At 60.4% G+C, this 57,671-nt stretch carries 46 protein-coding genes, 1 tRNA gene and 1 pseudogene (2 of these 48 only partly in view); 29 read left to right on the top strand and 19 right to left on the bottom strand.

The window, feature by feature from the left end; genetic code table 11:
• From H8L67_RS00575 to H8L67_RS00520, 12 genes are all read left to right on the top strand, one after another.
• Window positions 1–790, top strand: the 3' portion of a protein-coding gene (locus H8L67_RS00575; RefSeq protein WP_220379871.1) for a patatin-like phospholipase family protein. 227 nt of this gene lie to the left of the window's left edge; only the last 790 of its 1,017 coding nucleotides appear in the window; the start codon falls outside the window, past its left edge; the stop codon is at window positions 788–790.
• 87 nt (window positions 791–877) lie between these two features.
• Window positions 878–954, top strand: a tRNA-Arg gene (locus H8L67_RS00570).
• 134 nt (window positions 955–1,088) lie between these two features.
• Complete coding sequence (locus H8L67_RS00565; protein WP_255555978.1) at window positions 1,089–1,655, top strand: sigma-70 family RNA polymerase sigma factor; 567 nt, start codon at window positions 1,089–1,091, stop codon at window positions 1,653–1,655.
• On the top strand, window positions 1,652–2,317 hold the full coding sequence (locus tag H8L67_RS00560) for a ChrR family anti-sigma-E factor (RefSeq protein ID WP_220379869.1): 666 nt from the start codon (window positions 1,652–1,654) through the stop codon (window positions 2,315–2,317). The genes H8L67_RS00565 and H8L67_RS00560 overlap by 4 nt, the downstream gene beginning before the upstream one ends.
• A gap of 54 nt (window positions 2,318–2,371) precedes the next feature.
• Window positions 2,372–3,322, top strand: coding sequence for an acyl-CoA desaturase (locus tag H8L67_RS00555; protein WP_434063408.1), 951 nt, complete (start codon window positions 2,372–2,374; stop codon window positions 3,320–3,322).
• Between the two features lies 1 nt (window position 3,323).
• Window positions 3,324–4,634 carry an NAD(P)/FAD-dependent oxidoreductase gene (locus tag H8L67_RS00550; protein ID WP_220379868.1) on the top strand — a complete coding sequence of 437 codons (1,311 nt, stop codon included), beginning with the start codon at window positions 3,324–3,326 and terminating at the stop codon, window positions 4,632–4,634.
• A complete protein-coding gene (locus tag H8L67_RS00545; protein WP_220379867.1) occupies window positions 4,631–5,401 on the top strand; it encodes a DUF1365 domain-containing protein in 771 nt (256 codons plus the stop codon). The genes H8L67_RS00550 and H8L67_RS00545 overlap by 4 nt, the downstream gene beginning before the upstream one ends.
• Window positions 5,395–6,645 (top strand): class I SAM-dependent methyltransferase, encoded by a 1,251-nt coding sequence (locus H8L67_RS00540; RefSeq protein ID WP_434063436.1) that lies wholly within the window; start codon window positions 5,395–5,397, stop codon window positions 6,643–6,645. The genes H8L67_RS00545 and H8L67_RS00540 overlap by 7 nt, the downstream gene beginning before the upstream one ends.
• Window positions 6,645–7,424 carry a DUF1295 domain-containing protein gene (locus H8L67_RS00535; protein WP_220379865.1) on the top strand — a complete coding sequence of 260 codons (780 nt, stop codon included), beginning with the start codon at window positions 6,645–6,647 and terminating at the stop codon, window positions 7,422–7,424. Before H8L67_RS00540 ends, H8L67_RS00535 begins: the two co-directional genes overlap by 1 nt.
• Window positions 7,425–7,477: 53 nt before the next feature.
• Window positions 7,478–8,506 carry an SAM-dependent methyltransferase gene (locus H8L67_RS00530; RefSeq protein ID WP_255556086.1) on the top strand — a complete coding sequence of 343 codons (1,029 nt, stop codon included), beginning with the start codon at window positions 7,478–7,480 and terminating at the stop codon, window positions 8,504–8,506.
• Window positions 8,503–9,033 carry a lipocalin family protein gene (locus H8L67_RS00525; protein ID WP_220379863.1) on the top strand — a complete coding sequence of 177 codons (531 nt, stop codon included), beginning with the start codon at window positions 8,503–8,505 and terminating at the stop codon, window positions 9,031–9,033. Before H8L67_RS00530 ends, H8L67_RS00525 begins: the two co-directional genes overlap by 4 nt.
• A 28-nt stretch (window positions 9,034–9,061) precedes the next feature.
• Window positions 9,062–10,435, top strand: coding sequence for a cryptochrome/photolyase family protein (locus tag H8L67_RS00520; protein ID WP_220379862.1), 1,374 nt, complete (start codon window positions 9,062–9,064; stop codon window positions 10,433–10,435).
• Window positions 10,436–10,470: 35 nt separating this feature from the next.
• Here H8L67_RS00520 and H8L67_RS00515 read toward each other — a convergent pair whose 3' ends face one another.
• Complete coding sequence (locus H8L67_RS00515; protein ID WP_220379861.1) at window positions 10,471–11,583, bottom strand: alkene reductase; 1,113 nt, start codon at window positions 11,581–11,583, stop codon at window positions 10,471–10,473.
• Window positions 11,584–11,754: 171 nt separating this feature from the next.
• Here H8L67_RS00515 and H8L67_RS00510 point away from each other — a divergent pair, with 171 nt between their 5' ends.
• From H8L67_RS00510 to H8L67_RS00490, 5 genes are read left to right on the top strand one after another with little or no spacing between them, the layout of a single operon-like run.
• A complete protein-coding gene (locus H8L67_RS00510; RefSeq protein ID WP_220379860.1) occupies window positions 11,755–13,500 on the top strand; it encodes an ATP-binding protein in 1,746 nt (581 codons plus the stop codon).
• Window positions 13,497–13,880: a response regulator transcription factor gene (locus tag H8L67_RS00505; RefSeq protein ID WP_220379859.1), complete on the top strand. Its 384-nt coding sequence runs from the start codon at window positions 13,497–13,499 to the stop codon at window positions 13,878–13,880. Before H8L67_RS00510 ends, H8L67_RS00505 begins: the two co-directional genes overlap by 4 nt.
• Entirely contained in the window at window positions 13,877–14,653 is a 777-nt protein-coding gene (locus H8L67_RS00500; RefSeq protein WP_220379858.1) for a YaiO family outer membrane beta-barrel protein, read from the top strand. Before H8L67_RS00505 ends, H8L67_RS00500 begins: the two co-directional genes overlap by 4 nt.
• Before the next feature lie 8 nt (window positions 14,654–14,661).
• Window positions 14,662–15,777: a HEAT repeat domain-containing protein gene (locus tag H8L67_RS00495; protein ID WP_220379857.1), complete on the top strand. Its 1,116-nt coding sequence runs from the start codon at window positions 14,662–14,664 to the stop codon at window positions 15,775–15,777.
• On the top strand, window positions 15,774–17,174 hold the full coding sequence (locus H8L67_RS00490; protein WP_220379856.1) for a glycosyltransferase family 2 protein: 1,401 nt from the start codon (window positions 15,774–15,776) through the stop codon (window positions 17,172–17,174). Before H8L67_RS00495 ends, H8L67_RS00490 begins: the two co-directional genes overlap by 4 nt.
• Window positions 17,175–17,193: 19 nt before the next feature.
• Here H8L67_RS00490 and dmpH read toward each other — a convergent pair whose 3' ends face one another.
• From dmpH to recC, 15 genes and pseudogenes are all read right to left on the bottom strand, one after another.
• Complete coding sequence (gene dmpH, locus H8L67_RS00485) at window positions 17,194–17,982, bottom strand: 2-oxo-3-hexenedioate decarboxylase (protein WP_220379855.1); 789 nt, start codon at window positions 17,980–17,982, stop codon at window positions 17,194–17,196.
• A 13-nt stretch (window positions 17,983–17,995) separates the two neighbouring features.
• The gene (gene dmpG / locus H8L67_RS00480) at window positions 17,996–19,036 is read right to left on the bottom strand and encodes a 4-hydroxy-2-oxovalerate aldolase (protein ID WP_220379854.1); all 1,041 of its coding nucleotides are present in this window, start codon (window positions 19,034–19,036) and stop codon (window positions 17,996–17,998) included.
• Window positions 19,033–19,950 carry an acetaldehyde dehydrogenase (acetylating) gene (locus H8L67_RS00475; RefSeq protein ID WP_220379853.1) on the bottom strand — a complete coding sequence of 306 codons (918 nt, stop codon included), beginning with the start codon at window positions 19,948–19,950 and terminating at the stop codon, window positions 19,033–19,035. The genes dmpG and H8L67_RS00475 overlap by 4 nt, the downstream gene beginning before the upstream one ends.
• Window positions 19,951–19,959: 9 nt before the next feature.
• Entirely contained in the window at window positions 19,960–20,751 is a 792-nt protein-coding gene (gene dmpE, locus H8L67_RS00470) for a 2-oxopent-4-enoate hydratase (RefSeq protein ID WP_220379852.1), read from the bottom strand.
• Window positions 20,752–20,776: 25 nt separating this feature from the next.
• Complete coding sequence (locus H8L67_RS00465) at window positions 20,777–22,255, bottom strand: 2-hydroxymuconic semialdehyde dehydrogenase (protein ID WP_255555977.1); 1,479 nt, start codon at window positions 22,253–22,255, stop codon at window positions 20,777–20,779.
• A 38-nt stretch (window positions 22,256–22,293) separates the two neighbouring features.
• On the bottom strand, window positions 22,294–24,237 hold the full coding sequence (locus H8L67_RS00460) for an alpha/beta hydrolase family protein (RefSeq protein ID WP_220379851.1): 1,944 nt from the start codon (window positions 24,235–24,237) through the stop codon (window positions 22,294–22,296).
• Window positions 24,238–24,317: 80 nt separating this feature from the next.
• Window positions 24,318–26,129, bottom strand: a complete 1,812-nt coding sequence (locus H8L67_RS00455) for a hypothetical protein (RefSeq protein WP_220379850.1) — start codon at window positions 26,127–26,129, stop codon at window positions 24,318–24,320.
• A complete protein-coding gene (locus H8L67_RS00450; protein WP_220379849.1) occupies window positions 26,126–27,055 on the bottom strand; it encodes an ABC transporter ATP-binding protein in 930 nt (309 codons plus the stop codon). Before H8L67_RS00450 ends, H8L67_RS00455 begins: the two co-directional genes overlap by 4 nt.
• Window positions 27,052–27,462 (bottom strand): GntR family transcriptional regulator, encoded by a 411-nt coding sequence (locus H8L67_RS00445; RefSeq protein WP_220379848.1) that lies wholly within the window; start codon window positions 27,460–27,462, stop codon window positions 27,052–27,054. Before H8L67_RS00445 ends, H8L67_RS00450 begins: the two co-directional genes overlap by 4 nt.
• A 94-nt stretch (window positions 27,463–27,556) precedes the next feature.
• A complete protein-coding gene (locus H8L67_RS00440) occupies window positions 27,557–28,771 on the bottom strand; it encodes an NAD(P)/FAD-dependent oxidoreductase (RefSeq protein ID WP_220379847.1) in 1,215 nt (404 codons plus the stop codon).
• Between the two features lie 82 nt (window positions 28,772–28,853).
• Window positions 28,854–29,696, bottom strand: coding sequence for a ribonuclease H-like domain-containing protein (locus H8L67_RS00435; protein ID WP_434063407.1), 843 nt, complete (start codon window positions 29,694–29,696; stop codon window positions 28,854–28,856).
• Window positions 29,693–32,032: pseudogene (locus H8L67_RS00430) on the bottom strand (DEAD/DEAH box helicase); the annotation flags it as partial. The gene H8L67_RS00435 and the pseudogene H8L67_RS00430, both read right to left, overlap by 4 nt.
• A 111-nt stretch (window positions 32,033–32,143) precedes the next feature.
• Window positions 32,144–33,844 (bottom strand): exodeoxyribonuclease V subunit alpha, encoded by a 1,701-nt coding sequence (gene recD / locus H8L67_RS00425; protein ID WP_220379845.1) that lies wholly within the window; start codon window positions 33,842–33,844, stop codon window positions 32,144–32,146.
• Complete coding sequence (locus H8L67_RS00420) at window positions 33,841–37,389, bottom strand: UvrD-helicase domain-containing protein (RefSeq protein ID WP_220379844.1); 3,549 nt, start codon at window positions 37,387–37,389, stop codon at window positions 33,841–33,843. Before H8L67_RS00420 ends, recD begins: the two co-directional genes overlap by 4 nt.
• Entirely contained in the window at window positions 37,386–40,937 is a 3,552-nt protein-coding gene (recC, locus tag H8L67_RS00415) for an exodeoxyribonuclease V subunit gamma (RefSeq protein WP_220379843.1), read from the bottom strand. Before recC ends, H8L67_RS00420 begins: the two co-directional genes overlap by 4 nt.
• A 150-nt stretch (window positions 40,938–41,087) precedes the next feature.
• Between recC and H8L67_RS00410 the strand changes: the two genes are divergently transcribed.
• Both H8L67_RS00410 and H8L67_RS00405 read left to right on the top strand, forming a co-directional pair.
• Window positions 41,088–41,855 (top strand): lysophospholipid acyltransferase family protein, encoded by a 768-nt coding sequence (locus H8L67_RS00410; RefSeq protein WP_220379842.1) that lies wholly within the window; start codon window positions 41,088–41,090, stop codon window positions 41,853–41,855.
• 2 nt (window positions 41,856–41,857) lie between these two features.
• On the top strand, window positions 41,858–42,853 hold the full coding sequence (locus H8L67_RS00405; RefSeq protein WP_255555976.1) for a YheT family hydrolase: 996 nt from the start codon (window positions 41,858–41,860) through the stop codon (window positions 42,851–42,853).
• Here H8L67_RS00405 and H8L67_RS00400 read toward each other — a convergent pair.
• A complete protein-coding gene (locus H8L67_RS00400) occupies window positions 42,828–43,262 on the bottom strand; it encodes an META domain-containing protein (protein WP_220379841.1) in 435 nt (144 codons plus the stop codon). The genes H8L67_RS00405 and H8L67_RS00400 overlap by 26 nt on opposite strands.
• Before the next feature lie 21 nt (window positions 43,263–43,283).
• A complete protein-coding gene (locus H8L67_RS00395) occupies window positions 43,284–44,135 on the bottom strand; it encodes an undecaprenyl-diphosphate phosphatase (protein WP_220379840.1) in 852 nt (283 codons plus the stop codon).
• A 220-nt stretch (window positions 44,136–44,355) separates the two neighbouring features.
• Between H8L67_RS00395 and H8L67_RS00390 the strand changes: the two genes are divergently transcribed.
• From H8L67_RS00390 to H8L67_RS00345, 10 genes are all read left to right on the top strand, one after another.
• The gene (locus tag H8L67_RS00390; RefSeq protein WP_255555975.1) at window positions 44,356–45,516 is read left to right on the top strand and encodes an efflux RND transporter periplasmic adaptor subunit; all 1,161 of its coding nucleotides are present in this window, start codon (window positions 44,356–44,358) and stop codon (window positions 45,514–45,516) included.
• Between the two features lie 4 nt (window positions 45,517–45,520).
• Window positions 45,521–48,655: a multidrug efflux RND transporter permease subunit gene (locus tag H8L67_RS00385; RefSeq protein WP_220379839.1), complete on the top strand. Its 3,135-nt coding sequence runs from the start codon at window positions 45,521–45,523 to the stop codon at window positions 48,653–48,655.
• A gap of 2 nt (window positions 48,656–48,657) precedes the next feature.
• On the top strand, window positions 48,658–49,167 hold the full coding sequence (locus tag H8L67_RS00380; protein WP_220379838.1) for a GNAT family N-acetyltransferase: 510 nt from the start codon (window positions 48,658–48,660) through the stop codon (window positions 49,165–49,167).
• A gap of 168 nt (window positions 49,168–49,335) precedes the next feature.
• Window positions 49,336–50,745, top strand: a complete 1,410-nt coding sequence (gene glnA / locus H8L67_RS00375) for a type I glutamate--ammonia ligase (RefSeq protein WP_220379837.1) — start codon at window positions 49,336–49,338, stop codon at window positions 50,743–50,745.
• A gap of 109 nt (window positions 50,746–50,854) precedes the next feature.
• Window positions 50,855–51,349, top strand: a complete 495-nt coding sequence (locus tag H8L67_RS00370) for a DUF4442 domain-containing protein (protein WP_220379836.1) — start codon at window positions 50,855–50,857, stop codon at window positions 51,347–51,349.
• A gap of 7 nt (window positions 51,350–51,356) precedes the next feature.
• Window positions 51,357–51,746 carry a DUF2946 family protein gene (locus H8L67_RS00365; RefSeq protein ID WP_220379835.1) on the top strand — a complete coding sequence of 130 codons (390 nt, stop codon included), beginning with the start codon at window positions 51,357–51,359 and terminating at the stop codon, window positions 51,744–51,746.
• Between the two features lie 54 nt (window positions 51,747–51,800).
• Entirely contained in the window at window positions 51,801–53,879 is a 2,079-nt protein-coding gene (locus H8L67_RS00360) for a TonB-dependent copper receptor (protein WP_220379834.1), read from the top strand.
• A gap of 45 nt (window positions 53,880–53,924) precedes the next feature.
• On the top strand, window positions 53,925–54,962 hold the full coding sequence (locus tag H8L67_RS00355; RefSeq protein WP_220379833.1) for a two-component system sensor histidine kinase NtrB: 1,038 nt from the start codon (window positions 53,925–53,927) through the stop codon (window positions 54,960–54,962).
• Window positions 54,946–56,358, top strand: coding sequence for a nitrogen regulation protein NR(I) (gene ntrC, locus H8L67_RS00350; RefSeq protein WP_220379832.1), 1,413 nt, complete (start codon window positions 54,946–54,948; stop codon window positions 56,356–56,358). The genes H8L67_RS00355 and ntrC overlap by 17 nt, the downstream gene beginning before the upstream one ends.
• A 51-nt stretch (window positions 56,359–56,409) precedes the next feature.
• The gene (locus H8L67_RS00345) at window positions 56,410–56,949 is read left to right on the top strand and encodes a superoxide dismutase family protein (RefSeq protein ID WP_220379831.1); all 540 of its coding nucleotides are present in this window, start codon (window positions 56,410–56,412) and stop codon (window positions 56,947–56,949) included.
• A gap of 3 nt (window positions 56,950–56,952) precedes the next feature.
• Here the strand turns inward: H8L67_RS00345 and H8L67_RS00340 are convergent, their stop codons facing one another.
• Window positions 56,953–57,671 carry the 3' portion of a hypothetical protein gene (locus tag H8L67_RS00340; protein ID WP_220379830.1) on the bottom strand. Its footprint extends 166 nt past the window's final position, so the window shows 719 of its 885 coding nt (coding positions 167–885); its start codon lies beyond the right edge, outside the window; it ends in the stop codon at window positions 56,953–56,955.

The following is a 57,671-nucleotide window of genomic DNA, read 5'->3' as shown; positions in this document are numbered from 1 at the left end:
CAGTGTGGTCGGCGCGCTTTACGCCAGTGGCATGGACGCGTATGCGATGCAGGAAAAAGCGTTTGCGTTGGATGAATCCAGCATTCGCGACGTCAGCTTGTTCTCCGGCGGTCTTGTGAAAGGGCAGAAGTTGCAGGACTACGTGAATCGTTTGGTAGGCGGTCGCAGTATTGAAAAGCTGCGCAAGCCGTTCGCCGCGGTGGCAACCAATCTTGCCGATGGTCGCCGGACGGTCTTCGTTCGTGGCAATACCGGCCAGGCGGTGCGCGCGTCGAGTTCCATCCCGGGTGTCTTTGAAGCCGTGGCCATCGGCAAAGCACATTACGTGGATGGCGGCGTGGTCAGCCCGGTGCCGGTCGATGCCGCACGCGAACTGGGCGCCGATTTCGTCATCGCGGTGGATATCAGCAGCAAGGCCGATGGCATCGCGTCGGCCAGCAGCATGATGGGCAACGTCCAACAAAGCCTCAAAATCATGGGTCAGAAACTCGGCGCGCAAGAGTTGGCACGTGCCGATATTGTGATCCGGCCGAGGGTCAATGACATCGGCGCGGCGGATTTCGAACTCAGGAACAAAGCCATTCTTGAAGGCGAACGTGCAGCACAAGCGGCATTGCCGCAGATTCGCGCCAAACTGGCTGCGATGCAGAAAGCGCGGCAAGACAAAGCCCAACAGGCCGCCAATGCACGGGCGGCGCACAACGCCGAGGAGGCGCGTAAAGCCCGCTGCGCACAGCGCGACGGCTGGTTGGACAAATTTCGCCGTGATCCGGATTGCCGCAAGGACTGAGCGTTTGCCCCGAATGACCGGGCAGTAATGCCGCAGCTGGCGGGGAGAGCCGCTACAATAGCGGCTCCGCTACGGCGGACTCGGCACGCGCCCGTAGCTCAGCCGGATAGAGTAGTGGCTTCCGAAGCCATTGGTCGGGGGTTCGAATCCCTCCGGGCGCGCCAACCTGATCAGACTTCCGACGCCCCTCTGAATCCAATCGCCGCCTTTGTTCGTATAAACACTGTATTCCCCGGCGCACTGTAGGATGCCAATGATCAGTCCGAACTCAGGGAGGACGTCCCGCAGGGTCCTCGCGATGAATCCATTCGCCATCACCGAGAAAAGCGTGCCCGATTGGTCGTCTGACATGAAACAAGTGGCGACGATCCGCGATCGAGATGCGTTCATGCGGATTTACGCGTTTTTCATGCCCCGTCTGTGTCTCTATTTGCGAGGCTTGGGTGCACCCAACGCGACGGCGGAGGAGATAGCACAAGATGCGTTGCTGAAGTTGTGGCAGCAGGCGGCGCAATACGATGCGGCACGTGGCGCGCTTAGCACCTGGCTGTTTCGCGTTGCGAGAAACCTCTTTTTCGACAAGTGCCGTAAAGAACAGGGACTCTCCTACGTTAGCGCAGCCGCAATAGACACTGAGTGCGATCCCGCGCCCGATCGCGCCGAAGCCTATACCGACAATCTCGCTTTGCATCAACGCATTGATGCCTTGTCGCCGATACAAGCACGTTTGATCCGAATGTCCTATTTCGAGGCCAAGAGCCATCAGGAAATCGCCGATGAGATGGGCATGCCGTTGGGGACGGTGAAATCGCATGTGCGTCGGGCGTTCTTGAGTCTGCAGAACAGCATCGGAGGGAAATCATGACGCCGCGTCACCATCTCGACGCGACCACCTTGGTCAGTTATGCGGCAGGTGCGTTACCGCCGGAAACGGCAGCGATTGCGTCTTTGCATTTCAGCGCATGCGGGCATTGCCGCGCAAAGCTGCTCGATGCTGAACGAATCGGCGGTGCCTTGGTTGAAAGGCAATTACCGACGTGGTCCGAAGGCAAAGCATCGATATTGCGCGAGACGATGCTGCGAGCCTTGGATGAGGCCCACACAGTAGCCGCGCCGGCGGTGCATCGAGCTGACCGATCGGATGAAGATGCGATGCCCGAGGTGCTTCAGCCCTACTTCGGCAAGACCTTCAGCGCGCTTAAGTGGCGTTGGATGGGCTCGGGCGCGCACTACGTACGCGTAGTAGGTCCCAGTGGCGTCGTATTGCTACTGCTGCGAATTGCGCCGGGCAAGCGTATGCCTGTGCATGGCCATCAAGCCGGAGAGCTCACCCAAATATTGCAGGGCGCCTACCACGATGCGTTGGGATACTTCCAGGCGGGTGATGCCGCTGATCTGGACTCGGAGATAGAGCATCAGCCGGTCACCGCGCCCGGCCCAGCCTGCATTTGCGTCAGTGCGCTCGAGAAGCCGTTGCGTTTTCCGGGCTGGTTCGCCCGAAAGCTTCAGCCGGTTTTTGGTGTTTGAGTGCATCCAAGTGATGTCTGGCCGCGTAAGCCTGAAGGTAGACAGGAGCCCCGGATGCCAAAGAAGGTCATTGAATCGCCCACGGGAGGTGTCATCGCGAAGCTCACGGTGATGCGCCGTTGGATAGACGCGGGCGGAAACGACATCGACCCCGCTGGTAGAGATGAGATCGATTGGCTGCGGGCGCTCCCGTTCATTGCAATGCATGTGGCGTGTCTGGCGGTGCTTTGGGTGGGGGTGTCGCCGTTCGCGGTTTGCGTCGCCGTGCTGCTTTATGCCATGCGCATGTTTGCCATCACCGCGTTCTATCACCGCTACTTTTCGCACAAGGCATTCAAGACCTCGCGCGCAGTACAGTTTGTCTTTGCTGTTTTGGCCGCGTCTTCGGTGCAGCGTGGACCCCTTTGGTGGGCGGCGCACCATCGTCACCACCACGCGCACGCTGATACGGCGCGTGATCTGCATTCCCCGCGCAAAGGTTTCTGGCGCAGCCATGTCAGTTGGTTTCTGACACAGGGCGCGTTTGCAACCAACCCCGCTCGTATTGGCGATTGGCTGAAATATCCGGAGCTTCGTTGGCTGGATCGCTTCGATACCGCCGTTCCGGTGGCATTGGCCATCGCGTTGTACGCCATTGGCGCCATGCTCGAAACCCACGCGCCGGCGCTGCACACCTCCGGTGCACAACTGCTGGTCTGGGGATTCTTTATTTCCACGGTCGTGCTGTTTCATGCCACCGTGACTATCAACTCGTTGGCGCATCGCTTCGGCAGCCGTCGCTACGCGACGAAGGACGACAGCCGTAACAATGCATGGCTCGCATTACTCACACTTGGCGAAGGCTGGCACAACAATCACCATTTCTATCCAGGCAGCGCTCGCCAGGGATTTCGTTGGTGGGAGATCGATTTCACTTGGTACGGACTGCGGCTAATGCAAGGATTGGGCTTGGTGCATTCGTTGAAAGGCGTCCCTGATTGGGTTCTGGCTAAGGGGCGCCGCTGAGATGCGTATCGCGGTGGTGGGCAGTGGCATCAGTGGCCTGACGGCAGCGTGGTTGTTGTCGCGTCGTCACGATGTGGTGTTGTACGAAGCCAACGATTACCTGGGAGGGCACACCGACACACACGAGGTCTTCGTCGAGGGTCAATCGCTTCGCATCGATACCGGCTTCATCGTACACAACCCTCACCACTATCCGTTGCTGACCCGTTTGTTTAAAACACTGGGCGTGCAGACGCAAGCCACGACTATGAGTTTTTCCGTGCAAGATGCGCGCTCGGGTCTGGAGTACAACGCTACCCGTCTGGACACTTTGTTTTGTCAACGTCGTAACCTGTGGTCGCCACGATTCTGGCGGATGTTGCGAGATCTTTCGCGTTTTTATCGCGAAGCGCCGCGGTTGTTGCAGTTGGATGAGGCGGGGCCTCCGCTGGGCGAATATCTGAAAGCACACCACTACAGCGACGCCTTCCGAGACTTGCACCTGATTCCAATGGCCAGTGCGCTGTGGTCGTCACCCCCGGCGGAGATTCTCGCCTTTCCGGCCAAATACCTGGTGCAGTTCATGGCCAATCACCAGATGCTGAATTTGGGCACACGCCCGAGCTGGTCGGTGGTGCAGGGCGGCTCGCGCACCTACGTCGATGCGATGACGGCGAATTGGCGCGTGCGCACGCGTCTAGCGACCCCCGTGGTGGGCGTTTCGCGCGACGCGCGCGGCGTCTATCTCCGCACGGCAACGGGCGTGGAGGAGTTTGACCATTTGGTACTGGCATGTCATAGCGATCAGGCACTGGAATTGCTCGATGAGCCGACAAGCGCAGAGCGCGAAGTGTTGGGTGCTATCGCGTATCAATCCAACGAAATGCTGCTACACACTGATGAAAAAATCATGCCTGCACATAAGAAAGCGTGGGCGGCATGGAATGTGTTCTTACCCGCAGTGCCTTCGGCGGCATGCACGGTGAGTTACTGCATGAATTTGTTGCAAGGTTTGGATGTGACAACGCCGCTGATCGTTTCGTTGAACCGCGGTGCGGAGGTGGATCCGGCGTGTGTGCTGCTGCGGCGCACGTATCATCATCCTGTTTACACACAGCAAACACTTGAAGCGCAGCATCGAAAGAAAGAACTGCAAGGCGTGCGTCGCACGTGGTTTGCAGGCGCCTATTGGGGTTGGGGTTTCCACGAAGACGGCATCCGTAGCGGGGTCGAGGTGGCGGCGGCTTTGGGCGTGGATTGGAACGGCACCGTTGCCCGCATGGAAGAGGTACATTCGCCAGCCTCGGCGCACACTGTGGCGGATTGCGCATGAACACCTTGGCCAGTGCCGTCTACGAGGGCCATGTGCGTCATCGGCGGCACAGCCCGCATCCGCACGCCTTCAGTTACCGGATGGCGCAGCTGTATCTCGATTTGGACGAACTGGACCGCGTCTTCGATAAGCGTTGGCTCTGGTCGAACGAGCGCAGCAACCTGGCGGCATTCAAACGGGCGGATTTCCTCGGAGACGCCAGACTACCCCTCGCTGACGCGGTACGTGCGCGGGTCAAGGCCGAGACCGGCGTTCGGCCTGACGGCCCGATTCGCCTGTTGGCCCACCTCCGTTACGGCGGATTCAACTTCAATCCGGTGGCGTTCTATTTTTGCCATTCCCACACGGGTGAATTGCACACCATCGTCGCCGAGATCACCAACACCCCGTGGAAAGAACGCCACGCTTATGTGCTGCCGGTGTCAACCGCTGAAATGCGCGGCCGCGCAATGCATTGGTCCTTCGACAAATCGTTTCACGTCTCGCCGTTCTTGCCGATGGATCGCCGCTACCGTTGGACATTCACTGCGCCCGGCACGGATCTACATGTACACATGGGTGTGGATGCGGGTGTCAAACACGAATTCGATGCACATCTTGCCCTGCGACGCCGGCCCTTGAATGGCGCCACGTTGGCACGCGTCTTGTTGCGCTATCCGTTGATGACGGCCCAAGTCGTCACGGGTATCCATTGGCAAGCGCTGCGGTTGTGGTTGAAAGGCAATCCGGTCTACGACCACCCGCGTCACTTGGAAGGTGAATCATGAGCGCACGTCCGTTTTCAGATCTGGGCGAGGTCGGCAGTGTCGACCGTTTTCTACGCAAGCGGCTCTTGAAGCGTTTGGAAGGTTTGCGCCATGGCACCTTGGAGCTGGTGGACGCAACCGGAACAGTGGTATTGGGTGTGCCGTCTGAGGCGTACCCGCGCGTGCGCTTGGAAATTCTCGACCCGTCTTTCTATCGCGCATTGGCGGCCAGCGGGAGCGTAGGCGCGGCCGAGGCGTACATGGCCGATGCATGGGTGTGCAGCGATTTGGTGGCACTGGTGCGGCTTTTGGTCCGCAACCGTAACTTGCTCGATGGCATGGAAACGGGCAGCGCAAAAGTCTCCAGCTGGCTCATGCGTGCACTCAATGCCGCACGAAGAAATACCCGCGCCGGCGCGCGCAAGAATATTGCTGCGCATTACGACTTGGGCAATGCCTTCTTCGCCTTGTTCCTCTCTGAAGACTTGATGTATTCCTCCGCGATGTTCACTTGCGAGGACGAGCCGCTTGAAGTCGCATCACTGAGAAAGCTGGATGTGCTGTGCGAGAAGCTGCGCTTAGGTCCTGAAGACCACGTGGTAGAAATCGGCAGCGGTTGGGGCGGGTTTGCGATTCACGCCGCGCGCACCCGGGGCTGCCGCGTCACCACCACCACCATTTCCGCCGAGCAATATGCATTGGCGAAACAGCGTGTCGATGCGGCCGGACTTTCCGACCGGGTCACAGTGCTGGCGCAGGACTACCGGGATCTTGAAGGCCGCTACGACAAATTGGTCTCGATTGAAATGATCGAAGCCATCGGCCCGCAGTTTCTCGACGTCTACTTTGCAACGTTGGACCGCTTGCTTAAACCCGGGGGTCTGGCGTTGGTGCAAGCCATTACGATTGAAGATCATCGTTATGCACAGGCGGTGCGTTCGGTCGATTTCATCAAGCGCCACGTTTTTCCGGGTTCATTTATCCCGTCCATCGCGGCAATGTTGGCGGCCAAAACGCGCAGTAGCCACTTGGCCCTGATCGAGTTGCAAGATTTCGGTCTGTCTTACGCGCGGACATTGAAAGCATGGCGCATGCGGTTCTTGGCCAACATCGCGCAAGTGCACGCGCAAGGTTTCGATACGCGTTTCATTCGTCTGTGGGAGTTCTATTTGGCCTATTGCGAAGGCGGTTTCAGGGAGCGCTCAATCGGCGTTTCTCACCTTCTATTTCAAGCGCCGCTCATTGCGCCGGCGGGTCGCGACTGATGTCCGTATGGGTCCAACTCGTTTGTGTGTGGTGCTTCGCCGCGGCAGTGCAGGGTCTTGCGTGGGCCGGCCAGCAACGTTCGCGCAACGCCGGCGTGGTCGACGTGGTGTGGTCATTGGGCGTCGCCGCTGCGGCGGCATTTATCGCGGCGAGTGGGTCGGGTGGCATCGTCCCGCGCGTATTGGTAGGCGTGTTGGGTGCGGTTTGGGGGCTGCGTCTGGGTACGCACCTTTGGCAGCGAACTAGCGTCGAGCCGGAAGACGGCCGTTACGCGCAGTTGCGTCAAACGATTGGGAACACGCCTTGGAAGTGGTTTATGTTCTTCCAATTCCAGGCACTGTTGATCGCGCTTTTTGCCATGCCTTTTCTGGCGGTGGCGGCCAATCCGCAGAACCGATTCGGCATCGCATGTTTTGCCGCGGTCGGTGTGTGGTTGATCAGCGTGGCGGGTGAGGCACTTGCCGATCACCAGTTGCGGACGTTCCGCGCGAATCCTCAGAACGCCGGGAAAACCTGTCGTACGGGCCTGTGGCGTTACTCGCGGCATCCGAATTACTTCTTCGAGTGGTTGCACTGGTTTACGTATGTGTTGCTCGCCTGGGGCGCACCCTTGTGGTGGCTCGCGTGTGCCGGTCCCATCGTCATGTACATATTCCTGCGCTGGCTGAGTGGCATTCCGTGGACCGAGGCGCAATCACTACGGACCCGCGGCGCGGACTACGCGAACTACCAGCGCACCACACCCATGCTGTTTCCATGGTTTCCCAAGGACAATTGATGACACGTTCGGTCGATGTTCCGCAGCTCGCGGATGATGCACGCACAACCGGCATGCTCGGCTTGGCAGAGCGCGGCTGGATACCCGATCCGCTCCTGCGACTGGGCATACGCAGGCTGTGCGCGCAACGTTTGCGGGAAGAGCACGCCGATGATCCCGAACGCGCCGCACAACGCGCGTCGGCGCTGTTGACGCAATTGCGACAAAGTCCGGTAGCGATCCACACCGACGACGCCAATCGTCAGCACTACGAGCTGCCGCCCGAATTTTTCAAAGCCTGTCTTGGCCCCAGGCTCAAGTACTCCGGCTGCTACTACCCGACGCCCGAGTCGCATTTGGCCGACGCCGAAGAGGCCATGCTTGAGTTGTACGCCGAGCGTGCGCAATTGGCGGATGGACAAGACATCCTTGAACTGGGCTGTGGTTGGGGCTCGCTCACGTTGTGGATGGCTGAGCGCTACCCTGGCGCGCGCATCACCGCGGTGTCCAATTCAAGTGCCCAGCGCCGTCACATCGAAGCTGAGTGCGCCGAGCGTGGCTTGCACAACGTCCGCGTTGTGACCTGCGATGTGAATACGTTGGCACTTGAGCCCAATCGATTCGACCGCTGTGTCTCTGTCGAAATGTTCGAGCACATGCGCAATTATGCCACCTTGATGCAACGCATCAGCGCATGGCTTCGGCCGGATGGCCGGCTGTTTGTGCATATCTTCTGCCATCGCACCCTGCTGTATCCGTTCGAGACCGAGGGCGGCGACAACTGGATGGGCCAGCACTTTTTCACCGGCGGATTGATGCCGGCGGCCGACACGCTGTTGTGGTTTCAGCAGCACCTGCGGATGGATGCGCGTTGGTTGGTGAACGGCACGCACTATGCGCGCACCGCTAACCATTGGCTGGAAAACCAAGACGCGCATCGCGACCGCGTCATGCCGGTTCTGCGAGAGGCCTATGGTGAACAAGCCACGCTATGGTTCCAGCGATGGCGAATGTTCTGGATGGCTTGCGCTGAATTGTTCGGCTACGCCGATGGGACCGAGTGGATGGTCGCGCACTATCGCTTTGCAAAGGAGGACCTATGAAAAAGTTGCTCGCTTCCGCGATCGCCGCCGTGGGTTTGTTCGGCTGCGCCGCCACACCGCCGACCATTCCACCTGTTGCAAGCGTGGATCTTCAAAGATTCATGGGCGATTGGTACGTCATAGCGCACATTCCCTCGCGCAAGGAACGTCACGCATTCGATGCCGTGGAATCCTACCGGCTCGACACCGATGGACGCATCCGGACGACGTTTACCTACCGGGATGGCGGTTTCGACGCGCCGCTCAAGACGATGACCCCGGTGGGGCGCGTGGTTCCGGGTACGCAAAACGCGGTATGGGGCATGCAGTTCATTTGGCCGATACAGGCGGAATACGTGATTGTCGATTTGGCGCCTGATTATTCGCATGCAATCGTCGGCCGTAGCAAACGTGATTACGTTTGGCTCATGGCGCGCAGTCCGCAGATGTCTAAAGAAGCACTCAGAGCTGCAATCGATCGGATCGGCGCTTTGGGCTATGACATCACCAACTTGCGGATGGTGCCGCAGTCCACGCGTCAGCGCTGATGTCACGTTCAAGAGTGGCCGCATCGACATGAGCACGGGTATTTACTGGTTCAGACGTGATCTACGGTTGGCGGACAATCCGGGGCTAGCGAGAGCGCTGGCTATGCACGAGGCGGTGTTTTTCGTCTACCTAGACGAGCAGACTCAAGCGCCCTATGACGCCAGCCGCGCATGGCTGAGCCGGTCGTTGCAAGCGCTTGCGGCGGACATTGCCGCACGTGGGGGTGTTCTGAATGTGCTGACGGGCAGGGCAGAAGCGTTGCTACCGCGCTTGGCTGCCGCGCTCGGCGCAGAAGCCGTCCATGTCAGTACGTTGCACGAGCCCGATGCCGACGCGCGCGACGCACGCTTGGCAAAAACACTGTTGCACGAAGGCGTGCGTTTACTGCGCAACGGCGGTCGCGTGCTGACCGACGCCGACCGCTTGCGTAGCAAGTCGGAAACTGTCTATCGCGTTTTCACCCCGTTCTACAAGGCTGCGCTCGGCACGTGGCGGCATGTCGCGGTTGAAGCCCCGACTCATCTAAGCGCAGTGCAGCTTCCCGAGGGAGAAGACTGGCCGACGACAGAGGTACGGTCGCCAAGACCCGCTTGGGATCTCGGCTTTTGGCAGCACAGCACGCCGGGTGAGCGCGCGGCCCACCTGCGTCTCGAGGCGTTCCTGGGCGAAGTAGACGGCTACGTCGAAGCGCGTGATTACCCGGGGCAAGATGCAACTTCACGTTTGTCTGCACATTTGCACTTCGGCGAAATCAGTCCGGGCCGCGTGCTTGCGCAAACCCGCGCGATCGGCAGCGCCGGTGCAGACAAGTTTTTGGCTGAAATCGGCTGGCGCGAGTTTGCCTATTACGTGCTGTATCACTGGCCGCAAAGCACCAGCTGCAATTTCAACCCGCGCTTCGATTCGCTGCAATGGCGAGAAGATCCTGAAGGGCTCAGCGCGTGGGCGCAAGGTCGCACCGGTGTGCCTTTGGTCGACGCGGGCATGCGCCAACTCTGGCACGAGGGGCGAATGCACAACCGAGTGCGGATGGTTGTAGCGTCATGGCTGACCAAACACATGGGCATTCACTGGCAAGAAGGTGCGAAGTGGTTCATGCACACACTTGTAGATGCAGATCTCGCCAACAACACTTTGGGCTGGCAATGGGTGGCCGGCACGGGTGTTGACGCTGCGCCGTATTTCAGGATTTTCAATCCGGTCAGCCAATCACAAAAGTTCGACCCTTCCGGCGAATATCTTCGCCGTTGGCTCCCTGAGCTTGCCGCACTCGACAATCGCAGCATTCATGCACCGTGGATGTCGGGCGTCTCCGTCCGCGGTTATCCGGCGAAACCTATTGTTGATCTACAGACCGGGCGCCAAGATGCGCTGGACCGATTTGCGCGTACGGCGAGGTAAACCGTCCCGTTTCCGTAGCGCACGCAGCTTCGTGATCACCCGGCGGTCGGGTAGTCAATGTAACCAGTTTCCCCACCCCCATAAAAGGTGCTGTTGTCGCCCGGTGCCAGTTCAGCGTCATTTCGAAGGCGCGCCACCAAATCCGGATTGCTGATGAACGGCCGGCCGAAAGCGATCAAATCCGCCCGCCCGCTGGCCAGCGCCTCTTCAGCCATCGCTTTGTCGTAGCCGTTGTTCAACATCCACGCGCCTTTGCCACCGGCCGCGCGATAGGCCTGCTTCAGAGCCGCATAATCAAACGGCGCATCACCCTGCTGCGTGTCACGGGGGCCACCCGTCGTGCCTTCCACCACGTGGATGTATGACAGTCCTTTGTCTGCGAGTCCGCGCACCACGTGTTCGAACAAAGCTTGCGGCGCCGGATCAAAGGCATCGTTTGAAGGCGTCACCGGAGAGAGGCGAATGCCCGTGCGTGCGCCGCCGATCTCCGCCGCGATGGCATCGACGACTTCGAACAGGAAACGCGCGCGGTTTTCCACCGATCCGCCATAGGCATCGGTGCGATGGTTGCTGCCGCTGCGCAGGAACTGATCAATCAAATAGCCATTTGCCGCATGGATTTCCACGCCGTCGAATCCGGCGTCCATCGCCGCTCGTGCGGCGCGGCGGTAGTCCTCGACGATGCCCGGCAGTTCTTCTATCGTCAGGGCGCGCGGCAAGGAAGTCGGCGCGAACGCACCTTTGCCCTCAGCATCAATCAAAAAGGTTTGCGATTTCGCTTGAATGGCCGAAGGCGCAACCGGCGGCTGTCCGCCGGGTTGCAACGAATCGTGCGAGATCCGGCCCACATGCCACAGTTGCACCACGATCTTGCCGCCCTTGGCATGGACGGCGTCGGTCACGGCACGCCAGCCCGCCAATGCCTCAGGCGAATACAGCCCGGGCACGTCGGCATAGCCCTGACCCTGCTGCGAGATCGCCGTCGCTTCGGTGATCAACAAACCCGCCGTGGCGCGCTGCGCGTAGTAGGTCGCCGTCATCGCTTGTGGTACTGCGCCGGGAGAACGGTTGCGCGTCAGAGGTGCCATCACAATCCGGTTCGACAGGGTCAGGCCGGAGAGGTCAAAGGGTTCAAACAAGGAAGACATGGGGTGACCGAAATGAGAAGGATTGGATCGATATTGTCCATCACGCCCTGTGTGGACGCGATGCAGAGGGCGACGTGGCCAAGCCCAAGGTCGAGCGCGTCGAATAAGCCCCCGGAACAGGCGGCGTTCAGACAATCAACACCTGCAGACGTCCGGCGCGTTATCTTGAGGATGCGCACCGGAGCATCAGATCTGAAACGATTCCTCAATCGCTATAACTTCGCCTTCCTCGCTTCACTGCTTTTGTTGGGCGTGCTGTACACGGAAGGACGACGAAACGAACACGCTCTGCGCGCCGCCAATACCGCGGCGATGCAGACGATGTCGGTGATGTCGAACTCGCAACGCATGTTGTCGGCACTTCAAGATGTCGAATCCGGTGCGCGCGGTTTCCTCATCACCGGTCAACCGCAGTTTGCCGAAACGTTTGAATCCGGACGTCTGCGCCTGAGGGACGCACGTGCACAGCTGAAAGCGGCGATGCCCGCGGAATCCTGGTACAGAACTTGGTGGCAGCGCATCGACCCTCACATCGACGCGCGTGTTCGGGCCTCCATGGCCGTGGTCGAGGCCGTGCGGCAGGGTGCGCCCGAGCTCGGCACCCGCCTCGTCAAGACCAATGCCGGCAGTGTCGCGATGGAAGAAGTTCGCAAACATCTGCTGCAATTACAGGCCCACGAAGAGCGGCGCTTGGCGCAGCGCAATGCCGGGATCAATGATCAAACCGCGCGTACGCGTTTGCTTCGCCTTGCCATGGTGATCGCCGCGGGCGTTTTGTTGATGTCTGCCGTACTCGCGATCAATTTCCAAGCGGAAAAGCGCCGGCAAGCGCTGGCGCGGGCGCGCAACGGCGAATCACAGCAGCGTCGTCAGCATGCATTCTTGCGCACGATCATCGACACAGATGAGAATCCGATTTTCGTTCGCGACTTGGCGGGGCGGTTCGTGCTGGTCAACAAGGCGTTGGGTGAATTGGTCGGATGCAGTGTCGAAGAACTCGAGGGCGATGCAGGCCCCAGTGCGGATTGCCTGGCCATGCTGCAACCGTTGATCACACATGATGCCGACGTCACGCCCGATGCACCCTGGCGACAGGACGCCGTGCAGATGATTGATGCGGCATGGCAGCCGCGCTGGTTCCAGATTGTGAAGCGGGCGTTGCCGGGCGAAGGTATGGGTAGCGTGTTGACCGTTGCGGTCGACGTCTCCGAGCGGATGCGCGCCCAACGCGTCAAAGACGAGTTCGTGTCCACAGTGAGTCATGAGTTGCGTACGCCACTGACCTCCGTGCGCGGTGCGTTGGACCTTTTGGGCGGCTTCGCGCAGACACTGCCCGGCGATGCCTTGCCGCTGCTCGACATCGCCCGCAAAAACACCGAGCGTCTGTTGCGGTTGATCAACGACATATTGGACTTGCAAAAGATCGAGGCAGGGCAACTGACCATGGTGCCGGCGGTGCACGGTTTGCGCGGCTTGCTGGCACACAGCGTTGCGGCGCATGAAGGCTATGCGCAACCGATGAATGTGGAACTCGTGCTGCACGAAGGTCCGGACGTCCAGCTGCGGGTGGATGCCGATCGGTTCGCCCAAGTCATGGCGAACCTGCTGTCGAATGCGATCAAGCATTCTCCGGCGGGCGACATCGTCGAAATTCAATCTGAACAGCTGGAAGGTGCGGTGGAGATCAGTGTGCGCGATCATGGTCGGGGCATCCCCAAGGCATTCAGACCCCACGTGTTCGAACGTTTCACCCAAGCAGAAAGTAACGACGCGCGCCGCAAGGGCGGAACCGGGCTCGGTCTCGCGATTGCCAAATCCATGATCGAACAAATGGGCGGCACGATCGGTTTTGACACTATTGAAGGGACCGGCACCACCTTTCATATCCTGTTGCCACTGGCGGAGGTCGACGCATGAGCAGCCAGCGCGTCCTACTGATAGAAGACGAGGAGGACGTCGCCTTCATCATTCGGTTCCTGCTTGAACGCAATGGTTTTGAGGTTGAGCACGCCACCGAAGGGCGCGCGGCAATGGCCCGTCTGCGCGGCGATGATCCGGTGCCGGACGTGGTCTTGATGGACGTGATGCTGCCATTCCACGACGGATTGGAAATGCTTGAAGTGCTGCGCAGTCGTGCGGCTTGGGCCGACGTACCGGTCTTGATGTTGACGGCGAAAGCACGTGAGGGCGATATCGTACGCGCCTTGGAATTGGGCGCCGACGATTACGTCACCAAGCCCTTCCTGACCGATGAATTGTTGGCACGGATCCGGCGCCTGCTCAGGAGATCACGATGAAATTGCGGTACTCAGCTTGGTTGTTGTGCGGTGCGTTCAGTGTGGCGTACGCGCAATCGGACGAACGCGTCGAAACCTCGACCCCGGAACGGACAACGCATTTCACGGTGTCCGCGCATGGCGACGCGCTCGATAAGGGCTATGACGATTGGCGCGGCATGCGGCTGGAGCTTGGCAATGAAACCCGTGGTCGCATCGGCGGTCATATTGCTGTGTTCGAAGAACAACGCTTCGGCACGACCGATCGCGGCATCGAATTGTCGGCCTCGGTGCCATTCGGCAAAGCTTGGGTGTGGGTGCCGACGGTGAGCTTGGCGCCGGATGCGGATTTTCTGGCAAGGACTGCCGTCGATATGGACCTTTACAAAGAGTTGGGCCAAGGCTGGGTCGCCTCCGGTGGCATCGGCCATAGTCGCTATCGGGATGCGAATGTCAATCGTGTGAAAGCCGGCATCGAACGCTACGTGGGTGCTTGGCGAATCGGGTACCAAGCGATTGCCAGTCAAGTGCATGGTCGCAGCGGCGTCGCGCATGATTTGCGCGTCGCGCGCAGCTATGCGGATACCAGCGAGGTGGGCATCCAATTCAACGCCGGTCGCGAACCCACCGTACTTGCGCAAGGCATCGTCAATGCCGACGTCAAAGGCGTTGGTCTTTTCGGCCATCACGCCTTCAATCCCACGTGGACACTCTGGTGGAACGTGGGTACCACCCGTCAGGGGGATTTCTACACGCGCCGCGGCGCGGGGGTGGGGCTGCAATACCGGTACTGAGCGCCCTCGTGGATTGGATCCTGCGCGGGATGGCGCGAGCCGGCTGGGGGCCGGAGCACCCGTTGTTGAACGCCACCGCTTGGGTGGTTGTGATCGTCACCACGCTCACATTGCTGACCATGGTGTACGTGTTGATGTTCTCGGCACGCGCCCGTCGCACGCGACGCCGGCGGCTGAAGTTCAACACTGCATGGCGGACGCCGATGGCGCAGGCCAGCATCGGCGGCGAAGTGCCGGATGTCCGCGCACCGCTGCGTGCACGGGAACGCCTGTGGTGGTTGATGTTGTGGAACCGGATGCAACGACCCTTACGCGGACAGAGCCGTGAGCACTTGAACGCTTTGTTGCAACGCACCGGCATGGACAAACACGCCATGCGATTGCTGCGCGGACTCAGCGTTCGCCAGCGGCTGGTGGCTTTGGAGACATTGCGCCATCTGGGTGACGCGGCGGCGTGGTCGCGCGTGGCACCTTTGTGCCGGCATCGCAACCGCTACGTCGGATTGGCGGCCGCACACGCGCTGATGTCGATGGCGCCCCGTCGCGGTTTGGCCTTTGCACTCGAGATCGGTTTGTCACGCGACGACTGGAGTCCGCGCCATCTGGCCGACTTGTGTCAATCCGCCGGTGTCGAGGCCTGCACGCCGGTGTTGTTGTCGACGCTGGCGTCGGCAACGCCGCAACAAGCGTCCACGTTGGCCGTCTTGCTGCCGTTCGCCGAACCACGCGCCTTGCAGACTTGGGCGCACGGTGTACTGCAGCAAGACCGCCCGCGTCCGCTCCAGCTCGGTGCGTTACAGGTGCTGGGGGAGCTGGCGGATCCGCGCGACCATTCGAACCTCGTCAACTATTTGCATCATGACGATGAGAATTTGCGCTTGGCGGCGCTGCGCGGGCTGCGTCGTCAGGTGCGACGCGAAGACACGGCGCATTTTCTGGTGGCATTGCTCGATCGCGTCTTTGCCATCCGCCATGACGCCGCCGATGTCATTGCCGCGCTGCCCGGCATGACGACGGCCGCGGGTGACGCGCTGCTTGCCCGCATCGAAGATCCGTACGGGCGTGACCAACTCATGCGCGCACTGACCGCGCGCCACTTACCCGACGCAGGCGTGTCGGCATGAGCACGGCGTTCGACCTATTCCAGACCTTCGTGCTGGTGTACTTCCTGGCCCTGAATTTGGGTTACATGCTGCTCAATGTGTCTGCGTTGCTAACCATCCGCAACCACATGCGCAAGCGCGCTGACTATGGGGAAGATACCCCGTACTTGAACGTGGAGCCGGCGATTTCGTTGCTGGTGCCCGGCTACAACGAAGAAGCAACGATCCGGGCATCGGTGCGCTCGATGTTGCAGCTGCAATATCCGGAGTTCGAAGTGTTGGTCATCAACGACGGTTCAAAAGACGGCACCCTGTCGGCACTGATGGCCGAGTTCGATCTGGAGCCCGAAGCCGTGATCGTGCGCAGGGTGGTGGACCACAAACCGATTCGCGCCGTTTACCGCTCGCGTACCTACGCCAACTTGCGCGTCGTCGACAAAGAAAACGGCGGCAAAGCCGATGCCTTGAATGTCGGGATCAATCTCGCGCGACATGAATTGTTCTGCGCGGTGGATGCCGATTCCATCTTGCAGCGCGACAGTCTGCTGCGCGTGGTGCAACCCTTCGTGGATGATCCGCGAACGGTGGCCGCCGGTGGTACTGTGCGCATCGCCAACGGATCGCAAGTGCGCGGCGGTTTTCTCATGCGCGCCGGATTGCCCAAAAGTTTGTTGGCGCGGTTGCAGATCGTCGAATATCTCCGCGCCTTTCTGTTCGGGCGTTTGGGTTGGTCGCCATTGAACGGCGTGTTGATCATTTCGGGTGCGTTCGGTGTCTTCGACCGGCGCAAAGTCGAAGCCGTCGGCGGCTATCGCACCGATACCGTTGGCGAAGACATGGAGCTGGTGGTGCGCTTGCATCAATGGCATCGACGGCGGCGATTGCCGTATCGCATCACCTACGTGCCGGATCCGATTTGCTGGACGGAATGTCCGGAGGATCTACGCACTTTGGGTCGTCAACGCAGTCGATGGCAACGCGGTTTGAGTGAAAGCCTGACCATGCACGCACCGTGGCGATTCGGTTTGCGCGGCGGTGCGGCGGCATGGCTAGCCTGGCCTTTCATGGCTTTGTTTGAATGGTTGGGGCCTTTGATTGAACTGATCGGCTATCTCGGCATGGCGATTGGCTTCCTGCTTGGCGAGATCAATCCGTTCGCCTTCGTCCTGTTCCTGCTGGTCTCGCTCGGTTTGGGAATCTTGTTGTCGGTGAACGCCTTGCTGCTCGAGACTTTGTCATTCCGGGTGTATCAGCGTAATCGCGATTTGCTCGCCTTGTTCGCCATGGCTGTGGTCGAAAACTTCGGCTACCGGCAGCTGACCCTGTTCTGGCGTTGCCGTGGTTTGTGGCAATGGGCGAGTGGTCGCCAACACCAATGGGGCGTCATGAAACGCAGCGGTAGCTGGAGCGAAAACTGAGTTGAAGCGGCGCGCTGCCTCAGACGAACCGCGCCGACACCTCACCCATGCCCTGCACCCGCAATCGGATCGTGTCGCCGGCCGCCACCGGGACGGCCTCGGTAATTCCCCCCGACAACACGATGCTGCCCGCAGGCAGACTTTGACCCCGGCGACCCAAATGGTTGACGAGCAGCGCCACTGCGGCTGCGGGATGACCCAACACCGCTGCGCCGGCTGCAAATGCGATGGGCGCGTCATTCTTTTCAAACACCACGCCGACGGTACGCAGATCCAGCTTGCGCGCATCGACCGCTTGCTTGCCGAGCACGAATCGCGCGGCCGAGGTGTTGTCGGCCACCACGCTCTTCAAATCAAATTTGAAATCCCGATAACGACTGTCGATCACCTCGAGCCCCGGCATGACCACGTCACTGGCGGCGAGCACGCTGCCGATATGGCAACCGGGTCCTGACAGCGTTTCGCGAGTGACGAAAGCGATTTCCGGTTCGACCTTCGGATGGATGAGATCGGCGATCCGGATGGCTGCGGCATCGTCCACCCGGTAAGCATCCGACAAGAATCCGAACACGGGATCGGTCACGCCCATTTGTTTCATTTTGGCGTGCGAGGTCAGGCCGGCTTTGTAGCCGATCACGCGTGCGCCGCCGGCCAGCTGGATGGCTTGAATGTGCTCCTGCACCGCATAAGCGTCCTCCCAAGACATCTCGGGATGATCATCCGTCACCTTGTGCGTATCGCGATTCGCGATCTGGCAGGCGTGCAAATGCGCGGCGAGTTGTTCGATCTGTGCTTGGCTCAACGCCATCTCTGAAACCTCTTCAATCTTTAGCGGAACGCTGCTTCAGTAGCGTCAACGCAGTGTCTTCAATCATGTCTTCTTGCCCGCCGACGCAGCCGCGGCGACCCAACTCGACGAGAATCTCGCGCGCGGAGATGCCGTATTTTTCACCCGCGCGTTTGGCGAACAACAGGAACGAGCCATACACGCCGGCATAGCCCAGGGTCAGCGCGTCACGATCAATGCGGATGGGAAAATCCATGATCGGCACGACCAGATCTTCGGCGACGTCTTGAATGCCGAACACGTCGACACCGGTATGAATGCCCATGCGATCACAGACGGCCACCAGCACTTCCATCGGCGTGTTACCGGCGCCTGCGCCCAAACCGGCCGCGGCCGCGTCGATTCGCGACGCGCCGATCTCGATCGCCGCAATGGAGTTCGCCACACCCATGGCCAGGTTGTGATGTCCATGAAAGCCCAACTCGGTCTCGGGGTTCAGCGCTTTGCGCACCGCGCCCATTTTGGCTTTCACTTCTTCGGGCAACATATAGCCCGCTGAGTCGGTGATGTAGATGCAATTCGCGCCATAACTTTCCATCAGCCGCGCTTGTGTCACCAAACCCTCCGCGCTGTTCATGTGACTCATCATCAGAAAGCCGACGGTGTCCATACCTAGCTTTCGCGAAAGCGCGATGTGTTGTTCACTGACGTCGGCTTCGGTGCAGTGGGTGGCGACTCGCAAGGTGTGCACGCCCAATCCGTGCGCCATGCGCAGATCGTCCACGGTGCCGATGCCGGGCAAGAGCAAGGCCGACACCTTGGCCTGCTTCATCAACGGAATGACGGCCGACAAATACGCTTCGTCACTGTGGGCGGGAAAACCGTAGTTGACCGAGCTGCCGCCCAAGCCATCGCCGTGCGTGACTTCGATCAGGGGCATACCGGCCGCATCTAAGCCTTGCGCAATGGTGGTCATTTGTTCGAGCGTCATTTGATGACGTTTCGGATGCATGCCATCACGCAGGGTCATGTCATGCAGCGTGACGCGACGACCGTCCAAGGAAGACTTACTCATGCGGCCACTCCCGCAGCAGGGTTGAAGCGGCCGGCCAGAATCTCTTCGGCAAACCGTTCGGCGGTGCGGACGGCAGCGGCCGTCATGATGTCCAAGTTGCCTGCGTATTTCGGAAGATAGTCGCCGAGGCCTTCGACTTCCAAAAACAACGAGACGCGATGGCCGTCGAAAACCGGTCCGTTCACCAAGCGGAACCCCGGCACATACCGCTGCACTTCTGCCAGCATGGCGTGCACGCTTTCCCTGATTCGCGCCTCATCCGGCAGCGCTTCGGTCAGGCAATGCACGGTGTCACGCATGATCAAAGGCGGCTCGGCCGGATTGATGACGATGATGGCTTTGCCTTGCTTCGCGCCACCGATCTTCTCCACGGCACCTGCGGTAGTACGGGTGAATTCGTCGATGTTCTTGCGTGTGCCGGGACCGACCGAACGGCTCGACACCGTGGCGACAATCTCGCCATAGCGCACGGCTTGCACACGACTGATGGCCGCGACCATCGGAATGGTAGCCTGTCCGCCGCAGGTCACCATGTTGACGTTCATCTCCCCGCTGCCGATATGCGTCTGCAAATTCACCGGTGGAATGCAATAAGGGCCGATCGCCGCAGGCGTCAGATCGATCATCAGCGCACCCTCGGCATTCACTTTGCGCGAGTTGTCTGCGTGTGCGGACGCGCTGGTGGCATCAAAGACAATTTGCACGCCGTCGGCGCGCAATGTCGGCACCATGCCATCGACGCCTTGATCGGTGGTTTTCAAACCAAGCGCCTCGGCGCGTCGGAGTCCTTCGGATGCAGGATCGACGCCAACCATCCACACCGGTGCCAACACATCGCTGCGTTGAAGTTTCGCCAGCAGATCGGTGCCGATATTGCCGGGGCCGATCACGGCGCATTTCACTTTGTCACGCATCGGATTTCCTTAAGCGAACCGCACGCTGCAACCGCCGATCCCGCCGATAGTGACGCGCAACGCATCCCCGGCGGCCACCGGCACCATCGTGCCCAGCGAACCGGACAGAACCACTTCCCCCGCTTCAAGGGCGACGCCGCGCGCGCCCAAGGTATTGGCCAGCCAGGCAACCGCTTCTGCCGGATGACCCATGGCGGCCGCACCGGCCCCGGTGGCGACAATTTCACCGTTCTTTTCCAGCACCATGCCGCAGGTCAACAGATCGACCTCACGCGGATCCACCAAACGTTCGCCCAACACAAAGACACCGCAGGAGGCGTTGTCGGCGACGGTATCGACAATGCTGATTTTCCAATCACGAATCCGCGAGTCGACGATTTCAAAACAGGCCATGACGCCGTCAGTGGCGTCGATCACGTCTTCGCGCGTGATGCCGGGGCCCATCAAAGTCTTCTTCAACAAGAAGGCGATTTCGCCTTCGGCCTTGGGTTGGATCAAGTTGTCCGCGCGAATCGATTCGCCTTCGTTGTAGACCATGCGATCAGTAAGCCAACCGAAATCCGGTTGCATCACGCCGAGCAAATCCATCACCGCGCGGCTGGTGACGCCGATTTTTTTGCCGACCACGCGCTCGCCTGATTCAAGACGGCGTTGCATCAAATGCTGTTGCACGGCATAGGCGGCATCAATGTCCATGTCGGGGTAGCGCGCGATCAGCGGTTCGATGCTGCGGCATGTCTTCAAGGCATCGAACAGCTCGTCACCCATTTGCTGCAAGTTTTCGGTGGAAAGGACGGTCATTTCAAAAGGTCCATGCGTGGGCATCTCACAACTTGATGCAAATGTTCTTCAGCTCAGTGTAGAACTCGAGCGAGTGGACGCCACCTTCGCGACCGATGCCCGATTGCTTGGCACCGCCAAAGGGTGTTCGCAGATCGCGCAAATACCAGCTGTTCACCCACGCGATGCCGGCATTCACCTGACGCGCGACGCGGTGTGCGCGCGCCAGATTGGTCGTCCAAATCGCGGCAGACAATCCATAGTCGGTGGCGTTGGCGAGGGCAATGGCGTCTTCTTCGCGATCGAACGGTGCAATGTGACAACAAGGGCCGAAGATCTCTTCTTTGATCACGCGCGCATCTTCGGGCAATCCGGTCCAAATTGTCGGCTCGACCCAACTGCCGTCTTTGAGTGCCGCCGGCATGTCGGGGATGCCGCCGCCGGTCACCACGGTGGCGCCTTCCTCGCGTGCAAGCTGGTAATAAGACAGCACTTTAGCTTGGTGTTCCTTGCTGACCAGCGGCCCCATCTGCGTCGAGGCCTCATCAGGGGCGCCGATCCTCATGGCTTCCGTCGCCGTTTTCATCGCCGCGACAAATCGCTCGAAGATCGGTCGCTCGACATAGACACGTTCGGTACCGAGGCAGACTTGCCCGCTGTTGGCGAAGGCACTGCGCAGGGTGCCTTCCACCGCCGCATCAAAATCGCAGTCGGCAAAAATCAATGCGGCATTCTTGCCGCCCATTTCCAAACTGACCGGGCGCGCGCCGATCGCAGCGGCCTGCATGATGGCGGCGCCGGTACGCGTTTCTCCGGTAAAGGTGATGGCGTCCACCCACGGATGCGTGGTGAGAAATTCGCCGGCCGAATCCGGACCAAAGCCATGCACGACGTTGAATACGCCGGGCGGCACACCGGCTTCGTTCATGACTTCGCCCAGCATGGCTGCGGTCTGCGGCGTCACCTCGGAAGGCTTCACCACCACCGTGTTGCCACAGGCCAATGCCGGGCCGACCTTCCACGTCAGCAACAAAAGCGGCAGGTTCCACGGGCAGATCACCCCGACCACACCGACCGGTGCCCGCACGCTGTAGTTGATTGCGCCGCGTCCATCGGGCGTGGCGGTTTCAAAGCATTCACCAGGCACGTCTTTGACCATGTCGGCAAACACTTTGAAATTTGCGGCGCCGCGCGGGATATCCAGACTGCGTGCCAAGGCCGTCGGCTTGCCGGTGTCCGCACACTCCGCGGCGAGAAACGCATCGAACCGGCGCGTAATTCCGTCCACCACCTTTTCCAAGATGGCGATACGCGCCTGCAATGGCATTTGCCCCCATGGGCCGTTCAGCGCATCACGTGCCGCACGCACCGCCGCATCCACCTGTTCCCGACTGGCCTCATGGATGTCGGCGATCCATTCGCCGGTAACCGGCGAATATTTCTTGAAGCGACGTTCGCTGGCGACGTATTCGCCGGCGATGAAATTGTGAACCTGTGTCAGTTCACTTGCATGGGATGTTGCCATCTGAAGTCACGTCCCGCAGGAATCTATCCTTCAACAGATTAGCGAAGATCGAACTTCAAGGCCGGATTGCGTATGCGCGTCTTCAACCAAGTCTTGAGCCGCGCGCCGGCGGGTTCGATGTCGCGTCCGCCCAAGACCGCATGCAACTGCGTCTCCATCGTCCAGAGATAACCTTCCATGGCCAAGCCGGCTTCCGGCGAGTGACGGCTGTCCGGATCGACCACCAATGTCACCGGGCGATTTTTCATCCGCAAGCTGGCGACGTAGTGGGTGATCGAACGCAAGGGCACGGTCGGATCGGCACCGCCGGCAAAGATCAACAAGGGCCGACGCAGACGCTGCGCGTTGTTGAGCGGCGACTGCGCATGCAAACGATCGAAGACGGCAGGGGCTTCGCCATCCAACCGCAGCGCGCGCAGCGTCTCTTTCAGTGAACGATCAGGCAGGTCGGCTTGGTAGCCATGCCCCAATTCCCAACGCATGGTCCAGCCCAGATCGGCCGGTGGCGCACCGGCGAAACCGACTTTGAACAAGTCGGGCTGAAAGGTGAGACCGACCAAGGTCGAGTAGCCGCCGAAGCTGTGTCCGACGATGCCGACACGCGCCGCGTCACCGATGCCTTGGGCGAGCAATGCGCGGGTCCCTTCAACAATGTCTTGTTGCACGCGGCCGTTGCCGTAATCGCCGTTCGAGGCAAAGGTGTAGTCGCGACCGAATCCGGTAGAGCCACGAAAGTTGGATTGGTAAACCACATAGCCGCGGTTGACCAAAAACTGTGCCACGCCGTCGAAGCCCGGACGGAAATGATTGATCGGTCCGCCATGCACTTGCACGACCAGGGGTGCACGCGCGACATCGACACCCGGGGGCACCAACAAAAAGCCATGCACACGCAAACCGTCGGATGCGGTAAACGTCCACGGCACTTTCGCGGCCAGCGCGCGCTCGGGAATCGCGACGTCGGATGCCTCCGTTTGTTCCAAGATGCGATTGAAGGTTTGCTGATCGTAGACGTACCAACGGGCATCACGCAAAGTCGCGCCACGTTCGGACACCAACCAGCGACCGCCCCCCGTTTGCAGGTCAACATCGTTGCCGTTGAAGTGCGTTGTAATTGCGCTCACCACGGATTGCTGTGCGCCGATGCCGTAAGTCGCCGCCGTCGCGCTGCGATAGCTGGCCGCCACCGGTTCACCGGTCAACGGATTCACCACGGTTTCGTCGAGATCCGCTGTGTTGGATGGATCCTGATGCAACACCGTGCGCTTGTCTTGTGCGTCCATGCGTTCAACGCGGCGCAGATCCGCGTTCACATTGGTTTCCAGCCACAAACTGCCGTCTGCGCTTGCGCCCAAGATGCCGACCCGTTCCAGCGGTTGCATGCGCATGACCACGCGCTGCTTGCGATCGGCGCCGAAACGCATCAATCCGTCGCGCCCCTTATCGAAAAACGTAAACGCCGTCAGCAGGCCTTGCGTATCGAAGACCACTTGCTGAATCCAATACGGCGCGTTGAGAACCACCGTCTCGCGTCCATCCGCGGTGACGCGCAGCACACGCCAAGCTGTCGGACCCGCGTTCAGCACGCGCTCCCGGATCAGGATCGCTGCGGGCTGCGATCGATCGACTGCCATGAATTGACGCCGTGTCGTGCCGCCCAATCGCACATGCGCACCGGCTTTGCCATTGATGCCGATGCTGTCCACGGCATTCGCGGCACGCAAGAACACACGCGCGCTGTCGGTCGACCAAAGGATCTGGTCGGCTGAGGTGCGTGCCAGCACATTGCGCTTGGTGCCTGTATCCAGAGTCTGCACCCAGGCGCTGCGCTGCTCGCCTTGCTTCCGCAAGTAAGCGACCTGTCGGCCATTCGGTGAAAGCCGCACCGAGCTCAAAGCACGTGATTCATAAAACGCTTCGCGCGGTAGCTGCGGTGCCACGGGCAGTGCGCGTTGCGTCGCAAGCCAGCGGCTCGTCGGCATTGCCCGTGCTAACGGTGTGGCCGCTTGGAGGCTAGGGAACGCAAAACACAGCAAGGTCAAGCACAGGGCGACGCGCGTAGTCATTGCTGCCCCAGCGCTTTTGCGAAGCGGTCCCGAAACATCCACCAGAAAGCCAACACAGCGGGCAGGCCGATCACGGTACACACGGCGATCCAGGTCCAGCGTTCACGGGCGGAAAAAGCTTTGTTGCGAGTCAGCCCCCATGTCAGCACAAAGGCGAGCAAACAACAGACCAACGCCAGGCCTTGGATGTAGCGGGGCAGTGCTTCCGGTGACGCGCGCAGTGCATCTTCCGGGGCAAACAGATCTTGGGCTTGCAGACACAAGGCGCGCAATACGGGCGACAACCAGGTGATGCGGCTCGGATAGAGCGCCGGCAAATCTAGGTTCAGCGCACGCCGCGCAACTTCATGCGAACGTCCTTGCGCATCCACTTGCAGCACTTGTTGATAGGGATGCTGCAATTCGGATGACCACACGCCCCAGGTATAGGTGGTCGAGATGAGGTAGCCATCCAACAATTCCATGGTCGCCACCATGCTCAAGCGACCGACCTCAGAACTCAACGGAATGCGCGCGATCGGTTTCAGCACTTGCAAGGTGTTGGCCATCTCACGTCCGGCGTAGATGTACATGGCGCGATGACTCAACACCATGAAGTTGTCGCCCAACGGTTCCGGAGACTGCGCCATGACTTCGCCTTCGGGCAGACGCACACGTTCATAGACCCGTTGTGTCGTCGCGTCGTATTGATAGGCGGCACGGCTATTGAACAAGAAGCCATAGCCGCCCTCGCGCGTCGGTGCGGGGAAGGCCGCCTGTGTGTCGCCCACACCCAACGCCCCACGTGCGCGACGGTCGCCGGTGCCGTAGCCGATGAAGCGCATGCGATCGTGGCTGAACACCCAACGGATGCCGTGCTCGACGTCGTCGAATTCCATCGGCGACGGATTGGTCAGTGAATGTCGAAACGTTTGCGTCCGCATCGGACCGCCGAGATAGACATCGGACAACGCAATTTGCTCACGCCAGAACTGCGCATCGTTTGATGTGACATCACGAAGCCCCATCAACAACAACTTGCGTCCGCCTTCAGTCGGGCTGCCTTGCAGTCGATCCGCTTCGATGGCGCCGCCGGCGGGTGCCGTCGTCAGCGGATGGGTGCCCGCGACATTCATGGCCAGCTCGTAGCCGTAGCCTAAGATCCAGATCAAAAAGTAGGCGGCCAGTTGCACCGGCAGTGCCACCGCCAGGGCGGCCGCGGATTGCGTCGGGATCGCCGTCGGATCCGGCTTGAACACGATCGCAATCAGCACCGCGATGACCACAAGAATCGTGACTTGCACGGCCAGCATGCCGGGGCCGTTGGCGTGCGCAAACATCAGCAGCGTTGGCAACAGGAAGATGGCAAAGGAATAACGCCGGTTGCCGATAGCGGCGAAGCACCCTGCCGCATAACCGATCAGTGCGATCAAACCCGCGCTCACACCTAGCAACCAGTGGCGGACATCCACCACACGCGGCGTAGCCAACTCCTGATACAGCGCCAAGATGAAAATCGGCAGCATCGTGGCAACGATCAGCCAAAAGGCGCCGGCACCGGTCAACGCACCGGCAATCCCCAAACGATGTACGGGTCGATGCATCAGATTCAACCAATGGTTGGCGCGGCGATACGTCACCATCTGATACAGCCCGAGCAGCGCGCCGGCCACGAGGTAGACCATCGCGAAGACTTGATAGACGAAGATCGGTTGCTGCGCGAGATCAACGAAACGACTGACGAGCCCCAGCACGGCGACGTGCACCACGAACAAGGCGGCGGCCCAACAACGAAAACGCAGCAGCTCGCTGTTGAATAGTTGGATCATGGCGATGATTTCCGTTCAGGTGTTTTGTGTCCGGCAGCAAGAAAGGCGTTAACTGCCCGATCCAAGCTCACCGGCATGGTTTGGACGCTGCGCGCGCCTTGCGAACGCAACCAGGTGCCGAAGTCTTCGTCGCGGTCGAACATCAGAAAGTGATGCAGGCCATCGATGCGCTGCATTTCAAGCAAGCCGTCAATGCTGTTCGGATCCGGGCCTTTGAACGGAATGTCAGCAATCCAATGGCTGACACGCGCGGCAAAATCCTCCGGCGCAGACATATGTTTGAGGCGCCCGTTCTCGAGAATGATCAGGTTGTCGGCAACCCGTTCGATCTCTTCCATCTGGTGTGAGCAGTAGATGATCGTGCAGGCTTCGGTGGCATTGCTGTACATCAAGGCTTCGAGAAATGCGCGCTTGGCAACGACGTCGAGACCGAGCGTCGGCTCATCGAGCACCAGCAATTCGGGCCCTTGTGCCAACGCCAAGGCCAAGTTCAAACCGGCACGTTCACCCCGCGAAAGTTGCGAGACTTTTTGTTCGGGCAAGACGTGGTAATGCCCCAGCACTTTGTCGAACACCGCTTGATCCCAGCCGGCGTATTGGCTGCGCTGGAGCGCGACGATTTGCGCGACGCGCAACCACGCCGGCAAGGTGTGTTCTTCATTGACGAAGCCAATGCGGCCCCGATCGGCGAAGGTGAGCGTTTGACTGTCTTTGCCCAAGATGTAGGCGCTGCCGCTGCTCGGCGTCTGGAAACCAAGCAAAATGCGAAACAGTGTGGATTTGCCCGCGCCGTTGGCGCCGACGATGGCATGGATCTTGCCGCGCGGAATGGCAAGGTCCAAGTGATCAAGTGCGCGCTTGCGGCCGTAAAGCCGGCTCAGGTCGCGCGTTTCGATCACAAGATCGGTGTTGAGGTCATGAGTCATGCGCGTTTCCTCGGCATGTGGAATTCGAAGGCGCGGGCGATCCCGTCCTGGATGTCTTCGAGGGAATAGTCGAGCGGGATCACGTCATGCATGAATCGATCCATGGATTCGTCAAACCGACGTGCGCGCTCGCTTTGCGACAACCGCTGCCGCGGCTTGGCGACATACAAACCAAGGCCTTGGCGCGACTCAAGCCAACCTTCGGTGGTCAGTTCGGCATAGGCCTTGGACACGGTATTGGGGTTGATCGACAGTTGCTGCGCCAAGCCGCGCACACTGGGCAATTGATCGCCTTGGGTCAGTTCCCCGGTGGCGATCTTCATACGCACCGCGTCGGTGATTTGCTTGACGATCGGACGGACATCGCCGGTGGCGATTTGGATGAGTAACGGGGTGGTACGCGCCATGGTGTCTTCTCAGTCTTACTGTACTAGCGCGGACAGTACAGTTGAATCGACGCGATTGTCAACGCCGATGCGACGAAAGCCGGGTTCTACGGCATCAGCGCCCCAATCGCGCGAATGAAAACAGGTTGGCCAGGGGGTGCGTGCGGCCCTCGATCGTGGCCCTGAGCAAGCGCGCGCCAATCGCCGAATAGGTAATGCCGTTGCCCCCGTAAGCCATGGCGAACAGAACGTGGGGCGGATGCTCCGGGTGCGGGCCGAAGAAGGGCAGGCCATCCTCGGTTTCCGCAAATGTGCCCGCCCAGGCGAACGAGGGGCGAAGCGCGACATCCGGGAACAATCGCGCCGCTTTGCGCTGCAAGATGTCTGCCTTCTTGGCCAAACGTACGTCGCGCTTGACCGGGATATCGACCGCATCATCTTCGCCGCCCATCAGCACCCGATGGTCGGACGTCGCGCGCGCATAGAGGTAGGGGCGTGCACTTTCCCAGACCATGGCCTGTGTGAGGGCATGAGGCACGCCGCCTACCACCGGTTCGGAAATCCAGGCGTAACTGCTGCGATTGCGTGCCACACGTTGTTTGATGAAGCCCTGTGATTCGTAGCCCGCCGCGACGATCAAGTGCTTGGCGCGCACCTGAAAGCCGCGCTCGGTCGTCAGTTCGACACCACGCGGGCGGGCGGAGATTTTGGTCAGCCTGCAACGGTCGTGCACCCGCGCGCCTTGCGCCGCCGCACGCATCAGTAGGCGATAGGCAAGGCGATACGGATCGACCTGCGCCGCGACGTCGCTCAAGATCGCTGCCGGTGCATCGATCAGAAACTGCGCCCGGACGTCACCTGCCTCCAGCCAATGCACGGGAAATCCGTGTTTCAAGCGCAGTGCGAATTCCGCCTGCATGGATTTTCGGTGCGACTTCTTGCTGGCATAGTAGAGGCTGCGCGTGAATGCGAATCCCGCGTCGCGCGCTTCGGCGGCAATGTCCGCCAACACCGGAATCGCCTGAAGACATGCGCGATAGGCCAGCAAGGCGTCGGCTTCACCAAAACGCTTCGCGAGCTCGGTCATCGGCGTATCGATTTCGTACTGCAGCAGGGCCGTGCTGGCCGAAGTACTGCCCCACGCCACGTCGCGTTTGTCCAGAACGCAGACCGAATGTCCATTCGCAACCAATTCGCGTGCGATCAACGCGCCGGTGATGCCCGCACCCAACACCACCACATCGCAGCGCACATCGCTGTCGAGTGCCGGAAACGCATGCATCAACCCGTTCTTGACCGCCCAAAACGGATAGCCACTTTTCAGATCCAAGCGAGTTGCCCTTTCTTGCCAATTGTCCGGATGTTCGCACGCGATGGCTTGAACGCATTCGCGTACCGATCACGTTCCTGACTCATTCCTCAGCGACTGGCGATCCGGTTTGGCTAAGGCGCACAAACAAGCGCGCGAGACTCACCACATCCTGATGGTTGTGGGCCAAGACGCGCTTCAACATGTGTGCGCTCCCACCGCGCAAATATTGCAGCCATGCGGCAGGCGCCTCACTGCCCGGCAGGTCGTCTTCACGCACCACGCCCAATACCCGATGTTCGATGGTGGCCAATCGACAATTCTCATAACGGCCTTTCCAATGTCGACGGGACGGGTACAGCAAATCGATGTGGTCGAGTGCGCTGATAGGATCGGCCAAACTCATCAGCCGAAAGCGCGTGCGTAGTAATGGCGCGTCATAGCTCTTGCCGTTGTAGCTCGCGAGTACCGTGCCGGGCGCGAGCCAGCTTTGAAAGGTTTCGAGCATCGCGGTTTCGGCGCGCATGGTGCTGATCGTCAATTGCCGGATTCGCAAATGCGCGTCTTGAATGTCGGCAACACCGATCATAAAGGCGCGCGTGCCGGTTCCGCCTGCCAAACCGGTGGTTTCGGTATCGAAGAACAACAGGTCGCGGGTGTGAACGGGCACGTCGCGGCGATCAAATTTGCAGCAAAGTTGATCCGGCCAGGCGGCGTCCAGAGCGTGAAAGCTTTCCGCCAGCCACAGGCCCTCGGCGATCTCGATGCCCGGGATCACACGGCTGTGTGCCGGTGCTTGCTTGGGCTGGGCGCGTTCTTTCAAACGAATCAGCTTTCGCAAGGCCTCGATCTGCGTGCGCGAATCCGTCGTCGCGACCGCCGGCACGCGCGGCGATGTACCGCTTTCCTGGCGCAGCGCACGTAAACGCGCCAACGAGACGGTCATACCGCGTAGAAGGCTGAGAGCACGGTGAGTGCCAAGGCTTTGGGTGATTGCGCCATTGGCAGATCTTCTTCGAGCACCGGCCCCACGCAGGCCGGGCATCCCGCCCGGCATTCGCAAGCGCGCAACAAAGATTGCGCACGCTCAAGCAATTCGCGTTGACGCTGCCACAAGGGTTCGGACAGGCCGACGCCGCCCGGGTAGTTGTCATACAGATACACCGTCGGCTCGAATCGCGCGATGCTCTCCGCTTCCAAGCCGCCGCCACCGGTGGCGCGTAATTGCCCGCGACCACTGCGATCGCGCACTGCTGACCATGCACCATCGCCACTGCCCACGGATTTCTGCAGATCCGCCGCATCGGCCATCACGGCAATTCTGGCGACAACGTGCAGCGCATGTGCCGCGCCCAGAAAACCTTCCAAGGCCTCATTGCGCGATTCGAACAAGGCATTCAACACCGGCTCAGGCAATTGCCACCAGCAACTGGTGGTATGCATTTCCTGATCAGGTAAGTTGACCGGTCCGTAACCGATATTTTCGTGTGTGTAGTAACGGATTTTCTTGTAGCCCGATACGCGGCGCACCACATGCACTTCGCCGTGATGGACCTGGCCGACACCGGCCACTTCACGATCAAAGCTTTCCAAGACTTTCAGTCGCGTGTAGTCGATTGCATCGGTGTAGTAGTCGACATGGGTGCGGGTGACGTAAGCCTTGCGTCCTTCCCAATCTAGCTTCTCGACTTGGTAGGGAACCGATTGCACCATGTGGATCGCGCCTTCATACAGCATCAACGCCGCACTGCTGAAATCAACCTCGGCAATGATCGTCTGGCGGCCATCGGTGCGATCCACGACCACGAAATTGCCATCAGCCACCGAGCGCAAACTCACCGCATTGGCCGGATAGCTGTCGGCAATCCATTCCCAACGCATGCCCTCTTGGTGCACGACGCCGTCTTCGGCCAGAACTTCGAGATACACATCGGGCACCACCGGGCCGAAAAGGTCGCCGGTCAAAAAAGGCAGCTCGAAGGCCGCGCATCGGATGTGGTCGAGCAAGATCACCGGTTGATTCGGCGCGATGCGCGCATGCTCCGGCGGCGCCTCGGAAAAAAACTCCGGATGGCGCACCACGTATTGGTCGAGCGGATCTGAGCTCGCCACCAAGATACCGAGACTGGTTTGCTGACGCCGCCCGGCACGCCCGATGCGCTGCCAGGTGCCACTGATGCTGCCCGGATAACCATTCAACACCACCACGTCGAGGGCGCCGATATCCACGCCCAATTCCAACGCGGACGTGGCGACGATGCCGTCGACCCGGCCTTCGCGCATGGCACGTTCGGCGTCACGGCGCTCGGTAGGCAAATAACCACCGCGATAGGCACGAATGCGCGCCGGTTTGCGCGGATCGTGATCGAACACATCCTTCAAGTATTTCGTCAGCACTTCCACCATGGTGCGCGACTGCGCAAACACCAAAGTCTTCAATCCCGATTTGATGGCGAGGCGGGAAATCCGGTTCGACTGCGAGCGTGCCGAAGCACGCAGGCCCAAATCAGGATTCACCACCGGCGGATTCCACAGCAAGACATGTTTCTCGCCGCTAGGTGCGCCCGACTCGGTGATGGCTGTGACCGGACGACCGAGCAAGGCTTCGGCATGGGCCTGCGGATTGCCGATCGTCGCCGAACATAAAATGAATTGTGGCTTCGCACCGTAGAACGCACAGATACGTTCGAGTCGACGCAGGACATTGGCCAAATGCGAACCGAACACGCCGCGATAGGTGTGCACTTCATCGATGACCACAAACTTCAAGTTCTCGAAGAACTGCGCCCATTTGGTGTGGTGCGGCAGGATGCCTTGGTGCAGCATGTCGGGATTCGACACCACGATATCGCCGTTCAAGCGGATGGCTTGCCGTTGGTCGCCCGGCGTGTCGCCATCGAATGTGGCGGCGCGAATCCCGAGTTCGCCGGCGCGCGTGAGTTCGATCAGCTCAGCGACCTGATCCTGCGCCAAGGCCTTGGTCGGGAACAGGTACAACGCTTTGCTGTGATCTTTGATCGCCGCGGTGACCACGGGCAGCGTGTAACACAAGGTTTTGCCCGACGCAGTCGGCGTGACGATCACCACATCCTCGCCGCGCGCGACGGCATCCCATGCGGCACGTTGGTGCGAATACAGACGTGTGCGTCCGCGAGCCTGCAGCGCGCGAACCAACGCCTCGGGCAAGGCGTCGGGAAAATCAGCGTATTGCCCTTCACGTGCCGGCACGACGAAGGCGCCGGTGATGCGATCGCGATATTTTCGGGTCAGTCGCGGCAGCAAGGCGGGGTTATCCGCGGGCACTGACGGGACGTCGTTGCTGTGTTCGATTGTCAGTTTTGCCAAGCGGGCCATGTCGCCTCCAATGTCGATGGAGGGTGGCGGTTGTCCGTCTCAGGAGCTGAGACGGCGCTGCAAAGCACCCACACGGGCCACGTGTGTTTGCAGTGCGGTGTTCAACGCCACGTCGCTGGTCCACAGCTGCAGCCGACGTTTCGCGCGCGAGACTGCCGTGTACAGCAATTCACGGGTCAAGAGCTCGGTTTGTGAATCCGCCGGCAGCAGCACGGCGACCTCCGGGTACTCCGAGCCTTGGCTCTTGTGAATACTCATGGCAAAGGCGCACACATGTGCCGGCAGGGTTTGTGTCGACAAACCCATCGGCGCAACGACGCCATCGGCGCCGGCGCGCAAAAACCAGACCTTGCGCTCACCCGCGGCGTTGTCCAAGCACAGACCGACATCACCATTGAACAAGCCCAATGCGTAATCGTTTTGCGAAATCAACACGGCGCGTCCCGGATACCACACCGATTCCGCCTCCACGTGCGCCAACTTGCGTATGGCGGTTTCAATAACGGCGTTGCATTCGCGCGTGCCGAAAGCACCTTGGTGGACGGCACAAAGCAGTTGGCGCTCGGCGACGCTGCGGTGCGCATTGAGGATGGCGGCTCGCTCCGCATCCGTGTCCGCCGGCAGCGGCGAAAATGCGTCAGCCGCTGACAGAGCCTCGCCGATGTCTTCCGCCCACGCAGACAGCGCCGCCTTGAATGCACCCGGATCGGCGAGATCGATCCGCTGGGAATGACCTTCTGACGACTGCAGGGCGTACTCGAACGCGCCGCCATCGCCTGCGCCGGCCGCGTCGTTGAGTGCCTGCAATTGCGGAATCGCGCGAAAGCTATGGGTCAGTTCGACCAACGCAGGTGAGTTGGATGCGCGCATGAAACGCACCAAATCCGAAAATACGGAACCGGTTTCGACCGAAGTCAATTGGTTGGGATCGCCGACCAACACCAATTGGGTGTCGGCATCGAGCGACATCAATAAGCGATGCATCATCGCCAAATCCAACATCGAGGCTTCGTCCAACACCACGATGTCGGCACGAATGCGCACATCACGGGACAACTCGCCCACATATCGATGCACGGTGGTCGGTTCGTGCCGCAGGATGTTGTCGGTCGCACTACGCAAACCCGCATCCGCGGCGCGCATTAAGAGTTCATCCGCACCCGCACGCAAGGCCTGCGACAGGCGTTGCGCGGCTTTGCCGGTGGGTGCGCAGCAGGCGATCCGCGGCGCGCGTTCGTGCGCTTGTCGAAATGCCTCATCCAAACGCACCAACATGCGCAGCACGGTGGTGGTTTTGCCGGTGCCGGGGCCACCAGTCAAAACAAACAAGTTTTGACCCGCTACCGCTGCCACAGCTTGACGTTGTGGCAGGTCGGCGCCATCTGGACGCGGCGCGAACAAACGATCCAAGACGGCAGGCTCCAAAGGCGTATTCGTCTTCGCGTCCAGCAAGCGCGACTGAATGGCGAGCGCAACGCCCTGCTCGTGCGTCCGATTGCGGCGCAGATAGAAATGGTCAAGCTCGACAACAAACGGTGCGTCCGCACATTGCATCAGCGGCTCACCGGCAATTTGGGCGCGTTCTTCCGCAGACATGGCGACGGCAGAATTGCCAGCAAGATCGGCCGCTGCGGCCTTGGCCGCCCATTGCGCCAACAACTCACTGCCGCCTTGGCGACGCGTCCAGTCGGCGATGGCGCGTTCAAGCAAATCCTTCGGCGGCTGCGGCATGTTGATCATGCGTGTCGACCCGTCAATACCTGTTGCACCGCTTCGATCACCTCGTCTTCGAAGCGATAAGACCACACACCTGCTGTGCTTCCCGGTCGCGCCGCACGAAGGAAAAGATAGACCGCCTCGCCCAAATGCGCGGAGCGTTGATAGGTGTCGAGCCGCGTCGAAAGGTAGCGATCCAAGGCCACCACATAAATCAGAGCCTGGAACCGGTAGTAACTTTTGTCCATGTAGGCGACCAAGGCATCGCCGCTGTAGTCTGCATCGGATGACCCGGCGCTATTGCTCTTGTAGTCGAGCACATGAAAACAACCACCGGCATCGAACACAAGATCGATCTTGCCATTCAACAAGCCGTGCACCTCGAAGCTGCGCTCCGGCAGGATCATCCCCAGCCCATGATCGGCCAAGACCTTGCGTAATTGCCCCAAATTGAAATCCGAAATCTCGAAATGAAATTCGAGCTCAGCGCGTGTGTCTTGCGGCGCCAATCTGGAAAGAGAAAAGTCCCCGTCGCTCGCCAATTGCAACGGTGCCGACAAGGCGCGATCCAACATGGCTGCCACCGCCACGGGCAGAGCCGATTTGTCTGTGCCGCGCGGAATGCCAAACGCATCGAGTTGCTGCGTGATCAGTGCAAGCTGCGAAGCCAAGGGCAGCGCAAAATCACGGTGCTCCATCACAGCATGCAACGCGTTGCCTATCTCGGCCCCCTTCACGCCTTCCAACGTCGCGATGTCGTTATTGCCGGCAGCCATGCCCGCCAAAGCATCCGCGGCATCCTGCTCATCATCGGCCGGCGCCGATAGGTGTGCGTGCACCTGCTTGCTCGTGCGCGTCAAGGTCGTGAAGCTGTGATGTTCCGGCAGCGCGCGTGCGGGCTTCGGTGGTAAGACGCGCGCACGTCGCGCCCGGGTGTCGTCTGCCGTGCCGCGATAGCGCACCGGTTCCGAGCTGTCCGGCCAATGCGGCATCAGCATGACGCCCGCAGCGCTTGCGGCATCAGACGACAGCACGTCTTTGAAGTCCTGCAGAATTTCAGCAATAGGAGAAGAAGCGTTCTTCGTGCTATGGACACCATACACATGGCAAGCATGGATGGCGCGCGTCAACGCGACGTACAGCAAGCGGCGACGCTCTTGATCGCGCGCTTCGTCACGCAGTGATTTTGCATCGTCGAACGGCGTCAGACGACGGACGCCCTCGGCATCGGTGTAAATGTAGGGTGTCTGTTCCGGGGCCGGTCCCTTGTGGGCGGTCGGCAAAAATACGAGGGGAAATTCCAGCCCCTTGCTGGCATGCAGAGTCATGACCTGCACGCGCGCTTCATCCGATTCCATGCGCAAGGTGTTCGCCTCGTCGTTGTTTTCATCGCCCTTGATGTCGCTGTCTTCGATTTGTCGCGCCAACCATGCCCATTGCGCGGCCAAGCTGTCGCCGGCCTGTGTATTGCCTTGAATCAACTCGCCCAAATGTCGCAAATCAGTCAGAACGCGTTCGCCGGACTGCGCCGTCAATTGCATCGGCGCCGTGTGCGCGATCACCTGCGCCACCAAGTGCAGCGGACCGTTCTGCAGCCATGCGGCGTGCCAGGCATTCAAGGTATCGGCCATGTCGCGGTCAAGGCCTTCGTTCTCCGACCACGCCAACACCGTGTCGTATGACGCGCCCCAGAGGCTGGTCGCCGCGGCTGCGCGACGGACGGAGGGATCGCCCGCATGTAAAACGGCATGCAACAACACCTGCAGCTCATAAGCGGTTTCGCCACCAAAGACGCTGCGCGTACTTTTTGAGACGGCAGGCACACCGCGCGCTCGCAAGGCGTTGACCATCTCATACACATCGCTGTTGGCATTGACCAGCACCGCGATATTGCCCGGGAGCAATCGTTGATCTCCGATCTTGGCGCTCGGATCTGACAGCAACGCCGCGATCTGATGGGCGCAAGTTGAAAGTGGATCAGGCCGATCCCGGGCGGTCTTCGTTTTGCCGTCGTCGCTATCTTCCTGCGAGCCTTCCACCCACAGCGTCAGCGGCACTGCGGCTTGCCCGCCGACGGTCAAGGGACGATCCTCGCAACGATCACTCGCTTCCACGGTGTGGTAGTGGATCTCTTGACCCTCGCCGCCCAGATCGGGTTTTGTACGGGTGTAGAAATAATTGACCGCCTCGACGTAGGGCGCACTTGAGCGGAAGTTCTTGCCCAAGATCAATTTGTCCGCGGCGGCGACTTGCGTTGCGCGAACGAACACATTCACATCGGCACCGCGGAAGCGATAAATCGACTGTTTGGGGTCGCCGATCATGACCAGGCGGCCACGCGGCGTGCCATCGGGTCGAGCGTAGATCCGATCCAAGATCTCGAACTGGATGTCGTTGGTGTCTTGAAATTCATCCACCATGGCCATCGGCCAGGCCGCATGAAGCGCATCCGCAAGCGGGCGGGCCTCGGTTCCGGCCTCGGCCTCCGCGCGCAATGCATCACGCACGCGCGTGAGTACGGCATCAAACGTCAGTGTGTGCGAAGCCGCCATGCGGCTTTCGCGAAGCATTTGGGCGGACTCGAAAACCCCTTGCCAAAAAGTCAGAACGTTCGCGCGTTCCGTGGCGCGAAGCCACAGCAAGCGTGGAACGATGAACGCTTTGAATGCATCGACTTCGGCATCCGTGGCTGTGCGGGCTTTGTTGAACTGCCAAGGCTCATGAAGCACTGGCGCAAAGGCTTCGGACCAGGTCATCCGGCGCAAATCACCCTCACATTCGTCAAGGTGTGACAAGAAGGCATGGATGGCAGTCGTTGCCTTGCGCCGATCTGTTAAATGGGCAATCGACAGGAATGCTTCAATTTCGGAAGGTGTCAGACCGGCATCCGGCATCCCTGCATCCAACGCGGCCTGTGTCTCTGCGTCCAGCACGTCCAAGGTCCAGCCGTCACTGAAAGTGCGCTGGAAAGCCTTGATAAACGCATCCAGACCCAGTTCCAAACGGGAATCTACATAAGCCTGCCGCAACCCGGTGTCATCGTCGGGCGACACCATGCGTCGCCACAGGTCGCGCGCGATTTCGCCATTCAACTGTTTGCTGTCGATCAGGCTGGGTGCGATGAAGCCCGCGCGCACGGCAAAAGGATGATCGGCCAGAATGCGTTGGCAAATGGCATGCAGCGTACCGATAGCCGCTTGATCGAATCCTGAAATGGCGAGTGCCAGTCGCTGAGCATCGTCAGCGGAACTTGCCTTGTCCTTTGACCAACGCGAATTCAACCACTCGCGCACGCCGTCATGGGTGCTCGGCCGTCCCGAGGCATGCTCGAACGCTGCCTCCAACACCGCACGCACGCGCGCGGAAATCTCCGCCGCGGCGGCGCGCGTGAAGGTGGTTACCAACAGCTCGCGCGGCAATTTATGCTGTTCCAAAATGGCGCGCAAATACAGCATGCCGATGGTGTACGTCTTGCCGGTGCCGGCGCTCGCCTCGATGACGCTGCGGCCATCGCCTGTCAAAGGCAGGGCTTGCCAATGCTCAGGCGACTCGATGATGTTCGCGCTCATGCGTTCACCTCGATGTCGATCAGCGTTTGCAATGCGATCGCGCGCGCTTGCAGTTCGGCATGGGATGCCGAGTCGCGCTTGAAGCTTTGTCCGCGACCCAACAATCGCACGTAGGTCGAATATTGCGATTCGCCCTTGCTTGACTCGCCGCCCGACCATACGCCCGCCACGTCGCCATCCGCCAACGCAACGCTGGACGCCTTCGGGAAATAAGCGACCGGCGTCTGGGCCGCCGACTGGGCCCACTGCACGAGCTGGGACAGGCGCTGACGCAAATCGGATTTCAGGCGCTCGCGCATTTGCGCATCGGCGCGCGCAAACTGCGACTGCCACGCATTCAATCGCTCCGTCCAAGTGGGTGCTTTGTCTTTGCCGTGCGGCAGGACGCAGCAAAGATTTGCATCATCCGGCAGTGCGAGGCGCAACGCCGCCCATTCCACGAACAAGGGCACTTTGACCTTGAAATCCAAGTCCTTGGGCTTCTTCAGGCGCTCCCCTTTGTCGTCCTTGTAATCCAGCAACAGCCAGTTGCCGGCGTCGTCGGTCCACGCCTGACGAATCAAGCCCTGCAAAGACACTCCGGAATCCAGCGTCAGGTCCACTGCGACAACACGCGGCTTCATGCCTGCCGAGAGGAGCGGCGCCACTTGTAACCACGCTTCGTTCAATGCGGTGCGAAGCTTCGACCACGCTTGCCTCCCTGCATCGCCCATCGGCAGCAATCCCTGCGCCGCCAACCAGACCGGCGCGGCATCAGGCACTTGGCGCGAAGGAATGACATCCGAGAAAAACACGCGGCGACCCACACTATCGAGTGCTTCAAAACGCGTACGCAAAGGCTCGTCTTCCGGCAGCTTCTCCTCGGCAACGTCTTCAAGCTTAGTGTTCAGTCGTGTGCGAAAAATAAACTTTGCCGGGTCTTTGTAATAGGCCAGCACTTGCTGCAAGGTCAGCGCGTCCGCAGCGCCGGCTATATGTGCGTTTGCGCTGTGCACATCCACCCACGGCGCCAATGTCGCGGCATCCGGGCTGCCGGCAATGCCGGCAAAGCGATCATCGAAAGAAAACCAACGTGGATCTTCGCCGGTGAAATACTGCGCCGCGAAAGGCTGCAGCGCGTGCAACACACGCCAGGGCGGGGAGGGTGCATCGATGTTTCCGCGCACAGTCGCCGCCGGCGCCGGTTGCCAAGCTTGCAGCAACAAGTCATCCAGTTCTGACAGCGGTGATGCAGGATTCAAAGGCTCGCCCTTGCTGGCACTGCGCCCGAGGTAACTGAGATGCAATTGCTCGCGCGCCGACATGAGCGTTTCCAAGAACAGCCAGCGATCATCGCTGCGTACATCACGATCGCCCAAGGCATGCACCTGCGACATCAAATCCAAGCCGGCATCGCGCGCGCGGCGCGGAAATTCGCCTTCATTCAAACCCAACACTGCGATGAAGCGGAAAGGCACGGCGCGCTGCGGCACCATGCCGGCGAAGGTGATGCCGCCGCGCAGGAATCTGCCCTTGGCGGGTGATGCGTCCAATGCCGATTCCAGCACTTCGCGCACGACGTCGAAATGCAAGCGCGGTGTGGCCTCGGCGGCGTGGGATTCATTGGCCAGGTTTTGAACCATCACCCGCAGCTGGCTCAAGGCCTTTTTCTCTTCGGCGTCGGTCGCATCGATGCGGAAGCTCTTTGCCAACATCGCGTCGAACTTCTGCGCCCACACCGGGCCGGTGAAGCTGTTGGCGGCCAGCTGGTCGAACGCGCGCAAATCACTCAGCAAGGCATACAGGCTGCCCAAAGCTTCCGCTTCAGGGCCATGAATGTCCGCCGCCGGTGCGAGCACCTCTTCCGGCAGGGCGTACAGCACTGGCGTGTCCGTCGACTCGGTGTTGCCAAACACGAAGCCTGCCATCAAGCGGTCCAAGGCCCAAAACAGGGAGTTCTGCGCATGGTTTTTGGGCGCGCCGGTTTCCGTCCGTTGCGCCGCATCGATCCCCCAAGAAGCCCGCGCGCTCGCCAACCATTTGCGCACTGCTTCGGATTCCGTTTCACCCAAGCGATAGGCGCGTGCGATCGCCGGTTGTGCGATCAGGTTGATGATTTGATTGGCAGTGAAGCGTGAACCGGGCATGGCAAGCCAAGCTGCAAATGCCGCAAACAGCGGATGTACGCCGCGCGTGCTGCCATCGCTGATGGCATAGGGGGGCCAAACCGTTCGATCGGCCTCCGCGCCGAACACGCCGGGAATCAATGCGCTGTATGCACCGATGTTCGGCGCAACCACCGCGATGTCGGATGGCAACAGTGGATGGCCGCTTTCTTGTTGGCGCGCAATGGCATCCAAAATCGCATCGCGCACCACTTCCAACTCGCGCACCCGCGTATGGCAAACATGGATGCGCAAGCTGGCATCGTCAGTGCGATTATCCTCGCCTTCGAGCAACGCAATGCGATCTTGGCGAATGCTTTCTTGGACGCGATGCAATCGGTTCTCCGGCACTACATCCTTGTCGTCCAAGTTGTGGCGCACATCGACCAATATCCGATCAGTGTTTTCGGTCAATTGCAGCAGGTAGTCGCGACCCAATCGACCCCAGCGCGCCAGCAGGGGATGCATGTCCTCATGCCAGACATCATCCTGTCCGGCGTTTCGGGTTTCTTCTTGTGCTTCGGCGAGTGCCAAATGCAGCGCCGGCACCGTGGTCTTGCGCAAGCCGGCCCAATACTCGCGACATGGATCGGGCACATGAAACACCACAACGCGACGCAGCGCCGCCGCTTTCAACGCAGCGAGCTCGTTCGGCGGCAAATGGCTGACACCGAACACATGCAAGGGATGCGTCGGTGCATGCGCGTCTTCGGCCAATGCGTGGATGAGGTCGGTGATGATTTCGCCACGATGGGCGCCGGCGTCACGACGCAAGTGTTGCCATAGCGGTGCCAGCAATTCGCGCTCTGTGTTTTGCCAGCCGGCGTGTTTCAACTTGCGGGTGGCATGGCGGAAATCGCCGTGCTGCCACGCTTCAAGCCATTCGGGTCGATAGACCATGTACTGCGAAAAAATGCGTGCCAGCCGGTCAGCCAGTTGAAAGCGACGCACCGCGAGTTCGCCCGCTCGGTCTTCCGGCACCGGCGCCAAGTAACGCGCCAGCCGCGCATCCGACAGGCCCGCCCGCGCCGGCGCGTCCAACACGTCCAAGATGCGCCAGCGCAGATGGTCTGGCTGGTATTTCGGCAATTGAATGGCTTGTCGACCGAGCAAGCGTTTGGCTTCCGCCTCGATCCAAGTACTGGCCAAGGGCACGTCTATGTTGGCGACAATCCCCGTGGGGCCCGCATGGCGGGCCAGCGCTGCCAGCAGCCACTGCCGCATGCCGGGGTGGGCGGCAATCACCGTATGCGGTGCCAAGACAGCGTCGGGTGGCAGCTGGCGCAGCAGATCGAACAGGCCGGGGACCATGGCTTCCAAACGACTTGCGCGCAAAACCACGATGCCCGACGGCGTCTGTCCGGGTGCAAAGGGTTCGAATCCGTGCGCGCTTGCCAAATCCATTGCTGTCATCCGCACAGTGTATGCGGGCAAAGTCGCATCGCTTGAGACAAAGCCGTGGGGATGGACCAGCCGGTGCATACCCCCGCGTCGCAGCCGGCACGGGCATCGCCGTAAAATACGCGCTGGTAGTGCTGCTCAATAATTGTGCCGATGGCAAGTTTCAGACGATTCATCCGCTATGCGTACCGATTGCCACTGATTGCGTGGCACGCGCTGATCGACTTGCCGATCGCGGTCTTCTTCATGCTGCCGATCTTTCACGGCATCAACATCGGCAATACGACGCCCGAAGCTTGGGCCGTGCGTTGGTGGTCGCGCGGCATGATGCGCATTTTCGGATTGCGCATCCGATCCACCGGTGTGCAGTCGCCGGTCGCCACGCTGTTTGTCGCCAATCACGTCAGTTGGGTCGACATCATCGTGTTGCACAGCACGCGCTTGATGGGCTTCGTCGCCAAACAGGAAATCAACGGTTGGCCGGTGGTCGGTTGGATGGCGCGTCGCGCGCAAACCATTTTCCACAAGCGCGGCAGCCAGGATTCCTTGGGCGACGTGATGGACACCATGGTGCGCAGATTGCGCACGGGTCGTTCGGTCGGTGCGTTTCCCGAAGGCGGTACGCGCGATGGCAAGGCCCTCGGCCCATTCCACGCACGCATCTTTTTCGCTGCGGTGGAAGCCCCTGCGCCGGTGCAGCCCGTGGCCATTCAATACGGCACGAATGGCCAATCACAGACGCGCATTGCCTTTCATCGGGGCGAGAGTTTCGGCGGCAATTTGTGGCGGCTGTTGGGTGAGCCGGCGTGCGATGTCGAAGTGAAATATTTGCAGCCAATCCAACCGGAAGAATTCGAGGGCCGCAGCCGGATCGCCGACACCGCGCGTGCACGCATCCAAACCGCGCTAGGATTGGATTGACGGTGTTGCAAGATCGCGGCTTCCATCCGGCCCTGGGGCTTGGCAGCGCGCACATCCAAACGATCTTGTCGTCCAGCGTTTGGCGCGGCTTCCACGTCAAACGAAGCTTGGATGCCACACGCGCGATCCATACATTGAAAGTGGTCGATGCCGGCGACGGCGCGCGCCTGCAAGGCGTCTTGAGCACCCCCCTAAACCCGTCACAGTCCGCGCTGGTGGTCTTGCTGCACGGATGGGAAGGCAGTGTCCACTCGAACTACATGCGTGCCACCACCGCAGCTTTGCTTACGGCGGGCTATCGCGTGTTCCGCTTGAATTTCCGCGATCACGGCGACAGCCATCATCTCAATCCGGATATCTTCCATTCCGCGCGCATTCGCGAAGTCATCGAGGCCATCGCGACCGTGGTGCGGGACATCGACCACACCGATTTGTTTGTGGGCGGTTATTCATTGGGCGGCAACTTCGCGCTGCGTGTCGGCATCCAAGGTGCCGCGAAGCTGCCCACATTACGCCGCACCCTGGCCGTGTGTCCGCCGCTCAATCCGCATCACACCATGCGTCGCATGGAAACCGGGCCGCGCATCTACATCAACTATTTCGAAACCAAATGGCGCCGCTCGCTACGCAAGAAGCGTACGCTATTTCCGGAACGACATGCCTTCGCCGATGAGGTGTTGTCCTTGCCGATGCGCGCGTTGACGCAATGGATGGTGGAGGCGCACACCGACTTCGCGTCGATCGAAGATTACTTCGACGCGTATCTCGTGCCCAACGCGGCACTGGCCGAGGCACCGGTGCGCGCCCACATCCTGATGGCGGCCGATGACCCGGTGATTCCAGTGGGCGACTTCGACGGCTTGGATCGCTTGTCCAATGTGGACTTCGAGCTCCATGTACACGGCGGCCATTGCGGCTTTCTGCGCAATTGGCGCATGCAGGGCTACGCCGAAGACTGGTTCGTGCGTTCGCTCAACCTTGGTTGCGGTCGAAGCTGAGCGTCGCGCCTTGGGCGGTTTTCAGCACCAGCTGATCACCCGCCATTTCCGCTTTGGAACTGCCCTCAATCTGGCGGCCGATTTCCGCTTCGGCTTCCATCAGCGCGGGCTCGCACGCCATCCTCGTCGACATCATGCGTTCGACCTTCAACGTAGAACCCGTCAGCGTGTAGGCGCCGCCCATATGGTTGCAGGCTTCGCTGATGCCCACGCGACCTTTCTCAAACGCAATGGCCACGGGTTTGCCGGGTTTGTTGACCAATGCACCGATCACACCTTGGTTGTCCGTGGCTGTGGCGAGCGACCACTTCGTACCTTCCAATTGCAGCGGTGGTGTGTTTTGGGATCCGGACTGCGGCGCGGCGCAGCCACTTAATACACAGGCGAGTAGAACGGCTCGGATTTTCATGGCGACTCCAGTTGCGTGGACTCAGGCCGTGGCGGGCACCAGTGCCAGCAGAATCGCGGCCAAAATTGCACGATACACAGCGAAGGCCGTGAACCGGTGACTCTGTATATAACGCAGCAACCATTTAACGGCGATGAAGGCGGTGATGGCAGAGGCGACAGAAGCGATGCCTAACGACGTCCAATTCTCTTGGCCCAACTGACCATCTTTGGCCAGCGACAGAAACTCATAGCCCGTCGCCGCAAACATCGTCGGAATGCCGACCAAGAAGGCAAATTCCGTTGCCGCGGCGCGTGATGTGCAGCCGGCCAACAGTGCGACAAAAATCGTGGCGGCCGAACGCGAGGTGCCCGGAAACACACCGGCAACGACTTGCGCCAAGCCGACCAACACAGCGATCGTCCAAGTGATTTGACGGCGTTCGCCATCGCGCGCGGCACGTTTCGCGGCGAAGTGTTCGGCAACCACCATCCACACCGCGCCGATCACCAAGGCATAAGCAATGGGTCGCACGGCATCGGGCAATTCCCAGCCGAGTTTTTTCACCACCAACATGCCGACAACGGTGACCGCGAACGACACGCCCAGTTTGATGACGTAGTCGCGCGCAAAGCCAATACCCAAGCTTTGCCCCGTCTCCGGATGCACGACATCGCGACGACCGAGAAACGCCTGCACCAAGGCAACCAACTTCTTCCAATAGATGAAGACCACCGCGAGAATCGCAGCGGCTTGGATCGCCACGTTGAACAAAACACTGCGATGACCGAGCCATTGCTCGGCGATGATCAGGTGCCCCGTGCTCGAAATCGGCAGGAACTCGGTGATGCCTTCGATGATGCCGAGCAACAACGCATTGAGAAATTCGGGCATGGCGGGGTCGTGACTGGAAAAAGATAGAGTAAAGGCAAACCTGCACGTCACATGTCGGAATCGTGACAGGGAGGCGCAACTTGTCCACGAATCGGCGGCGACGTCAAGACAATACAAGCGCAAACCGAAGTGCGAAAATAGCGCGATCCATGACTTTGTTCATCTACATGCCGCACATCGCGTGCCGCTAAACTGTAGCGCTACCTCAGAGGTCCGAAAGATGCCGAATCGCACTTCCACGTGTTTTGTTCCGGCGCTCGCCGCCGCCCTGTTCCTTTCGGCCTGTGGCGGTAAATCCGATGCCTCGGCCCCAGGTGGCGCACCCGGCGGTGCGATGCCGGCAGCGGAAGTGGGCTACATCGTTGCGCAGCCCGCGGATATTTCCTTCAAGGCGGAAGCCGCCGGTCGCCTGACGCCATACCGCAGCGCCGACGTTCGCGCGCGCGTTCCCGGCATCGTCCAACGCCGACTCTATGACGAAGGCAGCGACGTGCGTGCGGGCCAAGTGTTGTTCCGTATTGATCCGGCGCAATTGCAAGCGGACTCCAGCGCGGCGCAGGCAGCTTTGGCGCGTGCTCAGGCCGAAGCGGCCAACGCAACGGCGAATGCCGCGCGCGCCCGCAAACTGGCACCGGGCAAATTTATTTCCAAGAATGATTTGGATGCCGCACTGGCGGCAGAGCGCAGTGCCAATGCAGCCGTGCAACAAGCCCGTGCCGCTTTGCAAGGCGCGCAGATCAATCAAGGCTATGCCACCGTTCGCGCCCCGATTTCGGGTCGGGCCGGTATCCAACAAGTGACCGAGGGCGCCTTGGTCGGGCAGGGGACCGCCACGCTGCTCACCACCGTCGATCAGATCGATCCGCTCTATGTGGAGTTTTCAGTCGGTGGCAATGAGTTGACGCGCCTGCGTCAGGCCGGCGATGGCGGTGGCTCCAGCGACATCACGGTGATCCTGCCCGACGGCAGTGCCTACGCACATACGGCCAAACTCGATTACGCAGGGAACGTGGTCAATCCCGCGACCGGTGCCGTCAAACTTCGTGCCGTGGTGCCGAATCCGGAACGTCTGTTGATGCCGGGTACCTTTGTGACCGTGCGCGCTTCGCTGGCGGAACAAAAAGGCGCGTTCCGCATTCCGCAAACCGCGGTGTTGCGTGATGCCCAAGGGCCCTACGTGTTGGTGGTGGACGCGCAAGGCAAAGCCGCGCGCAAGGGTCTGCCGGAAGGGCGCCAGGAAGGCGCCGATTACATCGTTGACGGCGGCCTCGCTGCAGGCGACAAGGTCATCGTCAGTGGATTGCAACGCGTGCAACAGCCGGGTCAGCCTGTGAAGGGCGTGCCGGCCGATGCGCCGAAACCCGCCGCCAAACAAGGCTGATCCCGTGCCCCGTTATTTCATCGAGCATCCCGTCTTCGCATGGGTTATTGCGATTCTCGTCTCGTTGGCCGGTGTGCTGGCAATCGGCAATCTCGGCATTGAGTCATACCCGAACATCGCGCCCACGCAAGTCTCCGTGGGCGCGGGCTATCCGGGTGCCAGCGCCGAAACCACCGAACGCGCGGTGACCCAGGTCATCGAACAGCAACTGTCGGGCATCGACAATCTCGATTACTTCAGTTCCTCCAGTTCGAGTGGCCGCGCCAGCATCAACCTGACCTTCAAACCGGGCACCGATCCGGACATCGCGCAGATGCAGGTGCAAAACAAGGTTTCGCAGGCAACGGCGCGATTGCCCACCGAAGTGATTCAATCCGGCGTCACCGTGGCCAAGGCCAACGCCGGCTTTTTGATGGTGGTGGCGTTGAAGTCGACCAATCCCGCGGTCGATCGTGATGCGCTGGGGGACATGATTTCGTCACGCGTGGTGGATCAGATTTCGCGCGTCCCCGGCGTCGGCAGCACGCAGGTGTTCGGCGGCGAGTATTCGATGCAAATCTGGCTCGATCCCGAAAAGTTGCGTTCCTACGGAATGTCGGCGTCGCAAGTGCTCGCGGCCGTACGCGGGCAGAATGTGCAGTTCTCGGCCGGTTCGGTCGGTGGCGAGCCTTCGCCGGATTCGCAAATGTTCACCGCCACAGTGGCGGCCGAAGGGCGCTTCTCAACCGTCAAGGAATTCGAAGACATTTTGCTGCGCACTGACAGCGGTGGCGCTTCGGTGCACCTGAAAGACGTGGCACGGATTGAATTAGCCGGTGCCCACGGGTTCAATCTGAAATGGAATGGCACGCCCGCCGCAGGTTTCGCGGTGCAATTGGCCCCGGGCGCCAACGCGATGGCGGTCGCCAAAGACGTCAAGGCGCGCATGGATGAACTGCAGCCGAGCTTTCCCGCCGGCGTGCAGTGGTTCTCCCCTTTCGATACTTCGACCTTCGTCAAGATCTCGGTCGACGAAGTGGTCAAGACCTTAGCCGAAGCCATTGTGCTGGTGTTCCTGGTCATGCTGCTGTTCTTGCAAAATTTGCGCGCCACCTTGATTCCGACATTGGTCATTCCGGTTGCGTTGCTCGGTACCTTCCTCGGCATGTACGTGCTGGGCTTCACCATCAACCAGTTGTCACTGTTCGGCATGGTCCTCGCGATCGGCATCGTGGTGGATGACGCCATCGTGGTCATTGAGAACGTCGAGCGCTTGATGACTGAAGAAGGCTTGTCGCCTTATGAGGCCACCAAAAAGGCGATGGACCAAATTACCGGTGCGGTCATCGCTATCACCTTGGTGTTGGCCGCGGTATTCATCCCCAGTGCCTTGCAGACAGGCAGTGCAGGCGCAGTGTACAAGCAGTTCGCGCTGACAATCGCCATTGCCATGTTCTTCTCGGCATTTCTGGCCTTGGGGTTCACGCCGGCGCTGTGTGCCAGCTTGCTCAAGCCGACTACGAATCACGAGAGCCGCAATCCGATTTTCCGCGGCTTCAACCGCATTTATGACAAAGTGCAAAGCACTTACGTCGGGCACATCGGCAGCGCTATCCGGCATACGCCGCGTTGGATGGTGGTGTTCCTCGCGCTCGCCATCGTAGGCGGCTTTCTTTTCAGCAAGATGAAAGGCAGCTTCCTGCCTGAAGAAGATCAGGGCTATGCCTTGGTCATGGTGCAGTTGCCTGCCGGTGCCACCTTGCGCCGCACGGAAGCGGTCTTCGAAGACGTGCGAAGCAATCTGGAAAAACTACCCGAGTTTGAAAGCGTCATGCAAGTGGCGGGCTTCAGCTTCATGGGGCAGGGCGAAAACGTCGGCATGGGCTTCATCAAGCTCAAAGATTGGAAAGACCGTGACACCACCGCCACCGAGTTCATCGGCAAGGCCAACGGTGCCATGTTCGGCATTCGTGACGCGCAAGTGTTCGTCATGAACTTGCCGACCGTCAGCGGCCTCGGTCAGTTCGGCGGCTTCGACATGTACTTGCAAGATCGCAGTGGCGCCGGGCGTGAAGCGCTCGGTCAGGCATTGGGCACCTTGATGGCCAAGGCCAGCCAAGACAAATCGCTCATGGCGGTGCGCCCGAACCTGTTGGCCGATGCGCCGCAGCTGAAACTCGATGTCGATCGCGTGCAAGCACAGGCCATGGGCTTGTCGGTGGGTGACATTTACAGCGCCATCCAGTTGATGCTGGCGCCGGTGTATGTCAATGACTTCGTACAAGGCGGCCGCGTCAAACGCGTCACCATGCAAGCGGAAGGTGCCTATCGCACCGGCGCGGAATCCTTGTCGCATTTCTACACGCCGTCGACGACGCAGGATGCCACCGGGGTCGCCGAAATGATTCCGTTGTCCAACGTGGTGCATTCCAAGTGGCAGGTCGCACCGCCGGCACTGCAGCGCTACAACGGCTTTGCCGCCATTGAAGTGGTGGGGCAGCAGGCGGCGGGCTACAGCTCCGGTGATGCGATGAATTCGATGGAGCGCATTGTCGAGAAGGAATTGCCGCAAGGCTTCGGTTACGACTGGGCCGGTCAGAGCTATCAGGAAATTTTGTCGGGCAACCAAACCACCATGCTGATGGTGTTGTCGATCGTGGTGGTCTTCCTCTGCCTCGCCGCCCTGTATGAAAGCTGGACGGTGCCGATCGCGGTGTTGTTGGTGGTGCCGATCGGCATCATGGGCGCGGTTATTTTCTCGATGCTGCGTGGTTTGCCCAACGACATCTACTTCAAGATCGGAATGATCACGGTGATGGGCCTGGCCGCCAAGAACGCGATTTTGATTGTCGAGTTCGCGATCTTCGCGCGTCAGGAAGGCAAGCCCTTGGGTGCGGCAGTGCTGGAAGCGGCACGTCTGCGCTTGCGACCGATCTTGATGACCTCGTTGGCCTTTATCGCCGGCGTGGTGCCACTGGCCATCTCTACCGGCGCAGGTGCCAACGCGCGTCACGCCATCGGTACCGGTGTGATCGGCGGCATGGTGTTCGCGACGGTGCTCGGTCTGCTGTTCATCCCGGTGTTCTACGTCGCTGTGCGCTGGATGCTGGGCGATCGCCTGGAATCCGAATCGGCTCCCGCGGAAAAGAAAGCAGGCTGAGCATGGCGAACGACGCACCTCAGGATGTCCGGCTGATTCGTTTTACAGACGAGTTGGCCGGTGAATTCCACGACATCAATGTCGAATGGATCACCTCGATGTTCAAACTCGAGGACACCGATCGTGAGGTGCTGGAGAATCCGCGTGCCCGAATCATCGCGCCCGGCGGCGACATCTTGTTCGCCGAAATCGACGGGCTCGGTGTGGTCGGCACCTGTGCGTTGCAACGAACGGGTGAAGGCGGCATCGAGCTGACCAAGATGGGCGTGCGTGAATCGGCGCGCGGTAAGAAAGCCGGCGAATTCCTGTTGCAGCATGGGATTGCGCGCGGCATTGAGATGGGCGCCGATCCGCTCTATCTGCTGACCAACAAACGTTGCGCCGCAGCGATTCATCTCTACGAGAAACTCGGCTTTGTCCACGATCCGGACATCGCCGCGCGCTATGGCACACGCTACGAACGCTGTGACGTTGCCATGCGTTACGCGGGCGCCGCTGCCCCCGCGGCTTGAGTCACACGGAATAAGACAAGTTGCACCGACATGGTGCAATTGCCGCCCGTTCTGGTGCGAAACAGACGGATCTCGTGGCGGTGAAGTATATAAATCAAGCGCTTGCGTGCCATTCAAGCTTGGCATGCGCTTTGCTTTATCTCATGCATCCCTTCTACCGAGTCCGCCATGTCCATCGAAAACGTTCTGAAACTCGTTAAAGACCACGCCATCGAATTCGTCGATTTGCGTTTCGCCGACATGCGCGGCGTCCAGCACCACGTCACGTTCCCGGCTCACATCGTCGATGAAAGCCTGTTCGAAGACGGCCGCATGTTTGACGGCAGTTCGATCACCGGTTGGCGCGGTATTCAAAACTCGGACATGGTCCTGCTGCCTGACGCGAGCACCGCCTTCGTCGATCCGTTCACCATGCATCCGACGCTGGTGCTGACCTGCGACATTCTCGACCCGACCACCATGCAAGCCTATTCGCGCGATCCGCGTGGGGTCGCACGCCGTGCCGAAGCTTATTTGAAAGCCAGCGGCATCGCCGAGCAGGCATTCTTCGGTCCGGAACCCGAGTTCTTCATTTTCGACTCGGTGCGTTTTGCGAACGAAATGGGTCACACCTTCTTCCAAGTCGACTCCGAAGAAGCGCATTGGAACTCGGGTCGTGACTACGACGGACGCAACCACGGCTACCGTCCGATGGTGAAAGGCGGTTACTTCCCCGTCGCACCGCTCGATTCTCTGCACGACATCCGCGCCGACATGTGCAAAGTGCTGACCGAAACCGGCATCGAAGTCGAAGTGCATCACCATGAAGTCGCCAACGCCGGCCAATGCGAAATCGGCACGCGTTTCGACACCTTGGTGAAGAAAGCCGACGACCTGCTCACGATGAAATACATCATCAAGCAAGTCGCGCATCGCGAAGGCAAAACTGCGACCTTCATGCCGAAGCCGATCGTCGGCGACAACGGCAGCGGCATGCACGTGCACATGTCTTTGGCCAAGGGCGGCCAGAATTTGTTCTCGGGTGACGGCTACGGCGGTCTGTCGCAAATGGCGCTGTGGTACATCGGCGGCATCTTCAAGCACGCACGTGCCATCAACGCCTTCGCCAACAGCACCACCAACTCCTACAAGCGTTTGGTGCCGGGCTATGAAGCCCCGGTGATGTTGGCCTATTCGGCCTCGAACCGTTCGGCCTCCTGCCGCATTCCGCATGTCTCGAATCCGAAAGCGCGCCGCATTGAAATCCGCTTCCCCGATCCGATGAACACCGGTTACCTGACCTTTGCCGCATTGATGATGGCGGGTCTTGACGGCATCAAGAACCAAATCGATCCCGGCAGCCCGAGCGACAAAGACTTGTATGACTTGCCGCCGGAAGAAGAAAAGAACATCCCGACCGTTTGCCATTCGCTCGACCAAGCCCTGGAAGCTTTGGACAAAGACCGCGAATTCCTCAAGGCCGGCGGCGTGTTCACCGATGACTTCATCGACGGCTACATCGCGATGAAGTCGAAGGAAGTCACTGCGTTCCGCGCGGCCACGCACCCGCTGGAATATCAGATGTACTACACGATCTGATCCTCACGAGGCTCGCGAGAAAGCCCCGCCAAGCGCGGGGCTTTTTTGTGCGTCGGGCAAAACTGCCTTGTTATGATGGCCACAGGAAGCAATACGAGACAGTATCGACGTGGAACGCACGGCAGCCGAGCAATTTCGCAAACGCATTCAAGGGCGTTGGGCGTTTCGCGCCTTCCTGTTGTTCAAGCTGCCGTTGGCGCTGTTGGCCGGATTGCGCATTGAATCAATCAGCGCGGACGCCTGTGCCGTTAGTGTTCCGCACGGATGGCGTTCGACCAATCCTTTCAAATCCACCTATTTCGCCGCACTCGCGATGGCGGCCGAGCTCTCCACAGGCGCGATGGTGATGGCGGAACTGCAAGGCTTGCCGCAAAAGACCGGCATGTTGGTGAAGCGCGCGGAAGCTGAATTTCTCGTCCGGGCCACGGCGAAGGCCAGCTTCACCTGCGTAGGCGGCGCTGCCATTCGCGCTGCCGTGGATGAAGCCGTGCGTACCGGCGAAGCTGTCCTGCTGCCGCTTGAAACCGTCGGCCGCATGCCAGACGGCACCGAAGTGGCACGCTTCGTCTTCACTTGGTCCATCGTGGCAAAAGCTCGCGTATAGTCGCCACGTGCAGAACGCCCGCCACCATCCGTTGCTGATCAAACTCGCATTGCTCGCCGCAATGCTGATGGCGTTTGCCCCGGGAGTGAGCCGAATGCTGGCCGAACCGTCGAACCCGGTCGGCAACATCGTCGAAGCGATGTGCACGAAAGTCGGCATGCAGTACATCAGCCTGCCGATGAGCATTCACGACAAGGAAGCGACGCCGGTCGGCAAGCACGAAGCCGCCTGCGGTTACTGCGCACTGCTGGGCGGCACCGCGCTGCTCGCGGTTGCGATCTTCATCGCGCTCTTCCTGCCGTTCGTACGCCTGCGCTTGCCCCTGCTGCATGTACGCCGGCATATACCCGCGCCTGCCACATCGCTCGGCTCTCGAGGGCCACCGCTGTACGCCTGATTCCTGACACCTTTTTGCGGGCGCCTGCCTGCAGTCACAGAATTTGGAGTACACATGAATACCTTGAACAGGGCGGCGCGCGCACGCGCACGCCTGTCGTTGGCTGTGGCCATGGCTCTGGCGACGATGCCGGCCTTGGCCCAACAAAATCCCTCCGATACCGAACACGTGGAAGCGCCGGCAGTCACACTTGAAAAAGTGGTGGTGACCGCAGCGCCGGTGTCGCCACTCACCTTCGAACTGGAAACAAAACTGCCGCGGCAACCGGTGCCCGCCAGTGACGGCGCCGACTATTTGAAAACGGTTCCCGGCTTCAATGCGATTCGTAACGGCGGCACCAATGGCGATCCGGTGCTGCGCGGCATGCACGGCTCACGCCTCAACATCCTCACCGACGAAGGCACCATGCCCGGTGGATGTCCGGCGCGCATGGACAATCCCTTGTCTTATGTCTCACCGGAAAACTTCGATCGATTGATCGTGGTGAAGGGGCCGCAAACCGTGCTCTGGGGCCCTGGTGCCTCTGCGGGCACGATCCGTTTCGACCGCCTCGGCAAACGCATGACCGAATCGCCTTTTGAAGGCGGAGGCAGCCTGATGGCGGGCGCCTTCAATCGCCGCGACGCGGCCGTCGATCTGCGCATGGGCAAACCACTTGTTTTCTTGCGTACAACCGCCAACCATTCGCAAGCCGACGACTACACCGATGGCAACGGCGACATCGTGCCTTCCGCATGGAAGAAATGGAACGCGGACGTCAGCCTCGGCTACACGCCGGATGACGACACGGTCATCCAACTCAATGCCGGCAGCGGTGACGGCGAAGCCAAGTACGCCGGGCGCGGCATGGATGGCCGTCAATTCAAGCGCGAGCATCTCTCGCTGCAGGCGCGTACCACCGGTATGCAAGGGGTGTTGGCGGGCTACGAAGCCTCGCTCTACTACAACCGCGCCGACCACATCATGGACAACTACAGTCTTCGCACGCCGAACCCGAAGAGCATGATGGCCATGCCCATGTACGCCGATGTTGACCGCACGACAACGGGCGGACGTGTGGCGCTGAGTTGGCAACTCGGCCGGCTAAGCCTGGCGACCGGTGGCGATTTCAGTCGCAGTGAACACCGCAGTCGTGTCGGGGGTCCGGACACACCGCCCGAACAACTGCCTTGGGTCGACGATGCGCGACTCGCCAACTCCGGTCTCTTCGTGGAAGCGACATGGAAAGGCGCGAACACCGCACAAATCGTCTTCGGTGCGCGCGGTGATCGCGCAACGGTGCAAGATCTGCGCGCCATGACCGACGGTATGATGCCGCGTCCCAACCCGACCCGGGGACAAACGCGTCAAGCCACCTTGGCCAGCGGCTTCCTCCGAATCGAAAGCAATTCAAGCGCGGCATTGCAGTGGTATGCCGGCCTCGGTCATGTTGAACGCATGCCCGACTATTGGGAGCTGTTCTCCGCCACCCTCGGTCCAGTGGGAAGCGTTAACGCGTTCAGCGCGTTACGGCCGGAGCAAACCACACAATGGGATGTCGGTTTCGCCTACCAAACGCGCACCGTGTCGCTTTGGGCCAACGGTTACATCGGCCGAATTCACGACTACATCGAATTCTCCGATCTGCCCATGGGCATGATGCGCAGCACCCGCGCGAACAAGATCGATGCCAACATCCACGGCCTGGAAGCCGGTGGCAGCTGGCGCATTGCCTCGCATTGGCGCACCGAAGGCAGCGTTGCCTACGCCTGGGGCGAGCATAGCGACAGTCATACACCGCTGGGACAAATCCCGCCGTTGGAGGCGCGATGGACCTTGGCCTATGAAACAAATCGCTGGGGCCTGTCGTTGCTCGGTCGCGGTGTACGCGGGCAAGACCGCATTGCGCCGGGCCAGGGCAATGTGGTCGGTCGGGATATCGATGCCAGTCGCGGCTTCAGCACATGGGCACTCAATGCCCATTGGCAGCTCAGCAACGCACTGACGCTCAGCGGTGGCATCGACAACGCCTTCAATCGGGTTTACAGCGAACATTTGAACCGAACCGGCAGTGTCGATTTTGGCTATACGGCGGATCCGGTGCGCATCAACGAACCCGGTCGAACCGTGTGGATCAAGTTGACCTGGCGCTAATCCGCCAAGGCGCGATCGGGCGGCGCTGTGCCCCATAATGGTGCAATGACCGTCCCGATCGCCCACACTGACGACCTGCAAACCCCGGTGGTGTGCTGCGATGCCGACGGCATCATCCAACATGCCAACCCGGCCTTCGCGCGTTGGCTGCAAGTCGGTCAACGGCGGCTGCTCAATCAACCGCTGACCGCATTGGAAATGCAGACGCGTCGTTTGACCGACGCGCTTGCCGATCTACAACCGGAAACGCCACCGATGAAGTTGCATCGGGTGGCGTTCGCGATGCCCGGCCTGCCATTGACCCGTTTTGCTGATGTCTGGGTGGCGAGAACGCCTTCGGGTTTTTTGCTCGAAGCGCATCCGGTTGACGAGTTCTCCACCGCCACCAGCGGCGAGGCGCTGTCGGCCGCGATTGCGGCGGCGATGAAAGGCCTGGCGCACGAACTGCGCAATCCATTGGCCGGCATTCGCGGTGCCACGCAATTGCTCTCACGCCATCGCGATGAAACACGCAACGAAGAACTGACGCGTCTCATCCAATCCGAAGTCGACCGACTCACGCAGATGTTGGATCGATTGATCTCGCCACAGGCGGAAACGCCGCACACCTTGTTGAACCTGCACGCCATTCTCGATCGCGTGCAACGCCTCGCTGAGAACGATGCCGGCTGGTCGGTCAAAATCAATCGCGACTACGACCCGAGTCTCCCGGATATCGAAGGCGACGCCGATCGTCTGACCCAAGCCGTTTGGAATCTGGTGCGCAACGCCATCGAAGCCGGATCCAGCCAAGTGATTTTGCGTACGCGTGCCGAACACGGCGTCCGGATTGCCGATGTGCCGCACGCCCTGTGTTTCCGGCTCGATATCGTCGACGACGGCAACGGCGTGCCCGAATCCTTGGCCGAACAAGTGTTTCTGCCGTTGGTGACCGGTCGCGCCGAAGGCAGTGGCCTCGGTCTCGCGCTCGCGCAGCAAGTGGCACGCGAGCACGGCGGCACCGTCAGTTACAAATCACGTCCCGGCCACACCGTGTTCACCCTCACTTTGCCCTATGCCGAGAGCGATGACCGAGATGGCTGATCAAGACATTTGGGTGGTCGACGACGAACAAGCCGTGCGTTTTGTTCTGTCCACGACGTTGGCGGATGCCGGATACAAGGTCGAATCCTTTTCGCAAACCGCAGAGGTCGAACGCGCATTGACCGAAGGTCGCAGTCCGCGACTTCTACTGACCGATGTGCGCATGCCGGGTGAGGATGGTTTGAGTTTTCTTGCGCGGTTCAAAACGGCGCACGCCGATATTCCGGTGATCGTGGTGAGTGCCTTTACCGATGTGAAGTCCACCGCCAGCGCGTTTCGCAGCGGTGCCTACGATTTCATTTCCAAGCCTTTCGATCTCGATGAAGCACTACGTGTGGTGGAAAGGGCGCTGGGATCGACGCGCGATGAAACACCGCCGGAGGCCCAAGAAACGGTCGACGTGCCGCAATTGATCGGCAAAGCACCGGCGATGCAAGCCTTGTTCCGCACCTTGGGGCGTGCCGCCCAAACCGCCATGAGTGTGCTGATCACCGGTGAGACCGGCACCGGCAAAGAGCTCATCGCACGCGCCCTGCATCACGAGTCGCCGCGCGCCCGTGCACCGTTCATTGCGTTGAACACCGCGGCAATTCCAGCCGAGTTGTTGGAATCCGAACTTTTCGGTCACGAGGCCGGTGCGTTTACCGGCGCGCAGCAAAAACGCATCGGTCGCTTTGAACAAGCGAACGGCGGCACCTTGTTCCTGGATGAAATCGGCGACATGCCGGCAGCCTTGCAAACGCGCTTGCTGCGCGTGCTCTCCGAAGGGGAGTTTTTTCGCGTTGGCGGCCGTGAATTGATTGGCGTCGATGTGCGCATCATCGCGGCGACGCATCAACCGCTGGAACGCTTGGTGCAAGAAGGCCGTTTTCGCGCCGATCTGTTGCACCGTTTGGACGTGATTCGCGTGGTGGTGCCGCCCTTGCGCGAACGCAAATCCGATCTGCCCGAATTGGCCGATGCCTTTCTTGCGGCCTGTGCGGCCACCATGGGCGTGCGGAAAAAACAATTCGATCGCGGTGCATTGAAGCGCTTGCAGGCGTATGACTGGCCCGGCAATGTGCGTGAGTTGGAAAACCTGTGTTGGCGTGTCACCGCATTGGCGGCCTCCGATCAGATCGGCGTGCATGAGGTCGATGCGGTGATGCATCGCCAAACCCCGGCGACCGGCAGCGCTTGGGAAAATGCCTTGGCGCTCTGGGCATCCGAAGCGCTGCGCGAAGGCCTTTCATCGCCGCACGCGCAGGCACGCGCCAAGCTGGACGACATCCTCATGCAGGAAGCCTTGCGTCTCACCGGCGGCAATCGCAGCGAGGCCGCGCAACGCCTGGGACTCGGCCGCAATACCCTGACGCGCAAGCTCGGATCCCTGCGGCCGCCCTCATCGTCAGATTGAGTGCACAGGCTGCATGTTTGAATGCAACTTCCAGCTCAAGGAGTCCGCATCATGAAAAACCTGCTTTTGACCAGTGCCGTCGTTCTCGCGCTTTCCGCCTGCGCCGCACCTGACAGCAAGTCCCGGGCGGGCAGCGCCGACAAGGCCGCGAGCGCCGTGATGGCGGCGAAATCCGGCAGCCAAGTCGCCGGCACCCTCGAAATGATGACGATGGGCAACGGCGTGCACGTCATGGGCACGCTCACCGGTTTGGCACCCAATCAATCCTTCGGTTTTCATGTGCATGAAAAGGGCGATTGCAGCGCCGCTGATGCAACGAGTGCGGGCGGTCACTTCAATCCGACGGCGCAGCCGCATGGCAGCGCCGAGTCTGCCGCGCATCATGCCGGCGACATGGACAACATCAAATCGGATGAGAACGGCAGCGCACGTGTGAGCTTCCATATCGAGAATGTCGGCTTGGGCAATGGCAGTGCAACCGATATCAATGGCCGGGCGTTGGTGGTGCATGCCAAGCCGGATGATTACACCACGCAGCCGTCCGGCAACTCGGGCGACCGCATCGCCTGCGGTGTGATCACGCTGAAATAAGACTCAAAGCTGCGCGCGGGCGTCAGTGCTGCCCGCGCAGCAGTCGAAGACCACGGGAATGCCGTGGGTTTCAAGCACCGCGGCGATTTGCCGTTGCCGTGCTTCGAAGTATTTGAGAACACGCGCCAAACGCTGTTCGTCGTCATTCGAATCCCCGTAATGCGCACGCCAAGCTTCAGGCGTGAACAACGCCAGGTGCGCTTCGCCATCGGCCAGTTTGATCAAGGGTTCCGGCGCTTGATCCAGCCACACGGTTTCTTCCGGCGCGAACAGCGCCGATTCGATCAACGGCCAAACGTGTTCCAAACCCATGTTGGCGTACTGCATCGATGTCATGGCAATCAGATCGTTCAGCGTCAGATAACGCACGTGTTCAATGCGCGCACCGAGCGCGTTTTGCAAAAACAACGCCGTCTCCGCACGCGCCATGCCGCGCTCGAGTAATTGCGCTTCCAGCGTGTCTTCGAGCACCGCCACGGCATCGCCGTCCAATGCCGGCGCTGTCAGCAAGAAAGGCATCACGCGCAGTGCGCCACCGACCAAATCCGCATCGCACTGCAGCGGTTGCGGAATCGCGCCGTTGTCATCGGCGCCCAGTGCGATCAAACGCGCATCGGGCGTTTTGCCCGGCGCACGCGCATGCAGTTCAATCAATCGTTGATGCAGCGGCCAGCCCGGACGCACGGCTTCCGCCGGGTCGAAATGCGCGGCGACCAAGGTCA

The organism is Lysobacter soyae, assembly GCF_019551435.1.
GTDB classification, from domain to species: domain Bacteria; phylum Pseudomonadota; class Gammaproteobacteria; order Xanthomonadales; family Xanthomonadaceae; genus Solilutibacter; species Solilutibacter soyae.
The sequence above is the reverse complement of the archived record's forward strand: the minus strand, read 5'-3'. Positions and strand labels throughout refer to the sequence as shown.

Bases quoted from the DNA above. Each gene is read 5' to 3' on its own strand.
- recC (WP_220379843.1), bottom strand. From the start codon at position 40,937: ATGGATTTGGCAAGCGCGCACGGATTCGAACCCTTTGCACCCGGACAG.
- H8L67_RS00520 (WP_220379862.1), top strand. From the start codon at position 9,062: ATGAGCACGGGTATTTACTGGTTCAGACGTGATCTACGGTTGGCGGAC.
- H8L67_RS00555 (WP_434063408.1), top strand. From the start codon at position 2,372: ATGCCAAAGAAGGTCATTGAATCGCCCACGGGAGGTGTCATCGCGAAG.
- H8L67_RS00450 (WP_220379849.1), bottom strand. From the start codon at position 27,055: ATGACTCATGACCTCAACACCGATCTTGTGATCGAAACGCGCGACCTG.
- H8L67_RS00565 (WP_255555978.1), top strand. From the start codon at position 1,089: ATGAATCCATTCGCCATCACCGAGAAAAGCGTGCCCGATTGGTCGTCT.
- H8L67_RS00490 (WP_220379856.1), top strand. From the start codon at position 15,774: ATGAGCACGGCGTTCGACCTATTCCAGACCTTCGTGCTGGTGTACTTC.
- H8L67_RS00550 (WP_220379868.1), top strand. From the start codon at position 3,324: ATGCGTATCGCGGTGGTGGGCAGTGGCATCAGTGGCCTGACGGCAGCG.
- H8L67_RS00530 (WP_255556086.1), top strand. From the start codon at position 7,478: ATGCTCGGCTTGGCAGAGCGCGGCTGGATACCCGATCCGCTCCTGCGA.
- H8L67_RS00505 (WP_220379859.1), top strand. From the start codon at position 13,497: ATGAGCAGCCAGCGCGTCCTACTGATAGAAGACGAGGAGGACGTCGCC.
- H8L67_RS00420 (WP_220379844.1), bottom strand. From the start codon at position 37,389: ATGAGCGCGAACATCATCGAGTCGCCTGAGCATTGGCAAGCCCTGCCT.
- H8L67_RS00455 (WP_220379850.1), bottom strand. From the start codon at position 26,129: ATGATCCAACTATTCAACAGCGAGCTGCTGCGTTTTCGTTGTTGGGCC.
- H8L67_RS00535 (WP_220379865.1), top strand. From the start codon at position 6,645: ATGTCCGTATGGGTCCAACTCGTTTGTGTGTGGTGCTTCGCCGCGGCA.
- H8L67_RS00345 (WP_220379831.1), top strand. From the start codon at position 56,410: ATGAAAAACCTGCTTTTGACCAGTGCCGTCGTTCTCGCGCTTTCCGCC.
- H8L67_RS00435 (WP_434063407.1), bottom strand. From the start codon at position 29,696: ATGACCGTCTCGTTGGCGCGTTTACGTGCGCTGCGCCAGGAAAGCGGT.
- H8L67_RS00395 (WP_220379840.1), bottom strand. From the start codon at position 44,135: ATGCCCGAATTTCTCAATGCGTTGTTGCTCGGCATCATCGAAGGCATC.
- H8L67_RS00465 (WP_255555977.1), bottom strand. From the start codon at position 22,255: ATGGCAACATCCCATGCAAGTGAACTGACACAGGTTCACAATTTCATC.
- H8L67_RS00380 (WP_220379838.1), top strand. From the start codon at position 48,658: ATGGCGAACGACGCACCTCAGGATGTCCGGCTGATTCGTTTTACAGAC.
- H8L67_RS00515 (WP_220379861.1), bottom strand. From the start codon at position 11,583: ATGTCTTCCTTGTTTGAACCCTTTGACCTCTCCGGCCTGACCCTGTCG.
- dmpG (WP_220379854.1), bottom strand. From the start codon at position 19,036: ATGAGTAAGTCTTCCTTGGACGGTCGTCGCGTCACGCTGCATGACATG.
- dmpH (WP_220379855.1), bottom strand. From the start codon at position 17,982: ATGGCGTTGAGCCAAGCACAGATCGAACAACTCGCCGCGCATTTGCAC.
- dmpE (WP_220379852.1), bottom strand. From the start codon at position 20,751: ATGACCGTCCTTTCCACCGAAAACTTGCAGCAAATGGGTGACGAGCTG.
- H8L67_RS00545 (WP_220379867.1), top strand. From the start codon at position 4,631: ATGAACACCTTGGCCAGTGCCGTCTACGAGGGCCATGTGCGTCATCGG.
- H8L67_RS00510 (WP_220379860.1), top strand. From the start codon at position 11,755: ATGCGCACCGGAGCATCAGATCTGAAACGATTCCTCAATCGCTATAAC.
- H8L67_RS00525 (WP_220379863.1), top strand. From the start codon at position 8,503: ATGAAAAAGTTGCTCGCTTCCGCGATCGCCGCCGTGGGTTTGTTCGGC.
- H8L67_RS00460 (WP_220379851.1), bottom strand. From the start codon at position 24,237: ATGCCGACGAGCCGCTGGCTTGCGACGCAACGCGCACTGCCCGTGGCA.
- H8L67_RS00355 (WP_220379833.1), top strand. From the start codon at position 53,925: ATGACCGTCCCGATCGCCCACACTGACGACCTGCAAACCCCGGTGGTG.
- H8L67_RS00500 (WP_220379858.1), top strand. From the start codon at position 13,877: ATGAAATTGCGGTACTCAGCTTGGTTGTTGTGCGGTGCGTTCAGTGTG.
- H8L67_RS00400 (WP_220379841.1), bottom strand. From the start codon at position 43,262: ATGAAAATCCGAGCCGTTCTACTCGCCTGTGTATTAAGTGGCTGCGCC.
- H8L67_RS00390 (WP_255555975.1), top strand. From the start codon at position 44,356: ATGCCGAATCGCACTTCCACGTGTTTTGTTCCGGCGCTCGCCGCCGCC.
- ntrC (WP_220379832.1), top strand. From the start codon at position 54,946: ATGACCGAGATGGCTGATCAAGACATTTGGGTGGTCGACGACGAACAA.
- H8L67_RS00560 (WP_220379869.1), top strand. From the start codon at position 1,652: ATGACGCCGCGTCACCATCTCGACGCGACCACCTTGGTCAGTTATGCG.
- glnA (WP_220379837.1), top strand. From the start codon at position 49,336: ATGTCCATCGAAAACGTTCTGAAACTCGTTAAAGACCACGCCATCGAA.
- recD (WP_220379845.1), bottom strand. From the start codon at position 33,844: ATGATCAACATGCCGCAGCCGCCGAAGGATTTGCTTGAACGCGCCATC.
- H8L67_RS00410 (WP_220379842.1), top strand. From the start codon at position 41,088: ATGGCAAGTTTCAGACGATTCATCCGCTATGCGTACCGATTGCCACTG.
- H8L67_RS00445 (WP_220379848.1), bottom strand. From the start codon at position 27,462: ATGGCGCGTACCACCCCGTTACTCATCCAAATCGCCACCGGCGATGTC.
- H8L67_RS00360 (WP_220379834.1), top strand. From the start codon at position 51,801: ATGAATACCTTGAACAGGGCGGCGCGCGCACGCGCACGCCTGTCGTTG.
- H8L67_RS00475 (WP_220379853.1), bottom strand. From the start codon at position 19,950: ATGCGTGACAAAGTGAAATGCGCCGTGATCGGCCCCGGCAATATCGGC.